Genomic DNA, 56,844 nt, shown 5'->3' on the forward strand with positions numbered 1-56,844 from the left:
AGACGGGTCTATACCCGGTATTCCCGCTGGTGGAGAAGGTATACCGAGTATCAGGGTGCGGCGTCAAGCGCCGCGCCGACGGTCGGCGCGGTGGCGTCGTCGCCCGCATCGGCGCTCCCCGCAGGTGACGCGGCCGGCCGGGGCACAACGCGACGGAGCAGCGGCTGCGCGACAGCGGCGAGCAGCAGGGCCGCCGCACCCGCGGCCACGGTGACCCCGAAGGCGGCGGTGTGGCCGGAGGCGTCGGCGAGCCGGCCGGCGCTCGCCGAGCCGAGCGCGTACCCCAGGCCCGTCGCGGCCGCGAGCAGCGTCATGGCCGCGCCGACCCGGGCGACCGGGGCGGCCCGCTCGCCCAGGGTGAAGTTGCTGATCATGTAGGGCGCCACCACGAAGCCGAGCACCAGCACGACGGTCACCAGCGAGCGCAGCGAGTCGGTCCACAGCAGCGGCACGGCGAGGACGAACAGGCCGGCGGCCGTGACCAGCACCCGGGTCGCGTAGCCGACGCGCTCGGGGAGGGCGGCGATCGCCAGCCCGGCGGCGACGCTGCCGATGCCGAGCACGGCGTGCACGAGCCCGGCCGTGCCGGCCTGGCCGGCGGCGGTGGCGAGCACCGTCGTGCCGGTCTGCACCGAGCCGAAGACGACGCCGATCAGCAGCTGGGCGAGCAGCAGCACGGCGAAGACCGGCGTCACCAGCCGGCCGGCGGCGTGGCCGTCATGGCCGGCTGCATGGGTCAGCCGAGCTGTCGGGTGCAGGGCGAACCACACTCCGAAGACGAGCAGGAGGGCGGCGGCGGTCAGCAGCCCGGCGCCGGGCGCGGCCACCGCGACCAGCGTCCCGAGCAGGGCGGGGCCGAGCACGAAGGACGCCTCGTCGGCCGCGCCCTCGTAGGAGAAGGCGGCCTCGACCAGGCGCGGCTGGTGCGGGCCGCTCCCGTGGGTGATCGGACGCCACCGGGCCCGCGCGAGCGGACCGATCTGCGGGGCGAAGGCGCCGGCCAGGCCGGCGGCGGCCACGAGCAGCGTCGTCTCGGCATCGGCGGCCGCGAGGCCGACCAGCGCGGCGAGCCCGAGGCCGCCGACCACGGACTGCACGAGCACGACGGGGCGCTGCCCGAGCCGGTCGGCGAGCGCACCCGCGACGGGGGAGCACACGGCGTTCGCGACGGCGAGCGTGCCCGCGGCGAGGCCGCCCGCGGCATACGAACCGGTCGCTGAGGACACGAGGAGCAGGGCGCCCATCTGGCTCATGGCCAGGGGCAGCCGGCCGAGGAAGGCGGTGACGACGTAGAGGGGACCGGCCAGGGCGAAGAGGCGCCGGTAGGAGGCGATCGGTGACACGCGGGTTCGATTCTGTGCAGGTGCCGGGGTACGACACAGCGGGCGTGCGCCGAACCCGCCTCCAAGGACGCACAGGAACCCTTTGCGGCACCAAGGATATCGGACCGACGGCCCGCTCCCGACCGCTGTGCGGTGCCTAGGTCACGTAGGCATCGGCCGCAGTCAGGGCCTCGCCCACGATGGCCAGGCCCGTGGCAGCGTCGGCGTCGCTGATGTTGAGCGGCGGTGCGACATGGACGCGGTTGCCCAGGACCAGCGGGACCAGGTCGCGGTCGAGGCAGGCCCTCACGAAGGCCGTCATCGGCGCATTCGCCTCGCCGGTGGCGCCCACCGGCACGAGCGGCTCCCGGCTCTGCCGGTCGCGGACGAGCTCCAGGGTCCACAGGCCCCCGATGCCACGGACATCACCCACACAGGGGTGCTGCTCCGCAAGCTTGCCCAGGCCAGGCCCGAGGACCTCCGAGCCGAGACGGGCGGCCGCCCCGACGGTGCCCTCGTCGTGCATGGCGCCGAGGGCGCCCACGGCGGCCGCGCAGGCGAGCGGGTGCCCGCTGTAGGTCAGGCCCGCCGGGTAGGGGCGTCGGGTGAACGTCTCGAAGACCGCCTCGCCGACCAGCACGCCCCCGAGCGGCACGTAGCCCGAGTCGACGCCCTTCGCGAACACCAGCAGGTCGGGGCTCACACCCTCGTGGTCGACGCCGAACCAGGCTCCGGTGCGACCGAAACCGACCAGCACCTCGTCGGCGATGTACACGATGCCGTGACGGGTGCACAGCTCGCGGACACCGCGCAGGTAGCCGGCGGGCGGCACGATCACCCCCGAGCTGCCGACCACTGACTCCAGGACGAGGGCGGAGATCGTCGTCGGCCCCTCGAGGAGGATCACCTGCTCGAGGTGGGCGAGCGCCCGCTCGCACTCCTCCGCGGACGTGCGCGACCCGAACATCGAGCGGTACAGGAACGGGCCGAAGAAGTGCACGGCTCCCGCCGCGCCGGTGTCGCTGGCCCAGCGCCGGGGGTCGCCGGTGAGGTGGATCGAGGTCGTCGTCGAGCCGTGGTAGGAGCGGTAGGCGGCGAGCACCTTCGGCCGGCCGTTGTGCAGGCGGGCCATCCGCACCGCGTGTTCGACGGCCTCGGTGCCCCCGGTCGTGAACAGCACGTGCCCCAGCCCGTCCGGGGCCACCTCGACGATCGCCCGGGCCGCCTCGCCACGGATGTCGGACGCGTGGGCCGGCGCAAGCGTGCACAGCCGGTCGGCCTGGTGCTTGATGGCCTCGACGATGCGCGGGTGCTGGTGGCCGAGGTTGGTGAAGACCAGCTGCGAGCTGAAGTCGAGGTATCGCCGGCCGTCCGCATCGACGAGGTGGCTGCCGGAGCCGCCGACGAAGGTCGGGACCTCTCGAGGCCCTTGCGCGACCCATGGATGGAAGACCAGCTCGTCGAGATCCATGACATGCCTCCACGTCCATTGTGGGGGCCGAGGCGGCCGGCGTCATCAGCAGGTCTCCTCGGTCATGGGTTCTCCGTCGTCGGTTCAGGGAGTCAGCAGGATCTTGCCGATGTGCCCGCTCTCCTCCATCTCGCGGTGGGCGGCCGGCGCCTTCGCGAGCGGGTGCCGGGAGTGCACGACGGGCCGGACCCGCCCGGCCTCCACCAGCGGCCAGACGTGCTCGCGCACGGCGGCGACGATGGTGGCCTTCTCCTCGACCGGCCGGGCCCGCAGCGAGGTCGCGATGACGGCGGCGCGCTTGCGCAGCAACGCGTTCAGGTCGATCTCTGCCCTCGTGCCGCCCTGCAGCCCGATGACGACGAGCCGGCCGTTCACGGCGAGGGCGTCGACGTTGCGGGAGAGGTACTTCGCCCCCATGTTGTCGAGGATGACGTCGGCCCCTGCGCCGCCCGTGGCCCGGTGCACCTCCTCGACGAAGTCCTGCTCGCGGTAGTTGACCAGCACCTCCGCGCCGAGCGACCGGCAGGCCTCGAGCTTCTCGGCCGACCCCGCTGTGACGGCTACGTGGGCGCCGACCTCGCGGGCCAGCTGGATGGCCATCGTGCCGATGCCCGACGACCCGCCGTGCACGAGGAGGAACTGCCCCGGCAGCAGGTTCGCGGTCATGAAGACGTTGGACCACACGGTGCACACGACCTCGGGCAGCGCGGCGGCTTCCTCGAGCGCGATGCCTTTGGGCACCGGCAGCACCTGGGCCTGCGGCACGCACACCCGCTCGGCGTAGCCGCCGCCCACGAGCAGCGCGCAGACCTCGTCGCCCACCGACCAGTCGGTGACTCCCTCGCCGACGGCGTCGACCGTGCCGCTGACCTCCAGGCCCGGGTAGGGGGAGGAGCCGGGCGGCGGGTTGTAGAAGCCGCGCCGCTGCATGACGTCGGCCCGGTTCACACCAGCGGCGGCCACCCGGATGCGCACCTCGCCGGCGGCCGGCTCGGGGTCCGGCACCTCGGCGAGCACGAGGGCGTCGGCGTCTCCGGGCGTGGGGATCGTGATGGCCTTCATGGCGCGAGCCTATGGCGGGCCGCGTCGAGGTCCTCGGGGGTGTCGATGTCGCGGCTGGCCCGTTCGGGCACCTCGACCCGGTGCACGCGCAGCCCGTCGAGCACCCTGCGCAGGGGCGTCCCGGCGGGTCGGTCGGGCAGCGCGGCGCGCAGCGCCACGGTCCGGTATGCCGCGAGGAGCGGCTGCACGCGCCCGTCACCGTCGACGCCCGCGACGACGTCCGCGTGGGGAACCCCGGCAAGGGCTGCGGCGAGCTCGACGGCCACGGGCCCGGCGCCCGGCATGTCGCCGCCGAGCAGCACGGTGACCGGCGCCTCCACTTCGCCCAGCGCCGCGGCGAGCCCGGCGACGGGGCCGCCGCCCGGTGGGTCCTCGCGGGTCCAGCGCACGCCCCCACGCACGGTGGGCCGCTCCGGCCCGACGCACAGCACGTCCCAGGCCTTCGGCAGCGACGACAGGAGGGCGTCGAGCACCGAGACGCCGCCGAGGTCGGCCCGCGTCTTGTCCGAGCCGAAGCGCCGGCTCTCTCCGCCACACAGCACCACCGCTGTGGTGGGAACCGTCGGGTCGCTGGTCACGACCGACAGGTTTTCACGTCCAAGACCTTCCGGGGAGGGGTGGTCCGCACTACCGTGGCGACTCGTTGCCCGGACGACCCCGGGCGAGCTCGCAGTCTCGAAGGGGAGATGCATGGCAGTCGAGAGACGTACGTTCCTCAAGGGCAGTGCCGCGGTCACCGGCGGCGTCCTGCTGGCCGGCCCGTTCCAGGGCCTCGTCGCCGGTCCGGCCGGCGCGCTGGGCGCCGCACCGTTCCGGGCGTTGCGGCCGACGGAGGACCTGCGCGACGGCAAGGTGCGGCTGCACCTGCCCGAGGGGTTCTCCTACCGGTCCTTCCACGACACCGAGCAGAAGGTGGTGCTCGACGACGGCACCACGCTGCCCGGCCGCCACGACGGCATGGGTGCGTTCGAGGGCGAGGACGGCCTGGTCACGCTGGTGCGCAACCACGAGGTCAACAACCCCGGCCCCGCGTTCGGCCCGGTCGGTGAGCACACCTACGACCCGCAGGCCAAGGGCGGCTGCACGGTCGTCAACGTCTCGCCCGAGGGGGAGGTCGCCAGCGCCTGGACCGGCCTCAACGGCACGATGATGAACTGCAGCGGCGGCCAGATGCCCTGGGGCGCGTGGATCACCTGCGAGGAGACCGTCAACGGCCCCGACGTGGGCCCCGACTTCACCGGCACGTCGAACATCCCGCTGACCAAGCCGCACGGCTACGTCTTCGAGGTGCCGACCACCGGCCGCGCCTCCGGCGAGCCGATCACCAGGGCCGGCCGCTTCGCCCACGAGGCGGTCGCGCTCGACCCGGTCGACGGCTACCTCTACCTCACCGAGGACAACTTCGCGTTCCCGTCGGGCTACTACCGCTACAAGCCGGGGCGGCACCCGATGGAGGTCGGCCACATCGACAACGAGGGCACCCTGCAGATGCTCAAGGTCAAGGGTGTCGACGCCGCGCACCTCGAGGCCGAGCAGGCCAAGGGCGCCCGGTATGCCGTGGAGTGGGTCGACATCGACGACCCGGACCCGACGTTCACGTACACGCCGGGCCAGCAGGCTCCCACCACGAACGACGAGGCGCTCACCTACGTCGGCGACCAGGGTCGCGCCCAGGGCGCCGCGCACTTCTCCCGCCTCGAGGGCCAGATCTACGACAACGGCGTCGTCTACTTCACCTCCACCCAGGGTGGCGGTGAGGCGATGACCGGGCCCGACAGCCGCAACGGCTACGGCAAGGGCTTCGGCCAGGTGTGGGGCTACGACACCCGGTCGGAGACGCTGTTCCTCGTCTACCAGTCGCCTGGCAAGGAGACGCTCGACTTCCCCGACAACATCACGGTGAGCGAGCGAGGCAGCCTCGTCCTGTGCGAGGACAGCTCGGGCGACAACTACGTCCGCGGCCTGTCCCGCGGCGGGCAGCTGTGGGACATCGCGCTCAACCGGATGACGAGCGCCAGCGGGGCCGACCGCCGCGGCGACGAGTTCGCCGGGTCGACGTTCAGCCCGGACGGCCGGACCCTGTTCGTCAACATCCAGGCCAGTGCCGGCCTGACCTTCGCCATCTGGGGGCCCTGGCACGAGATCGGCGTCTGACGGGCTCAGGCGCACCCCGGTCAGCTGCCCGCCGTCGGCTTTCGCGGCGGGCAGCTGGTCGTGGCGAGGTACTCGAAGTGCCACCACTCGTTGTCATAGGTGCGGCAGAGCCCGTAGGCCGCGCCGTGGGCCTCCAGCCACAGCGCGGCCGCGAGCGGCGAGACGTCCACCGCATAGCCCTTGACGTGCGCTGACTCCTGCGGCGGTAGAACCCATTTGGTCGCCTCGGAGCGCGAGCCGTACTTCACGAGCGCTCGGTCGAACAGGACCTGCTGCCACTCCGCGCTGCGCCAGGCCGACCTGATGCCCGGTCGCTCGCCGGCTCGGCGGGCGGCGGCGAAGGCCGACCTCACCGCGGCGGCCGCCGGTGCCTGCATGTTGGTCGTGCCGGGCACGGGGTCGGACAGGGCGATGCTCGTGGTCGGTGCGGGGATGCGGTCCGTGACGACGGGCGCCAGCGCCGCGCGTCCGCCGGCCGGCGCGTCCGCGGGCGGGCTCTCCTCGGGTGGTCGACCTGCCTCGGGCGTGGACCGGCCAACGGCGGCTCCTGCCTGCGCCCCGGAGCCGACCGCGGAAGGGTACGGGTCGTCACCGCCGCGGTGGACGGCATACCCCAGCGCGCCCGTGGCCACCACGAGCACCATGAGCGTGGTCATGACGAGCCGCAGGCGGCGTCGACGTCGGCGGCCCGCCGAGACGAATGTGGCGATGAACTCCTGCACCGGCCCCTCCTCCCCCCGGGTGAGTGTGGACGCATCAGGGCCCGCCGATCAACGCACCCCGCCGAGGCGGGCCGACAGCGTCGCCGCCACCCGGCTCACCGCTGCGACGATCCGAGCCCGCTCGGACTCCGCGACCTGGTCCGTCGGGAAGGTGACGGCCACACCTGCGACCGGGTGGCCCGTGTGGTCGAGCACGGCCCGGGCGACCGAGGACAGGCCCTCGCTGACCGAGCCCTCCTCCACGGCATACCCCCGGTTGCGCACCTCGGTGAGCTCCCGGCGCAGCTGGGACACCGAGGTGGGGCCGCGCCCGTCGCGCTGGACGAGGCTGTCGCGGTGGGGAAAGAGCGCCCGCACCTGCGCCGGGGGCAGGGCCGCGAGCATGGCGAGGCCGCTGGCGGTGAGTGGCGCGGGGAGCCGCACGCCGACGTCGGTGACGAGCAGCGGCCGGCCGGGGGCCCTTTCCTCGATGACGTACAGCACGTCGCGGCCGTGGAGCACCGCGAGGTGCGCGTTGTGCGTGGTCTCGTCCACGAGACGCCCCAGGAGGGGCCGGGCGAGACGCTGCAGGGGAGCCTGCCGCTGGTAGGCCGAGCCCAGCTCGTAGGCGGCGACGCCGAGGCCGTAGCGACGTTCCTCCGGCAGGTGCGTCACGAAGCCGTGGTCGCGGAGCACGGCGAGCAGGTGGTAGGTGCTCGACCGGGGGATGCCGAGCTCGCGCGCGATCGACCCGGCCGGCAGGGGCTCGGTGTGCCGGGCCAGCAGCGAGAGCACCTCGAGTGCCTGTGCCGCGGCCGGTGCGTTGCCCACGGCGAGAGTGTGGCAGACCGCTCAGGTGGCCCAGCGGTAGCGGCGTTCCGGTCGGCCGGTCGTGCCGTAGCGCAGCCGCACCTCGGCCTGCCCGGTGCTGCAGAAGTGCTCGAGGTAGCGGCGGGCGCTCACGCGCGACAGTCCCGCCTGCTCCGCGCACTCGGTGGCCGAGAGGGTCCCCTCCGTCTCCTTCAGCACGCGCTCGACCACCTGGGCGGTCTCGACGCTCATGCCCTTGGGCAGCGGCCCGGGCGGCCCCCCTGCGGTGCGGCCGCCGAGCAGCCGGTCGATGTCGCCCTGGCCCTCCACGACCGCAGCGTCGAGCGCCGCCCGCCGCGAGGCATACCGTTCCAACCTGTCGCGGAGGTCGTCGAAGCCGAAGGGCTTGAGCAGGTAGTCGACCACGCCCTGGCGAGAGGCCTGGCGGACGGCGTCGAGCTCCTTCGCGGCGCTGATGACCATCACGTCGCAGCTCTCACCCGACCCCCGGAGCTTGGCCAGCACGTCGAGCCCGAAGAGGTCGGGCAGGTAGAGGTCGAGCAGCACGAGGTCGGGCTGGAGCTCGACCACGGCGGCGAGGGCGTCGGTGCCGGTGTGCCGGGCGCCGACCACCTCGAAGCCGGGCACGCGCTGGACGAATCCGGTGTGGATCCGCGCGACCATGAAGTCGTCGTCGACGACGAGGACCCGGATCACGAGACTGCCTCCGGGACGGTGGTGACGGTGAGCTGGGCCCGGAACATGGCTCCGTCCTCGGTGTTGGAGAGCACGACCTCGCCGCCCCGGCGCTGGCACACCAGCTGGGTCAGCGCCAGGCCGATGCCCCGCTCGCCGGACCGTGCAGCCTTGGTGGTGAAGCCGTGGGTGAAGACCTCCTGGGCGAGCTCCGGAGCCACACCGGGGCCGGAGTCGCGCACAACCACCTCGACGCTCGTCGCGTCGTTGCGCAGCGAGACCTCCACCCAGGCCTCCGGCGAGCCGGAGGCGGCGTCGATGGCGTTGTCGACGAGGTTGCCGACGACCGTCGCCACATCGGCCGAGTCGGCGGGCTCGAGCCGGTCGAGGGAGGTGTCGCCGCTGACCCGCAGCTCCACGCGCCGCTCGGCGGCCAGCGACGACTTGGCCATGAGCAGGGCCGCGACCGCGCTGTCGTGCACGCGCCGGTTGACGGTGAGGTCGAGCGACTCGCGGTGCCGGCTCACGGCGTCGACGTAGCGGACGACCTCGTCGAACTCGCCGATCTGGATCAGGCCGGAGATGGTGTGCAGCTGGTTGGCGAACTCGTGCGCCTGGGCCCGAAGCAGCTGGGTGGAGCTGCGGAACGAGCCGATCTCGCGCTCGAGCTGGGCGAGCTCGGTGCGGTCGCGCAGCGTGGTGACGGTGCCCAGGTGCCGGCCGTCCTTGTCGACCGCCATGCGGTTCATCACGAGCACGCGCCCGCGCCGGATCACCACCTCGTCGCGGGCGTCGCCCTCGCCCGAGAGCACGTCGCGCAGCCTCCCCTCGATGCGCAGGTCCGCCAGGCTGACGCCGGCCGCGTGCTCGGGGAGGTCGAGCAGGCGTCGGGCGACGTCGTTGACGAGGGTGATGCGGTTCTGCGGGTCGAGGGCGATGACCCCCTCGGCGATGCCGTAGAGCAGGGCCTCACGGTGCTCGGCGAGGCCCGCGATCTCGCGGGGCTCCAGGCCCAGGGTCTGGCGCTTGATGCGCCGGGCCAGCAGCCACGACCCGAGCACACCCAGCACCAGGGCGGTGCCGAGGTAGGTGAGCAGGTAGGAGGAGGCGCCGCGCAGCCGCTCCCACACCGAGGGGAAGTCGACGGCGACCATGACCGTGCCCAGGGTCTCGCCCACGTGGCCGGTCTGGACGCTGAGGACGGGCACCTGGGAGACGAGCTGGCGGTCACCCTCGAGCTCCATGGTCCCCGACCAGCTGGTGCCGTTCGCGACGTCCGGGTCGCCGAGCGGGAGACCGGCGTCCTCGAGGTCGGGGTCGCTCGAGACGCGCACGTGCTCGTCCGCGTCGGCGATGGTCACCGCGGTCACCCGCGACTGGACGACGACCTGCTGCGCGAGCGTGGCCAGGCCGGTGCGCTGCTCGGGCACGGCGAGGTTTCCGCGCACCAGCGGGTTGGCCGCGACCTGCTCGGCGAGGGCCGACACCCGGCGGCCCTCGACCCTGGTGAAGGTGGCCTCGGACTGGGCGAGGGAGAGTGCTCCCACCGCGACCAGCACCACCGTGACCAGCGCCAGCTGGAACGCCAGCAGCTGGCCCGCGAGGGTCGACCGGCGCAGCGCACGCATGACCACTATGAACTCAACCTTCTCTGGTGACACAAGAGGGACGAACCATCCCATCAGGCAGCACGATCATCGCGCCCCCCAGAAGGAAAACGAAAGAGGTCTCAACGATGCGAGCTCGTCCCACCGCCCTGGTCGGCGCCGCAGCCGTCGCAGCGCTCGCGCTCAGCGCCTGCGGTGCCACCGCTGCCAAGGACTCGTCCGGCTCCGCCTCCGCCGACGGCGGCAAGCCGGCCACCAACCTGCAGCTGATGGTGCCCAACTCGCCCGGCGGCGGGTACGACACGACGGCCCGCGTCGCGGCGAAGGTCATGGAGGCCGAGAAGATCACCGGCCCCGTTCAGGTGTTCAACCTCCCCGGTGCCGGCGGCACGGTCGGCCTGCAGCGGACCGTGAACGAGAAGGAGAACGGCAAGCTCGCCATGCAGATGGGCCTCGGCGTCGTGGGCGCGGCCTACACGCAGAAGTCCAAGGCGACGCTCAACGACACGACGCCGATCGCCAAGCTCATCGAGGAGGCCGGCGCCATCGTCGTGCCCAAGGACTCGCCCTACAAGGACATCAACCAGCTCGTCGACGCCTGGAAGAAGGACCCGAAGAAGCTGGCCGTGGGCGGTGGCTCCTCGCCGGGCGGTCCCGACCACCTGCTGCCGATGCAGCTGGCGAAGGCCGTCGGCATCGAGCCCAAGGACGTCTCGTACGTGTCCTACGACGGCGGCGGCGAGCTGCTCCCCGCGCTGCTCGGCAACAAGATCGCCTTCGGCGCCAGCGGGTTCGGCGAGTTCCTCGACCAGGTCGAGGCCGGCGACGTCCGCGTGCTGGCGGTGACCAGCGAGGAGCCGATCGAGGCCCTGAAGGACGTGCCGACGCTCAAGAGCAGTGGCATCGACCTCGTCTTCACCAACTGGCGCGGCATCGTCGCCCCTCCCGGCATCTCGGAGGAGGACAAGCAGACGTGGATCAAGGCGCTGACCGCGATGCACGACTCCAAGGGCTGGAAGGACGAGATGGCCAAGCGCGGCTGGACCGACGCCTTCCAGACCGGTGACGAGTTCGGCACCTTCCTCAAGGAGCAGGACACCGAGGTCGCCGAGATCCTCAAGCAGCTGGGCCTGGCGTGAGCCAGCAGTCCCTCACGGGCAAGGGCGGGGACCGCGCGCAGTACGCCGTGTGCGCGGCCCTCGCCCTGCTCGGCGTGTTCGTGCTCTTCGACGCCAGCCGGATCGGTGCGGCGTCCAGCAGCAACGACCCGATCGGCCCCAAGCCCGTGCCGATCATCCTCGGCGTCCTGCTCATCGTGGTCGCGGTGTTCTACGCGATCGACGTCGCCCGCGGCGGCGTCGGCGAGGCGGAAGCAGGCGAGGACGTCGACCTCACGACCCGCATCGACACCCGGACCGTCGCCCTGCTCATCGGTGTCTTCATCGCCAACGCGGTGCTCATCGAGCCGCTCGGCTGGGTCATCAGCGGGTCGCTCCTGTTCTGGGGCGCGGCCTTCGCCCTCGGGAACCGTCACCACGTCAGGGGCCTGGTCATCGGCGTCGCCCTGGCACTGGTCACGTTCTACGCCTTCGCGATCGGCCTGGGTGTGAACCTCCCGGCCGGCATCCTGCAAGGGATCCTGTGATGGACAACCTGAACGCCCTCATCGAAGGGTTCGGCGCCGTCCTGACGCCGATGAGCCTGCTCATCGCGCTGCTCGGCGTCACGGTCGGCACTGCGGTCGGCGTGCTCCCCGGCATCGGCCCGGCCATGACCGTCGCGCTGCTGCTGCCGATCACCTACGGCATGGAGCCGACCCAGGCGCTGATCCTCTTCGCCGCGATCTTCTACGGCGGCATGTACGGCGGCTCGACGACCTCGATCCTGCTCAACACCCCGGGTGAGTCCGCGTCGGTGGTCACGGCCATCGAGGGCAACAAGATGGCCAAGGCCGGGCGAGCCGCGCAGGCGCTCGCCACCGCGGCCATCGGCTCGTTCATCGCGGGCACCATCGCCACGCTGGCGCTGGTCTTCGTGATGCCGCAGGTCGTCGAGTTCGCGATCAGCCTCGGCGCCCCGGAGTACCTCGCGATCATCCTCGTCGCCTTCGTCGGCGTCAGCGCGGTGCTGGGCTCGTCGCGGGTGCGCGGGCTGGCCTCGCTGCTCGTCGGCCTGACGATCGGCCTCATCGGCATCGACTTCGTCACCGGCCAGCAGCGGCTGACCCTGGGGGTGCCCCAGCTGGCCGACGGCATCGACGTCGTCGTGGTCGCCGTCGGCATCTTCGCCGTGGGGGAGGCTCTCTGGGTGGCCGCCCACCTGCGCCGCAAGGCCGCGGAGGTCATCCCGGTCGGACGGCCGTGGATGGGCCGGGAGGACTGGAAGCGGTCGTGGAAGCCGTGGCTGCGCGGCACGGCATACGGGTTCCCCTTCGGTGCCATCCCTGCCGGTGGCGCCGAGATGCCGACCTTCCTCTCCTACATGACGGAGAAGAAGCTGTCGAAGCACCCCGAGGAGTTCGGCAACGGAGCCATCGAGGGCGTCGCCGGCCCCGAGGCGGCCAACAACGCCTCTGCCGCAGGCACGCTCGTGCCCATGCTGGCGCTCGGCCTGCCCACCAACGCGACGGCGGCGATCATGCTGGCCGCGTTGCAGGGCTACGGCATGGAGCCGGGCCCGCTGCTGCTCGAGAAGCAGCCGGGCCTGGTGTGGGCGCTCGTCGCCAGCCTCTTCATCGGCAACACCATGCTGCTGGTGCTCAACCTGCCGCTGGCGCCGGCCTGGGCGAAGCTGCTGCAGATCCCCCGGCCCTACCTGTATGCCGGAATCCTCTTCTTCGCGTCGATGGGCGCCTACGCGGTCAACTCCCAGCCGTTCGACCTGTTCCTGCTGCTGGGCCTCGGGTTGCTCGGGTTCGCGATGCGGCGGTTCGGCCTGCCCGTGCTGCCGCTGATCGTCGGCGTCATCCTGGGGCCACTCGCCGAGAAGCAGGCGCGGCGCTCGCTGCAGCTGACCGGCGGCGACCCCTCCGGGCTCATCGGCGGGCCGGTGGCGTGGGTCTGCTACGCCATCATCGCGGTCGTACTGCTGTGGCCGCTTATCGCCAAGGTGCTCAAGACGCGTCGCGGAGACGACCACCACGACGCCGAGAACAAGTCGGAGGTGTCGGTGTGACGGTGCTCGTGGGCTACGTGCCCAACGCGATCGGGGAGTCGGCGCTCACTGCCGCTGTGGACGAGTCGCGCCGCCGCGGGGAGCGGCTGCTCGTCGTCAACATGTCGCGCGACGACGTGCTCGTGGACGCCAAGCGTGCGGGAGAGGACCAGCTCGCCCGGGTGGGGCGCGACCTCGCCGAGCTCGGCACGGTCTTCGAGGTGCGCCAGATCGAGGAGGGCAACGACGCGGCCGACGCGCTCCTGAAGGTCGCCGAGGAGGAGAAGGCGTCGGTGCTCGTCATCGGCATCCGGCACCGCTCACCCGTCGGCAAGCTGCTCCTCGGTTCGGTGGCTCAGCGGGTGCTGCTCGACGCCCCCTGCCCGGTGCTGGCGGTCAAGACGTCCTGATGACGTCGGCGGTGGCCGTGCGGCACGATGGATGTCGGCTGGGGTGTGGCCGCCGCCGGTTTGGAACCAAGTGGGCTGACCGTCGGTGCGAAGGGAGTCTGAGGTGCTGGTTCCGCTGAGGACCGCTGCAGCCGCGTATGCCGCCGTGAATCTGACGGGTTCACTGGTCGCGGTGCGCGACAACCTCCCCGGAGAGATGCTGGGCCACCGGACTCCAGGCTCGGTGGGACGCAATGTCGTACTCGGTCTCGGGAGCGGCTCCAGCGCACCGTGGCCCATGGCCGTGATGGCGCTTGCCGCATCTGCAGCCGCCCGCCGCCGGCCCGTCGATGCCTGGCCTGGCCGTGTGTGCATGGCCATCGGAGGGGGCACCGTCGCTGGTGTGCTGATCGAGCCCGTGTCCTGGGGCCAGCGACCCAGCCGCACCGGGACAGTCGTCAACTGGGCCGCCTGGGCGACCGGGCTGCTGCTCACGATTGCGGGTCACCAGACGGTCGAGAGGGCCCTTCGGGACCGGTGATGGCAGGACGACGTCTCGCATGCGAGACGGTATGCCGTGCGCGCGCCATCCGGATGTGGCGCCCCTCCGCTGCAATGGGAGGCATGACCAGCACTGCCTCCCCCCGCCTCGCGACCGCGCAGGTGACCGTGGGCCTCGGCCCGCTCTCGTTCGAGGACGTGGTCGCCGTCGCCCGCCACGACGCCACGGTGACCGTCGACGAGGACGCCCTCGCCGAGGTGCGGCGGACCCGCGGCGTCATCGAGTCCCTGGCTGACGACGCCCAGCCGCACTACGGCGTCTCCACCGGGTTCGGCGCCCTGGCGACCCGCCACATCCCCGTCGAGCTTCGTGCCCAGCTCCAGCGCTCGCTGGTGCGCTCGCACGCCGCCGGCTCCGGCGCCGAGGTCGAGCGTGAGGTCGTGCGCGCGCTGATGCTGCTGCGCATCTCGACCCTGGCGACGGGCCGCACCGGCGTCCGGGAGGAGACGCTGCAGACCTACGTCGACATGCTGAACGCCGGCATCACCCCGGTCGTGCACGAGTACGGCTCGCTGGGCTGCTCCGGCGACCTCGCCCCGCTGGCGCACTGCGCACTGGCGCTGATGGGCGAGGGCGTCGTCCGCGACGCGGAGGGGGAGCGGATGCCGACCGCCGAGGCCTTCGCCGCGGCGGGCATCACCCCCGTCGAGCTGCGCGAGAAGGAGGGCCTGGCGCTCATCAACGGCACCGACGGGATGCTCGGTCAGCTCGTGCTCGCGGTCACCGACCTGCGCCGCCTGCTCACCGTCGCCGACATCACCGCGGCCATGAGCGTGGAGGGGCAGCTCGGCACCGACGACGTCTTCGCGGCCGATCTGCACGAGCTGCGTCCGCAGCCGGGCCAGGCGCTGTCGGCCGACAACCTGCGAAAGCTGATGCAGGGCAGCGGGATCCGCGAGAGCCACCGCACCGAGGCCTGCACCCGCGTGCAGGACGCCTACTCGCTGCGCTGCTCGCCGCAGGTCGCCGGTGCCGTCCGCGACACCGTGGCGTATGCCGCGCAGGTCGCGGGCTTCGAGCTCGCCTCTGCCGTGGACAACCCCGTCGTGACGAAGGACGGCCGGGTGGAGTCGAACGGCAACTTCCACGGCGCCCCGGTCGCCTACGTGCTCGACTTCCTGGCCATCGTCGCCGCCGACCTGGCCTCGATCTCGGAGCGCCGCACGGACCGGTTCCTCGACACCGCGCGCAGCCACGGGCTGAACGCGTTCCTCGCCGACGACCCCGGCGTCGACTCGGGACACATGATCGCGCAGTACACACAGGCGGCGATCGTCTCGGAGATGAAGCGCCTGGCCGCCCCGGCGTCGGTCGACTCGATCCCCAGCTCGGCGATGCAGGAGGACCACGTCTCGATGGGCTGGTCCGCAGCCCGCAAGCTCCGCCGCTCCGTCGACGGCCTCACCCGCGTGCTGGCGGTCGAGCTGCTCACGGCGGCACGGGCGATCGAGCTGCGCGACCCCGAGCAGCCGAGCCCCGCCACCGGTGCCGTCGTGCGAGCGCTCCGCGCGGCCGGTGCGCCCGGTCCGGGTACCGACCGCTTCCTCGCCCCCGAGATCGAGACCGCCGTGCAGCTCGTCGCCAGCGGCGCTGCCGTCGCGGCCGCGGAGAGCGTCACCGGCCCGCTCAACTGAACCAACCGGCATACCCCCGTCTTGAAACACCAGCGCCCTAAGGAGAACGACATGGAAGGCGCCCGACCCGTCCGCGCCCCTCGCGGCAGCAAGCTCACCGCCTCCCACTGGGGGGCCGAGGCCCCGCTGCGGATGCTCATGAACAACCTCGACCCCGAGGTGGCCGAGCGGCCCGACGACCTCGTCGTCTACGGCGGCACCGGTCGCGCGGCCCGTGACTGGAAGTCCTTCGACGCGATGGTCCGCACGCTGACCACGCTCAAGCCGGACGAGACGATGCTCGTGCAGTCCGGCAGGCCGGTCGGCGTGATGCAGACGCATGAGTGGGCTCCCCGCGTGCTCATCGCCAACTCCAACCTTGTGGGGGACTGGGCAACCTGGCCCGAGTTCCGCCGGCTCGAGCACCTCGGCCTGACGATGTACGGCCAGATGACGGCCGGTTCGTGGATCTACATCGGCACCCAGGGCATCGTGCAGGGCACCTACGAGACGTTCGCCGCCGTGGCCGAGAAGCGGTTCAACGGAACGCTGTCCGGCACGCTGACCCTGACCGGTGGCTGTGGCGGGATGGGCGGCGCGCAGCCGCTGGCCGTCACGCTCAACGGCGGCGTGTGCCTCATCGTCGATGTCGACCCGGCCCGGCTGCACCGGCGCGTGGAGCACCGCTACCTCGACGAGGTCGCCTCCTCGCTCGACGAGGCGGTCGAGAAGGCGCTGAAGGCCAAGGACGAGAAGCGCGCGTGGTCGATCGGTGTCGTCGGCAACGCGGCCAGGGTCTTCCCCGAGCTGCTCCGCCGGGGTGTCGCCATCGACATCGTCACCGACCAGACCTCGGCCCACGACCCGCTCTCCTACCTGCCCGAGGGTGTCTCGGTCGAGGACTGGCACGACTACGCCGAGGCCAAGCCGGAGGAGTTCACCGACCGGGCCCGCGCCTCCATGGCCAAGCACGTGCAGGCCATGGTCGAGTTCCAGGACGCCGGCGCCGAGGTCTTCGACTACGGCAACTCCATCCGCGACGAGGCACGCCTGGGCGGCTACGACCGCGCCTTCGAGTTCCCCGGCTTCGTGCCGGCCTACATCCGCCCGCTGTTCTGCGAGGGCAAGGGCCCCTTCCGCTGGGCTGCGCTGTCGGGTGACCCCAAGGACATCGCGGCCACCGACCGCGCGGTGCTCGACCTGTTCCCGGACAACGACCGGCTGCACAAGTGGATCCGCGGCGCGCAGGAGCGGATCGCGTTCCAGGGCCTGCCCGCCCGCATCTGCTGGCTGGGTTACGGGGAGCGCGACAAGGCCGGGCTCGCGTTCAACGAGCTGGTCCGCTCCGGGGAGGTCAGCGCGCCGATCGTCATCGGCCGCGACCACCTCGACGCAGGTTCGGTCGCCAGCCCCTACCGCGAGACCGAGGCCATGCTCGACGGCTCCGACGCGATTGCCGACTGGCCGCTGCTCAACGCGCTGGTCAACACCTCGTCAGGTGCCTCGTGGGTCTCGATCCACCACGGTGGCGGGGTCGGCATCGGCCGCTCGCTGCACGCCGGCCAGGTGTCGCTGGCCGACGGCACCGACCTGGCCGCCCAGAAGCTCGAGCGGGTGCTCACCAACGACCCGGGCATGGGGGTCATCCGGCACGTCGACGCCGGCTACGACATCGCCGAGCGGGTCGCGGCCGAGCGTGGGGTGCGGGTGCCGATGCGCGAGTCCTGACCGTCTCGGTGCGCCGGTGACGTATGCCGTGGGGGAGGGGCCGCGGCATGCTCACCTCGCTCTTGGGGCAGGATCGGCGCGCATGAGGCTGTGGTCGCTGCACCCGAGGTACCTCGACCGGCAGGGGCTCACCGCCACCTGGCGGGAGGCGCTGCTGGCGCAGGCGGTGCTCGCCGGACGGACGAAGGGGTACACGAAACACCCTCAGCTGCGGCGTTTCTCGGCCACGGTGGAACCAGTCGCCACGGTGGGTGCCTACCTCGAGCAGGTGGCCGACGAGGGCTCTCGTCGGGGGTACCGCTACGACCGCTCTCGCATCATCGAGCGCCCGGCTGAGCGTGCCGGTTGGGTGGGTCGGCTCGAGGTCACCACCGGGCAGCTCGAGCACGAGTGGGGTCATCTGGTCGCCAAGCTCACCCTGCGCAGCGCGGACTGGCTGGCGACGTCGAGCTCCGCGGCGGCACCGGAGGGCCGCGGGACACCCGAGCCGCACCCCCTCTTCCGGGTGGTCGAGGGGCCGGTGGCCGACTGGGAGATCGTCTAGCGCGCCTGGGGCGCGACGGGGTCGGTCACGTCGGCGACCTGTGCCTGCAGCGCCCGGACCACGTCGTCGGCCTGCGCCGTGACCGCCACTCCGTGGGCGCCGGCGCCGATGGAGACGGTGCGACCGGAGACGGTGGCGTCGGCGATGACGGGCCAGGGCCTCAGTGAGCCGAACGGCGTGATGGTGCCGCGCTCGTAGCCGGTGACGTCCTTGGCCGTGCCGGCGTCCGGCATCGAGAGCCGGCTGACCCCGAGCAGCCCCCGCAGCTTGGGCCAGGAGATCTCGCGGTCGCCCGGCACCAGGACGAACAGGTAGTCCTCGTCGGTCCTGCGGACCACGAGGGTCTTGATGATGTCGCGCGGTGCGACGCCACGGGCAGCAGCCGCCTCCTCGAGGGAGCCGACCCGGCCGTGGCGGGTCACGGTGTGCTCGATGCCTGAGGCAGCCAGGGCCCGTGCCGCGCGTGCTTCGCCGTCCGTCGTCATGCGTCGACTCTAGGCCCTGTCGGCGGGGAGCTCGTGCAGATGGGGGCGCCACCGCGACCGGGCCTCGTGCTGCAGGCGTGGGGGGACTACGCCATTCGTCGGTGGTCGCGGTTGCGTCCGTTTACCTTGACTGGACACAGCGCCTGAAGCAGTCCGGGCCGCAGCTGCGCATGAGGTCGGCAGGGGACGCCGACCCTCGCGCCGGGAAGGTCGACGAACACGTCATCAGGGGAATGAGGGGCACCATGCACGCACGCTGGATCCTGACCATGGCGACGAGCGCCGCGGTCGTACTCTCGACGGCCGGGACGGCGTCCGCGGCAGTGATCAACAGGACGCCGGAGCCGTCGTCACATGCCGACGACGGGACGGTCTACAACTCCGTCAGGATCGGTGGCCGCCTCTTCATCGGCGGCAGCTTCACCCGGGTCGACGGCCAGGCGCGGGGCCGCCTCGCAGCCCTTGACGCCTCCACCGGGTCCCTGACGTCGTTCCGCGTGGATGTCGACGGCACGATCGAGGCCCTGGCCACGGACGGCCAGAACATGCTGTTCATCGGCGGCAAGTTCAACAACGTCGGCGGGGCCCGCCGCAACAACCTCGCGGCGATCAACGTGTCGACGGGGACGGTCACCTCCTTCAACCCGGCACCCAACGGCAAGATCCGGTCGCTGGACCACATCGACGGCAAGGTCGTCTTCGGTGGCGGCTTCACCACGGTGGGCGGGGTGGCGACGACCAACCTCGCCGCCGCCGACGCAGGCACCGGTGCGGTCGAGCGGGGCTTCCCGTCGGCCGACGGCGTGGTCCACACGGTGAGGACCAGTGGTTCGAAGGTCTACGTGGGGGGCGACTTCGCCAGGGTGGCGGGCACCGCTCGGCCGCGGGTGGCGGCCCTGTCGGCGTCGGGGCAGCTGCTCGGCTACCGCGCCGCGCTCACCGCGCCGGTGTACGACCTCGTCGAGGACGCTGCGGGGGTCTTCCTGGCCGTCGGCGGCGGCACCAGCAACGGCAACGCGCTCGTCAAGACCACGACGGACGGCGCCGAGGTCTGGCGTGTCACGACCGACGGCAACATGCAGTCCGTCGAGGTGGTCGGTGACACGGTCTACGCGGCAGGCCACTTCAACTACATGTGCGGCACCACCATCAACGGGTGCGGGAGCAGGACGGCGGCGAAGAAGGCGCTCACGGCGGACGCCGGTGGCACGGCGCCGAACGCCTCGGCCTGGGCCCGGTTCAACAGCGCCCTGGGGGTCTGGGACTTCACCGAGGCGTCGGGCAACCTCTACGCGCTGGGCGTCTTCACCACGGTCAACGGCGCCAACGTGCCGCGGATCGCTCGGTTCGCCATCTGAGCCGCCTCGTACCACCCGGGTTGTCGTCTCGCACCCGAGACGAAAACCCGGGTGCGCGCGGCCCCGGGGTGCCGGCCGTGGTGTGCACTGGCCACCAGAGAAGCGCACCGCGAGAAAGGACGGCAGGCGTGGCGCACAGGCCTGGCACGGTGGACTCCCCCCGAGGAGTGGCCAACGTCTTCGACCCGCTCTGGTCGGCCCTCGAGCCGGTCGGCCGTGACCCCCGCACGGGCGGGTACCGCCGGTTCGCGTGGACCCGCGAGGACCACACGCTGCGGGAGTGGTTCGCCGCGGAGGCCGCCGCCCGCGGCCTGGACCTCGTCGAGGACCGCGTCGGCAACCAGTGGGCCTGGTGGGGTGATCCCGACGCCGCCGCGGAGCGGGGCCTGGGCGGCGTCGTCACCGGGTCCCACCTCGACAGCGTCCCGGACGGCGGGGCCTTCGACGGCCCGCTCGGGGTCGTCAGCGCCCTGGTGGCCATCGACCTGCTCCGGGCGGCGGCGGCCCGCGAGGGCTGGCAGCCCGCCCGCCCCATCGGGGTGGTGAACTTCGCCGACGAGGAGGGCGCGCGCTTCGGCGTCGCCTGCGCCGGTTCACGGCTCATCACCGGCGCCCTCGCCGCCTCGAAGGCCCTCGCGCTCACCGATGCCGACGGCACCTCCCTCGCCGAGGCCCTGCGTCGTGCCGGTCGCGACCCGCACGCCCTGGGCCCGGACCCGCAGGCGCTGCGGCGGGTGGGCTGCTTCGTGGAGCTCCACGTCGAGCAGGGCCGTGCCCTCGCAGACCTCGACCACCCGGTCGCCGTGGGCACGGGCATCTGGCCCCACGGCCGCTGGCGCCTCGACTTCCCCGGTGAGGCCAACCACGCCGGCACCACGCGGCTCGCGGACCGCCACGACGCGATGCTCGGGTACGCGGCGGCCGTGCTGACCGCCCGCGCGGCCGCCGAGCGGCACGGGTGCCTCGCCACCATCGGCAAGGTCGCCGTGCAGCCCGGCGGCGTCAACGCCATCCCCAGCGGCGTCACCGGCTGGCTCGACGCCCGCGGGGCCGACGAGGCCGCCGTGCGCGCGACCGTCGACCAGGTGCGTGACGAGGCCCTGCGGGCGGGTGCCACGGTCACCGAGGAGTCGTGGACCCCGACGACGGCCTTCGACGCCGACCTCGCGCGACGGCTCCGGGGCACCCTCGGCGCGGCGGGCCCGAAGGGCCGGCCCGACGGCATACCCGTGCTCGGCACGGGCGCCGGGCACGATGCCGGCATCCTGGCCAACGCCGGCGTGTCCGCGGCGATGCTGTTCGTCCGCAATCCCACCGGTGTCTCCCACTCGCCTCGGGAGTGGGCTGAGCCCGATGATTGTCGAGCCGGGGTCCGTGCCCTGGCGGCGGTGCTCCGGGACCTGGCAGGGGAGGGTGCATGACGACCTACTGGGCTGAGAACGCCTGGCTGCCCGCCGGACCGGCGGCCGGCGTGAGGTTCTCCGTGGTGGACGGGCGCTTCGCGGGGGTGCAGGCCAGGACCAGGCCGGTGGACGGTGACGTGCGGCTGCCCGGTGTCACCCTCCCCGGCTTCGCCAACACCCACAGCCACGCGTTCCACCGCGCCCTGCGCGGACGCACCCACGCCAACGGCGGCAACTTCTGGACGTGGCGCGAGCAGATGTATGCCGTGACGCGCCGCCTCAACCCCGAGACCTACCTCGCGCTGGCGCGCGCGGTGTTCTGCGAGATGGCGCTGGCCGGCGTCACGGTCGTCGGGGAGTTCCACTACGTGCACCACGACGAGGCCGGCAACCCCTACTCCGACCCCAACGTGATGGGCCGCGCCCTGGTGCGCGCGGCCCGGGAGGCCGGGATCCGGATCACCCTGCTGGACACCTGCTACCTCTCTGGCGGCCTCAGCGGTGACGGGCACCTGCCGCTCGACGACGTGCAGCGCCGGTTCACCGACGGGGACGTGGCGGGGTGGGCCGCGCGCCTGGCCGGGCTGGAGGAGGACGACAACACCCGCATCGGCGCCGCGGTGCACTCCGTGCGGGCGGTGCCCCGCGAGCAGCTGGCACCGGTGGGGCAGGCTGCAGCCGGCAAGCCGTTGCACGTCCACCTCAGCGAGCAGCCTGCCGAGAACCACGCCGCCCAGATGTTCTACGGCCGCAGCCCGACCGAGCTGCTGGACGAGGCGGGCCTGCTCGGGCCGCACACCACGGCCGTGCACGCCACGCACATGGCCGACCGCGACATCAAGCTGCTCGGGGCCTCGCGCACGACGGCGTGCTTCTGCCCCACGACCGAGCGCGACCTCGCCGACGGGATCGGGCCCGCCAGGGCGCTCTTCGACGCGGGCAGCCCGATCGCGCTGGGATCCGACCAGCACGTCCTGATCGACCCCTTCGAGGAGCTCCGCGGCCTCGAGATGCACGAGCGGCTGGCCAGCGGCGAGCGGGGCCGGTTCACCCCGCACGAGCTCGTCGAGGCAGCCTCCCCCGCCGGCTACCGCAGCCTGGGGTGGCACGACGGGGGCCGGATCGCGGACGGCGCCCTGGCCGACTTCGTCGTCGTGCGCACCGACAGCGTCAACACGGCCGGCGCCCGGGCGGGCCAGGTCATCTACTGCGCCGACCGGTCAGACATCGAGCACGTCGTCGTCGGCGGCGAGGAGATCGTGCGCCAAGGCCACCATCGCATCGGCAACGTGGGGCGGCTGCTGGTGGAGGCGCTCGACCTCGTGCGCGGCCACGCATGAGCAGCGTCCTCGTCACCGGCATCGGCGAGCTGGTCACCTGTGACGGGACGACCCCTGACCGGCTCGGCATCCGCCGCGACGCCGCCCTGGTGGCCGAGGACGGCCGCATCGCCTGGGTCGGGTCGGCAGCCGCCGCCCCCGGGGCGGACCAGCAGGTCGACGTCGGCGGCCGCGCCGTGCTCCCCGGCTTCGTGGACTCGCACTCGCACCTCGTCTTCGCCGGCGACCGCGCCGAGGAGTTCGCCGCCCGCATGGCCGGCCAGCGCTACGACGGCGGCGGGATCGGTGTCTCCGTCGCGGCCACCCGGGCCGCCACGGACGACGAGCTGCGCAGCCTGGTGCAGGCACGGGTCGCCGAGATGCGCGCGCAGGGCACGACGACGGTGGAGGTCAAGAGCGGCTACGGGCTGACGGTCGAGGACGAGGCGCGCGCCCTGCGCATCGCGGGCGAGTTCACCGCCGAGACCACCTACCTCGGCGCCCACGTGGTCCCGCCGGAGCACGCCGGCGACCGGGCGGCATACCTCGACCTCGTCACCGGGCCGATGCTGGAGGCGGCGGCGCCGTACGCGCGCTGGGTCGACGTCTTCTGCGAGCCGCACTCACCGCACGCCTTCACCGGCGAGGAGGCGCGGGCCGTCCTGGTCGCGGGCCGGGAAGCGGGACTGGGCCTGAGGGTGCACGGCAACCAGCTCGGGCCCGGACCGGGCGTGCAGCTCGCAGTCGAGCTGGGGGCGGCCAGCGTCGACCACTGCACCTACCTGTCGGCGGCCGACGTCGAGGCCCTGGCCAGCGTGGCGGGCACCACGGTGGCGACCCTGCTGCCGGGGGTGGAGTTCTCCACCCGCTCGCCCTACCCGGACGCGCGGGCCCTGCTCGACGCGGGCTGCTCGGTCGCGCTCGCCACCGACTGCAACCCCGGCACCTGCTACTCCTCGTCGATGCCGTTCGTCATCGCGCTCGCGGTGCGCGAGATGGGGCTGACGCCGGGTGAGGCGGTGTATGCCGCGACTGCCGGGTCGGCGCTGTCGCTGCGCCGCAGCGACGTGGGGCGGCTCGAGGTGGGGGCGCGGGCCGACCTCGCGGTGCTCGACGCGCCCTCCCACCTCCACCTCGCCTACCGGCCGGGGGTGCCGATCGCCCGGGCGATGGCCCTGCCGGGCGACGGGTCGGCGCCGGCGACCGACCGGGCCTAGGCCTCGCCCTCCTGCATCGGCGGCGGCATGTGCCCGGTGGACTTCTCGTAGTACTGCGCGGCCTTGCGGGTCACCACGACCCGGGCGGCGCCGACCGCCAGGCCGGTGAGGGCGGCGAACAGGACGGCGTCCTTCCACGGGGTGCGGGGGTCGCGCGGGTCGAGGACCTCGTCGCGTCCCGCCTTCTTCCAGACCGCCTGGACGACCTTGTTGGCCGCGACGCCGGCGAGGAGTGCCGACCCGGTGCCGACGACACGCCACACAAGAGTTCCCACTGCTGCTCCTTCACATCGGCTTCCTGACTCTCCCCACCCTTGCACAGGCTCGGGTAATGTTCCTCGTGTAACGACAGGGGAGCGCGCAAGCGCTGAGAGTGCGGTTCGCCGCAGACCCTCGAACCTGCTCCGGTTAGCACCGGCGAAGGGAGTCGGGAATCTCGAGCACCCGTGTCGGCCCGCGGCGACGCCGTGTGCCGTCGCGGTGCTTCCCCCGAGGTATCCACCGGATCCCACGGGAAGAAGGACCAGCATGAGCACCACGAAGCTCCACACCGCCGCCGCGCGCGGCGCCTCCATCCGCGCCTCCCGCCCCCTGATGGGCTGGCGCACCGTCGACCTGCTGAGCGTGGCCTTCCTCGGCGCCGCGTTCGGGGTCGCCTACTGGGGCTGGGGGATCCTCTACAACGGGCCCCTCTCCGCCCTCCAGTTCGCCTTCGCCCCGCTCGGGGGCCTGTTCGCAGGCACCTGGTTCGTCGCCGGTGTCGTCGGTGGCCTGGTCGTCCGCCGACCGGGCGCCGCGCTGCTGTGCGAGGTGATCGCCGCCCTGGTCTCCATGCTCCCGGGCACCGAGTGGGGCGCGACGGTCCTCGTCTCGGGCATCGTCCAGGGCCTGGGCGCCGAGCTGGTCTTCGCCCTCTTCGGCTACCGCTTCTTCGGCCTCCTGGCAGCGGTGCTCGCCGGGGCGATGGCCGGGCCCTTTGCCGCTGCCTACGAGTCGACCACCTGGATCCAGGACTGGTCGCTCAGCTGGAAGCTGGCGTATGCCGGTGTGCTCGCCTTCTCCGGCGCCGTGGTCGCGGGACTGGGCGGCTGGGCGCTGACGCGGGCGCTCGCGGGCGCCGGGGCGCTGAACGCGTTCCCTCCCGGGCAGGAGGCGCGGGAGCACCGCGCCGTCTGAGGTGCCGGTGTCCGAGGCGTCCACCACCCTGCCCCGGCTCGGCGCCGGGTGGGTCGAGGTGTCCGGCCTGACGTGGCGCCCCTTCGGGCGGCGCGAGCCGGTCCTGCGCGACCTCGACCTCGCCATCCCGGCCGGACAGCGGGTGCTGCTCGTGGGCCCGAGCGGCTCGGGCAAGTCCACCCTGCTGCGGGCGCTGGCGGGAGTGCTCCAGGTCGCCGACTCCGGCGACCTCGAGGGGACGGTCGAGATCGACGGCGTCAGCCCCCACGCCCGGCCCGGCGCCGTCGGGCTCGTGCTGCAGGAGCCCGGGTCGGGCGTCGTCGCCGCCACCATCGGACGCGACGTCGCCTTCGGGCTCGAGAACACCGCCGTGGCGCGCGAGCAGATGCCGTCCCGCGTCGAGCGCGCCCTGGCGTCGGTGCGCCTGGACATGCCGCAGGACACCCCCACGCACGCGCTGTCCGGGGGTGAGCAGCAGCGCCTCGCGCTCGCCGGGGCGCTGGCCCTCGAGCCCGCGCTGCTCCTGCTCGACGAGCCGACCGCCATGCTCGACCCCGAGACCGCGGCCGTGGTGCGCGCCTGCGTGGACGAGGTGGTGGCCGCCGGTCGGCTGACCACCGTGGTCGTCGAGCACCGGCTGGGTCCGTGGGTCGACTTCGCAGACCGCCTGCTGGTCCTCGACCGTGCGGGCAGGCTCGTCGCGGACGGCGACCCGCGGGAGGTCCTGGCCGAGCGCGGCGACGCCCTCGCGGCCGAGGGGATCTGGGTGCCGGGCGTCCCCGCCCCGGAGCCGGCCGGCATACCGCACGGGCTCTTCGGGCAGGGGCCGCTCGGGGCCAACGAGGTGGCGCTCGATGCCGCCGACGTCACCGTCCGCCGCACGGTCCGCACCCTCGACGGGGCCACGCGGAGCACCCTCGCCGTGGACCGCCAGTGGGTGCAGGCGCGGGCCGGCCAGACCTTGGCCCTCGTGGGTCCGAGCGGGTCGGGGAAGTCGACGCTGATGCTGGCGCTGGCCGGACTGGTCGAGGTCGACGACGGCCTCGTGCGGGCCCACCCCTCGCTGGCGGCAGCGGGGGCGAGGAACCCGCGGGACTGGGACACCGTCGACCTCGCTCGGGCCGTGGCCTGGGTGCCCCAGTGGTCCTCCTCGGCGATCGTGGCCACCACGGTGCTCGACGAGGTGATGACCACTCCCCGGGCGGTCGGCATGGTCGAGTCCGAGGCCGAGGCGCGCACCCGTGCCCTGCTGGCCCTCCTCGGCATCGACCACCTCGTGCACGCCGACCCCCGTCACCTCAGCGGTGGCGAGCAGCGCCGGCTCGCGATGGCGGCCGCCGTCGTGCACCAGCCCGCGCTCCTGCTCGCCGACGAGGCCACCGTGGGGCACGACCGCCTCACCTGGGCCGCTGTCATGGGCGTGGTGGAGGGCGTCCGGGACGCGGGGTCGGCGGTCGTCCTCACCACCCACGACGAGGCCGTCGTGACCCGCGCCGACCGCACCGTCGTGCTCGCCCGTCCGGCGCAGCCTCCTGCCCCCCGGGCGCCGCGCCGCCCGCTGCTGGCGCGCTGTGGCCCGCTGTCCCTGCTGCTGGGCAGCGCCCTCTCGATCCCGGCCGGGGTGGTGGCGCAGCACTGGACGGTCGGGCTGGTCGTGCTCGCGCTCCAGGTGGTGCTCGCCGTCATCGGGCTCCTCGCGCCGGGTGAGGGGCCGGCGCCACTGGGCCGCGTGCGCGCCGTCCTCGTGCGCTGCCTCCCCGGTGCGGTCGGGGCCCTGTCGGTGGGCTGGTCGACCTGGCTGTTCGGGGGCAACGACCTCGAGGTCGCGGCGGGTGCCGCGGTGAGGGTCCTGGTCATCGTCTTCCCGTCAGCGGTGCTCATCCGCTTCATCGACACCGATGCCCTGGGCGACCACCTGGCCCAGCGGCTGCGGCTGCCGGCCAGGCCCGTCGTCGCCACGGCAGCGGCGCTGCAAAGGGTGCACACCTTCGGTGACATCTGGGCCGAGATCGCCCGGGCCCGTCGGGTGCGCGGCATCGGCGCCCGGCTGCGCTCGCCCGCAGCGGTGCTCCGGGAGCTGTCCGCCCTGACCATCGGCATGCTCGTCCGCTCGCTCCAGGCGGCGGCGACGCTGGCGGTCGCGATGGACTCGCGGGGGTTCTCCACGGCCCACCGGCGCACGTGGTGGGCGCCCGCGCCGTGGCGCCTCGCCGACACCGTGCTGGTGCTGCTCTCGCTGCTGCCGCTGGCGGTCGCGCTGCTCGCCGGTTCCGCGCCGTAGCCGCCCAGCGGCGGGTGGCCGCTCAGCGGCGGCGTGGCCGGACGAGCCAGGCCAGCAGGAACAGGAGCCCCCCGACGAAGACCGGGATGCCGACGAACTCCGACGACGACAGTCTTGACCCGGTGCGCTCGATGCTCAGCACCGTCAGGACCACAAGGCTCAGCATCGGCAGCAGGCCGTCGGCCAGCAGCAGGGCTCCTGCCTCCTTCGTCCTGCGCAGGCCGAGCGCGGTGAGGGGGACGGCCAGCACCGCCGTGCCGACCGGCACCCCCGAAAGGTCGGTGTCGCCGGTGTGGACCGACTCCACGACGACGTAGACGGCCAGCACCGCCACTCCCAGCGCCAGCCAGCGGGCCGTGGTGCGCGGCCGGACGACGGCCCGGTAGCTCACCATGGCCGCGCCGAGGAGGAGCGTCAACGCGGCGGCGGTGCCCCACCAGCGTCCCAGGTCCTCCACGAGCTGCGCCACGGTGAACAGCACGAGCAGCGCGGAGAACACGGCCGTCAGGACGAAAGCGCCTCGACGCAGCAGGTTCGACACCGTCACCTCCTCGGGCCCCTCATCCCAGAGTCCGGTCGCCCCGGGGGGCGGCACAGGGTCCAACGGCACGTGCCGTCCCGGGCGCGGGAGGATGCCTGCCGTGGCGCACACCGTCCTCTACATCCCCGTTCCCCAGCTCGAGCCCTACATCCGCTGGCGGCACCAGCACGAGGGCCCCGAGTGGCTGTCGCCCGAGGACGACCACGTCCACGCCCATGTCACCGTGCTGGGGCCGTTCGTCCCCGAGGCGGACCTGACGCCCGAGCACGACGCCGACCTCGCTGCGCTGATCGGTGGCGTGCCGGCGTTCGCCTTCACCCTGCGGGAGATCCGGGTCTTCCCCACCGGCCTGGTCCACCTGCGACCGGAGCCGGCGGAGCCGTTCGCGCGGCTGACCGCCGCCGTCGCGGGGCGCTACCCCGGGCACCCGCCGTATGCCGGTGAGTTCGACCCCGTGCCCCACCTGAGCCTGTGCGCGCTGGCGCCGGGGCGTGACGTCCCGCTGGTGCGGGAGGAGCTGGCCGACGTCCTCCCGGTGCGCGCGTCCGCGGAGGAGGTCCGGCTGGTCCGGTACGCCGAGCACGGCACGCGAACCCTGCGCCGCTACCCGCTCGTCGGCTCGGGGCGCTAGGCAGAACGTCCCTTGTCACGGGTGGTCGAGGAGGAGCAAGGTGTCCGGCATGAACCGCGCAGCCGATGCCCGCGAGGTGCGGGACCCCGTCTTCCCTGACCAGATCCGCAACGTCGTCCTCGTCGGGCCGACCGGTGCCGGCAAGACGGCGTTGTTCGACCGCATCGTCGCGGCCACCGTGCCGGGCCGGCGACCACGCGACACCCACGACCCCTCGCTCGCGCTGACGGTGGCGTCGGTCGAGCGCAACGGCGTCGCCGTCAACCTCCTGGACACCCCCGGCCACCCCGACTTCGTCGGCGAGGTACGGGCCGGGCTGCGGGCCGCTGACGCGGCCCTTTTCGTTGTCTCGGCCGTGGACGGGCTCGACGAGGCCACCCGGCTGCTGTGGCGCGAGTGCGAGGCGCTCGGTATGCCGCGGGCCGTCCTGGTGACGCGGCTGGAGGGCGCGAGGGGAGACTTCGAGAGCACGGTGGCGATGTGCCAGCGCACCTTCGGCGACGCCCAGCCGCTCCAGGTGCCGGTGGTGAGCGGCGGGTCCGTGCTGGGGACCTTGAACCTGCTGCGCCGCACGGTGCGCGACCACTCCGGCGACGACCCGGTGCTGCGCGACCCCGACGGTGCCGAGGCCGACCTCATCGAGGACCAGCGCGGCGCGCTCATCGAGTCGGTCATCGAGGAGTCCGAGGACGAGTCGCTGCTCGAGCGCTACCTCGGCGGCGAGGACATCGACCTCGAGGCGGTCGTGGCCGACCTGCGCACCGCGATCGCGACCGCGCGCTTCTTCCCGGTGCTTCCGACGCATGCGCCGACGGGGGTCGGCGTCGAGGACGTGCTCGACCTGGTCGAGCGGGGCTTCCCGTCGCCGGCGGCCTCGCGGATCCCCGCCGTCTACACCCCGGTGGGCGCCGACTTCGGCGAGGTGACGTGCGACCCCGACGGCCCGCTCGTCGCCGAGGTCGTGCGGACGACCACCGACCCGTACGTGGGACGCCTGTCGCTGGTGCGGGTGTTCTCGGGGACGCTGCGCCCGGACGACCCGGTGCACGTCTCTGGGCACCTGAGCCAGTTCGTCGGGCGCACGCTCGAGGGCCATGGTGACCACGACAGCGACGACGAGCGGGTGGGACCGCTGTCCGCGCCCGTCGGTGACGAGATGCGACCCAAGTCGTCGGCCGTCGCCGGCGACATCGCGCTGGTCGCCAAGATCAGCGGCGCAGAGACCTCCGACACCCTGTCGGGCAAGGACAAGCCGGCCCTCGTCGAGCCGTGGGTGCTGCCCGAGCCGCTGCTTCCGGTGGCCATCCACGCCAAGTCCAAGGGCGACGAGGACAAGCTCGGCACCGCCCTGCAGCGCATTGTCGCCGAGGACGTCACCATGCGCCTCGAGCACAACGCGGAGACCCACCAGGTGGTGTTGTGGGCCATGGGGCCCTCGCACGTCGACCAGCTGATCGCGAGCCTGCGCGACCGCTTCCACGTCGAGGTGGAGGTCGAGCCGCTGCGGACCTCGCTGCGCGAGACCTTCGTCCGTCCGGTGGAGGTCCAGGGCCGTCTGGTCAAGCAGTCGGGCGGGCACGGGCAGTATGCCGTGTGCAAGATCCAGGTCGAGCCCCTCGAGCGGGGTGCCGGGTTCGAGTTCGTCGACAAGGTGGTGGGCGGGGCGGTGCCGCGCCAGTTCATCCCCTCGGTGGAGAAGGGCGCGCGGGGCCAGCTCGAGAAGGGGGTGCTGGCCGGCTACCCCTGCGTCGACGTGCGGGTCACCCTCGTCGACGGCAAGGCCCACTCGGTCGACTCCTCGGACATGGCGTTCCAGACCGCCGCAGCCCAGGCCCTGCGGGAGGCGGCCAACGAGTCGACGGTGGCGCTGCTCGAGCCCATCGACGCGGTCGACATCACGGTCGCCGACGAGGCCCTCGGCTCGGTGCTCGCCGACCTGCGCGGGCGGCGCGGCCAGGTGCACGGGACCGAACCCGCCGAGCTCGCCGGCTACACCGTCGTCCACGCCGAGATCCCGGCGCACGAGCTGTCGCGCTACCCGATCGACCTGCGCTCGGTCTCGCACGGCACGGGCACCTTCACCCGGTCCTTCGTCCGCTACGACTACATGCCGGCCGCGCTGGCACGGGATCTGGTCTCGCAGGACTGAGGCCGCGGCCGTGCAGCCGGACCCGCCCCGAGGGGGGAGGCGGAGCGGGCCCGACCTTCAGGCCGGGAAACCGGCCCGGCTCAACGCGTCACGAGCACGCGTCACGAGTGGCGCGCCCTCATGCGCTGCATCTCCGCCTCGACCTCCCGCGGCCCGGGCTCGGGCGAGACGACGTCCCAGATGTGGAACGCGATGCCGATGCCCCAGCCGAAGATGGGGAAGATCGGCCAGAAGAACCCTCCACCCGCGGCGAACCAGATCGCCACGAGCAGCAGGTTCACGGTGACGTAGGCCAGGAGGTGGGCCTTGAGGTCGCGCTTGTCCTTGAGGTGCTTCAGAGCCCGTTCGCGCAGCTCCCGCTCCTGCTCGGGACTCGTCGTGGGTGGCACGTGGTAGTCGGTCATGGTGGTCACCTGCTTTCACCTCCAGCGAACGCAGGGTCGCAGACCGGTGGAAGGGACTTCCGGCCCTGACCGCCCCCCCGGTTACCGCGCCCCTGGGCCGGTGGGGTGGGTCCGCGGCATACCGGCTCTGCGGGGCGACTCCGAGGTGGGAACAATCAGGACGAACCCAAGGTTGAGCCGAACAGACTCAAGTTTTCGGCCTCGGATTTGCGCAGGCAACCGGCGGGCTCCTAACTTGAGTGCAGGCAACTCAAGAACCACCACCTGACCCAACCAGCAGGAGAGTCACCATGGCACGTGCGGTCGGCATCGACCTCGGCACCACCAACTCGGCTGTCGCCGTCCTCGAGGGCGGCGAGCCCACGATCATCGCCAACGCGGAGGGCGGTCGCACCACCCCGTCAGTCGTCGCGTTCTCCAAGGGCGGTGAGGTCCTGGTCGGCGAGATCGCCAAGCGCCAGGCCGTCACCAACGTCGAGCGGACCATCCGCTCCGTCAAGCGCCACATGGGCACCGACTGGAAGTCGCCCGAGATCGACGGCAAGGTCTACACCGCCCAGGAGATCAGCGCCCGCATCCTCCAGAAGCTCAAGCGCGACGCGGAGGCCTACCTCGGCGAGGACGTCACCGATGCGGTCATCACCGTGCCGGCGTACTTCGACGACCATGAGCGCCAAGCGACCAAGGAGGCCGGCGAGATCGCGGGCCTAAACGTCCTGCGCATCATCAACGAGCCCACCGCCGCGGCCCTCGCCTACGGCCTCGACAAGGGCAAGGAGGACGAGCTCATCCTCGTCTTCGACCTCGGTGGCGGCACCTTCGACGTCTCCCTCCTCGAGGTCGGCAAGGACCCCGAGGACGGCTTCTCCACCATCCAGGTCCGCGCGACCAGCGGTGACAACCAGCTCGGTGGCGACGACTGGGACGAGCGGGTCGTGGGCCACCTGCTCACGGTGGTGAAGAACACCAGCGGCGTCGACCTGTCCAAGGACAAGATCGCCATGCAGCGCCTGCGCGACGCGGCAGAGCAGGCCAAGAAGGAGCTGTCCACCGCGACCAGCACCAACGTGTCGCTGCAGTACCTCTCGATGTCCGAGAACGGCCCGATCCACCTCGACGAGACGATTACTCGGGCGCAGTTCGAGCAGATGACCAAGGACCTGCTCGAGCGCACCAAGCAGCCGTTCCACAACGTCATCAAGGACGCCGGCATCTCGCTGTCCGACATCGACCACGTCGTGCTCGTCGGTGGCTCGACCCGCATGCCGGCCGTGAGCAACGTCGTCAAGGAGCTCACCGGAGGCAAGGAGCCCAACAAGGGCGTCAACCCCGACGAGGTCGTCGCCGTGGGCGCGTCCCTGCAGGCCGGTGTCCTCAAGGGTGAGCGCAAGGACGTGCTGCTCATCGACGTCACCCCGCTCTCGCTCGGCATCGAGACCAAGGGCGGCCTCTTCACCAAGCTCATCGAGCGCAACACGGCCATCCCGACCAAGCGCTCCGAGGTGTTCTCCACCGCCGAGGACAACCAGCCGAGCGTGCTGATCCAGGTCTTCCAGGGCGAGCGCGAGATCGCGCAGCACAACAAGCCGCTGGGCACCTTCGAGCTCTCCGGCATCGCCCCGGCCCCGCGTGGCGTGCCGCAGATCGAGGTCACCTTCGACATCGACGCCAACGGCATCGTCAACGTCTCCGCGAAGGACCGCGGCACCGGCAAGGAGCAGAAGATCACCATCTCCGGTGGCTCCGCGCTGGCCAAGGAGGACATCGAGCGGATGGTCAAGGAGGCCGAGGCGCACGCCGAGGAGGACCGCAAGCGGCGGGAGGAGACCGAGGCCCGCAACACGGCCGAGCAGCTGGTCTACTCCACCGAGAAGTTCCTCACCGACAACGCCGACAAGCTGCCAGCCGACGGCCGCGGCCCGGTCGACGCCGCGCTCGAGGACCTCAAGGCCGCCCTCAAGCCGGAGTCGGGCGCGACCGCCGAGGACATCTCGGCCAAGACGTCCAAGCTCTCCGAGGAGTCGCAGAAGCTGGGCACCGCGATGTATGCCGCGGCGTCCGAGTCGGAGGCCGGCGCTGGCGCCGGTGCCGGCGCACAGGGCGGCGCGCAGGGCGGCGGCGGCGCTGACGAGGACGTCGTCGACGCCGAGGTCGTGGACGACGACGAGGACAAGAAGTGACCGAGCACGTCGACCCCCGCGACACGCAGGCCGAGGAGGTGGTGGGCGCGGAGGCTGCAGAGCCTTCGGCGCCCACCGCCGCCCCGGCGGCCGAGAGCCTCGAGGAGTTCGAGGCCGAGCTCGAGGACGAGCAGGACGCCGTCGCCCACCAGGCCCACCACGGCGGGCAGGCCGCGCCGGGCGCCGGCGGAGCCGCCGAGGGCGAGCAGCCCCACCCGGACACCGCGCTCGCGGCCGAGCGGCTGCTCGACCTCCAGCGGTTGCAGGCGGAGTACGTCAACTACAAGCGCCGCGTCGACCGCGACCGCGCGATGGTGCAGGAGCGCGCCGTGCAGGACGTGCTCGAGACGCTGCTGCCGGTGCTCGACGACATCCACGCCGCGCGTGAGCACGGCGACCTGCGGAGCGGCCCGTTCGCCTCGATCGCCGAGAAGCTCGAGCAGACCCTGACGAGGTTCGGGCTGACCCGGTTCGGCGAGGCGGGCGAGACGTTCGACCCCATGCGGCACGAGGCCCTGATGCACACCCAGGCCGAGTTGCCGGAGGGAGCCACCGAGACGACGGTCGTCACGGTGCTCCAGCCCGGCTACCGTGCCGGCGACCAGGTGATCCGCCCGGCACGCGTCGCCGTGGCCGACCCGCAGTAACCACCGCAGAGCGTTCGAGAGGAGGACGCCATGGCCAGCCAGGACTGGTTCGACAAGGACTTCTACGCGATCCTCGGCGTCCCCCAGGACGCCGACGCCGCGGCCGTCAAGAAGGCCTACCGCAAGCTCGCCCGCAAGGAGCACCCTGACCAGAACCCCGGGGACGCCCAGGCCGAGCAGCGCTTCAAGGACATCGGTGAGGCGTATGCCGTGCTCTCCGACCCCGAGCAGCGCCAGCAGTACGACGCCATCCGGTCCATGACGCACGGGGGCGCCCGCTTCCGTGCCGGTGCGGGCGGTCCGGGCGGCGGCGCCGGGTTCGAGGACGTGTTCTCCTCGATGTTCGGCGGCGGAGGTGCTGGCCCGGGGGTGCGCTTCAGCACCGGGGGAGGCGGCGCGCAGCCGAACCTCGAGGACATCCTCGGTGGCATGTTCGGTGGCGGCGGTCCGGCCTACGGGGGCTTCGGCGCCCCGGCCGGCCCGCGCCGCGGGGCCAACCTCACCGCGCGCACGACGCTGCCGTTCCGCGACGCGGTGGAGGGTGCGACCGTCACCCTCAGCACCGGGAACGGGCGCATCACCACGCGGATCCCCGCAGGCGTGCGCGACGGGCAGAAGATCCGTCTGGCCGGCAAGGGGGAGCCCGGCGACCACGGCGCTCCCAGCGGTGACCTCATCCTGACCGTGGACGTGCAGAAGCACCCCGTCTTCGGCCGTGACGGCGACAACCTCACCGTGGACCTGCCCGTGACCTTCGCCGAGGCCGCCCTCGGCGCCACCGTGTCGGTGCCCACCCTCTCCGGGGAGCCGGTCAAGGTCCGCATCGCGCCGGGCACCCCGAGCGGCCGTGTGCTGCGGGTCAAGGGTCGCGGCGTGCCGCGCAAGGGCAGCCCCGGCGACCTGCTCGCGCGCGTCAACGTCGTGGTGCCCCAGCGCCTCACCGACGAGGCCCGCCAGGCGGTCGAGGCGCTGCAGGCGCAGGAGCAGGGGGAGGACCCGCGCGCCGAGCTGTTCGCCCGGGCGCGGCAGGAGTGACCGGCGATGACCACGCTGCGCGGCTTCCCACCTGACGACGACACCCCCGTCTTCGTCATCTCGGTCGCGGCCGAGCTCGCCGGCATGCACGCCCAGACGCTGCGGCAGTATGACCGGCTCGGCCTGGTCTCCCCGTCGCGCACCCGCGGCGGCGGCCGGCGCTACTCCGCGCGTGACATCGCCACCCTGCGCGAGGTGCAGCGCCTCTCGCAGGAGGAGGGCGTCAGCCTCGCCGGCATCCAGCGCATCCTCGAGCTCGAGAACCAGGTCGACGCCCTGCGGGCCCGGGTGAGCGAGCTGAGCGAGGAGCTCGAGCGCGCCAGGAGTGCTGCGGCGCAGCCGGGTTCGCGCGTCTTCGCCGTCGGCCCCGCCGGCGAGATCATCGCCATGCGGGCCGGGCAGCGGCCGCGGCCGAACCGGTCCCAGGCCCTCGTCGTCTGGCGACCGCACTTCTGAGCAGCCGGGACCAATGGCCCCTTTGGGTCCCGTCCCGGGGCAAACTCCTCGTCGTGCAGGCGGGGGAGGGCCACACTGGCTGCGTGCCAACGTCGTCACTGCCCTCTGACCTCGCGATCGCGCGCGCCGCCCACCTCGAGCCCATCGCCACCGTGGCGCGCGCCGCCGGCATACCGGAGGAGCGCCTCGAGCCCTATGGCCGCCACGTCGCGAAGATCGACCTGGCGGCCGTCGATGACCTGGCCGACCGCCCTGCCGCGAAGTACGTCGTCATCACGGCCATCACGCCCACCCCGCTCGGCGAAGGCAAGACGACGACGGCCGTGGGCCTGGCCCAGGGGCTCTCGGTGCTCGGGCACCGGGCCACGCTGGCGCTGCGACAGCCGTCGATGGGGCCGACCTTCGGCATCAAGGGCGGTGCGGCCGGGGCCGGCTACAGCCAGGTGCTGCCGATGGAGCAGCTCAACCTCCACCTGACCGGCGACTTCCACGCGGTGACGGCCGCCCACAACCTGCTCGCCGCCATGGTCGACAACCACCTGCACCACGGCAACGAGCTCGGGCTCGACCCGCGCAGCGTGGCCTGGCGTCGCGTGCTCGACGTCAACGACCGCGCCCTGCGCAACATCGTCGAGGGCCTCGGCGCCCGCATCGACGGCGTACCGCGGCAGAGCGGGTTCGACATCACCGCGGCCAGCGAGGTCATGGTGATCCTCGGCCTGTCGACGTCGCTGCGGGACCTGCGCGCGCGCCTCGGGCGCATCGTCGTGGGCTTCACGTATGCCGGCCGGCCGGTCACCGCCGACGACCTCAAGGCGGCGGGTGCGATGGCGGTGGTGCTCAAGGACGCGCTCAAGCCCAACCTGCTCCAGACCACCGAGAACACACCGGTGCTCGTGCACACCGGCCCGTTCGGCAACATCGCCACCGGCAACTCCTCGGTGGTGGCCGACCGGATCGGCATCCACGCCGGCGACTACCTCCTGACGGAGGCGGGCTTCGGCTCCGACATGGGCGCCGAGCGGTTCTTCAACCTCAAGTGCCGGGTCTCGGGCCTGAGCCCCGACGCCGCGGTGCTGGTCGCGACCGTGCGCTCGCTGAAGGCCCACTCGGGCAACTACACCGTCGTCGCGGGCAAGCCGCTGCCGCCCGAGATGCTCCACGAGAGCCCGCGGGCGGTGCGGGCCGGGGCCGACAACCTGCGCCGGCACATCGAGATCGTGCGCTCCTTCGGGGTCTCGCCCGTGGTGGCGGTCAACGCGTTCCCCTCCGACTTCGAGTCCGAGCACGCAGTCATCCGCGAGGTGGCCGAGGCCGAGGGCGCCCACGTGGCCGTCTCCACGCACGTGTCCGACGGCGGCAAGGGGGCCCGTGACCTCGCCGAGGCCGTGGTGGCCGCCTGTGGCGAGCCGCACGAGTTCCGGCACACCTACGAGCTCGACGACACCCTGCGCGAGAAGATCGAGGCCGTCGCGACCACCGTCTACGGCGCCGACGGGGTGGACTTCTCACCCACGGCGGCCAAGGACCTCGAGCGCTTCGAGGTGCTCGGCTACGGCGGCTTCCCGGTGGTGATCGCCAAGACCCACCTGTCGATCTCCTCCGACCCCACCCTCCGGGGTGCGCCGACGGGCTGGCGGCTGCCGGTGCGTGAGGTGCGGGCCGCTGCCGGCGCCGGCTACGTCTACGCCATCAGCGGCGAGATGCGCACCATGCCCGGCCTGCCGCGGAACCCGGCGGCGGCGAGCATCGACCTCGACGACGACGGCGAGGTCGTCGGCCTCTTCTAGGCGTCAGCCGGCGGGTGCTCGTCGGCCTGCGCCCACAGGGCCTTCATCTCGTCCATCGCCTGCTCCATGATCCGCAGCATGGCGGCGCGGGCGCGGTCGCCGTCGTGGCGCTGGATGGCCGAGGCGACGTCGGCATGCAGCTGCAGCGCCTCCTCGTGGGGGTGGTGCGGCATGAGGCCGTAGTGGTGGCGGCCGGTCAGCACCTCGGCGACCAGCTCGTGCAGCTTGAGGAACATCTCGTTGCCGGAGCTGGCGAGCACCAGGCGGTGGAACTCGATGTCGAGGGCGAGGAACTCCTCCTCGTCCTCACCCTGGCCGGCGGCCCACATGCGGGCGGCCAGCCCCACCAGGGTGCTGGCGTCGCCGGGGGTGGCCCGCTCGGCCGCGAGGCGGGCCGCCTCGGGCTCCACGGCGCCGCGCAGCTCGGTGATCGAGCGCAGCTGGCCCAGCCGTCCCTCCGAGGCCAGGCGCCAGCGGATGACCTGGGGGTCGTAGACGTTCCAGGCGGAGGACGGCTGGATGATCGTCCCGATGCGGCGCCGCGAGGCGACCATCCCCATCGAGGACAGCACTCGCAGCACCTCGCGCACGACGGAGCGCGAGACGGCGTGCTTCTCGACCAGGTCGTCGATGTACAGCACCGCCCCGGGGCGCAGCTCGCCGCCGCAGATGGAGAGGCCGATCTGGTCGAGCACCTGGGCGTGCAGGCCGGTCAGGCCCGAGGAGCCGTTGCCGTCGGCCGGGTCGGTGGCGGCGGGGACGGCTGAGGCGGGGGTGCCCCCAGGCAGCGCCGGTGCTGGCTCGGTCATGGGTTAAAGCATACGCATGTCGTCGAACCTCTTGCATAAATCTGATTTAGACATCTAGCATCCGGTGATTAGGCGGATGTAGCGCATCCGAGCAGGCGGCGGCCCAATGGCGGGACGCCACGACAGGAACGGAGACCGACGTGTTGCGTCAGTCAGTTATCGGTACTTCTCTGGCCGTGGCGGCAGCCGTCGGCCTCTCGGCATGCGGTGGCGGCGACGCGGAGGGCTCGGGCAGCAAGACCGTCCGGGTCACCCTCGCGAACCACGTGTGGACCGAGAACATCAAGAAGGCCCTGCCGGAGTTCGAGAAGGAGTCCGGCCTGAAGGTCGAGATCACCCAGCTCGGTGAGGACCAGCTGTCCGACCAGTACAACGTCAAGCTCAACGCCGGTTCGAGCGACCTCGACGTGATGATGTACCGCCCCCTGCAGGAGGGGAAGCTCTTCGCGAAGAACAAGTACCTCGCCGACCTGACGGAGAAGGTCCAGGCCAACAAGGAGTGGGACTGGAGCGACTTCAAGCAGGGCCCGGTGCAGGCCACCACCTACGAGGACAAGGTCGTCGGCGTCCCGCTCATCACCGAGCAGGAGGTCCTCTACTACCGCAAGGACCTGCTCGAGAAGTCCGGCTTCACCAACCCGCCGAAGACCCTCGACGAGCTCAAGTCGATGGCCGCCAAGATCAAGGCGGACAACCCCGGCGTGGCCGGCTTCGTCGCCCGCACCGGCAAGTCCCCGGCCGTCACGCAGTTCTCCAGCTTCCTCTACTCCTTCGGCGGTGACTTCGTCGACGAGAGCGGCAAGGCTGCGGTCAACAGCCCCGAGGCCAAGCAGGCCTACGCCTTCTACGGCGGCCTGATCAAGGACCTCGGCCCGGCCAACGTCAGCACCGACATGGGCTGGCCCGAGGCGATGGCGATCTTCACCCAGGGCAAGGCCGCCTTCTACACCGAGGCGAACTCGCTCTACAAGAACGCCACCGACCCGGCCAAGTCCAAGGTCAGCGACACCGTCGGCTTCGCCGCCTTCCCCGAGGGCCCGGCCGGCTCCAAGCCCTACGACATCCCCTCGTGGGCGCTCGGCGTGAACGAGTCCTCGGAGAACCAGGAGAACGCCTGGAAGTTCATCGAGTGGGCCACCAGCAAGGCCCAGACCCTCGAGAACGAGAAGGCCGGAGTCCCCGGCGGCCGCACCTCTGTCTCGTCCGACCCGGCCGCGACCGCGACCTACCCGAAGGACCTCGTCGAGGCGAACGCCGCGATGTCCAAGAACGGTGTCGGCCACGACCGCCCGCTCGTGGTCAAGGTCGCCGAGGCCCGCGAGATCGTCGGTCAGCCGATCGTCGACGCCATCACCGGCAAGGACGCGGCCGCCTCGGCCGACGCGGCCAACGAGGCCTTCCAGAAGTTCCTGGACGACGAGAACAAGTAACCCCGGACGGCCGGGTGCCCGACCCCTCTCGGGCACCCGGCCACCCGGCCCCTCTCGGGCACCCGGCCACCCGGCCCCTGGGGCCGGTACCCACCGGCCCCAGCACCTCACGACCCGCGACACCACCCGCGACCTGGAGCACACGCATGGCTGCCACGACCACCACTCCCAGCACGGCGAGGGAGACCAGCCTCACCACCTCGGCGAGCACGCCGGCCTGGGCGCGCTGGGCCAACCACCACCGCAAGTGGCTGTTCGCCGCACCGGCAATGGTGTTCGTCGCCGTCCTCATCGTCTTCCCGGTGGCGTGGACGGTCTACCTCAGCCTCACCGACGCCGAGGGCTCGGTGCGCGCGGAGTCGGAGTTCATCGGCTTCGCCAACTACCTCGAGGTGCTCGGCGACACCGAACGCTTCTGGCCGGCGGTCCTGCGCACCGTCGTCTTCACCGGTGGGGTGCTGCTCGTCGAGGTGGTGCTCGGCATGGCCATCGCCCTGCTGCTGTGGCGGCCCTTCAAGGGCGAGAAATGGGTGCGTGTCGCCATCCTGCTGCCGCTGGTCGCCACCCCCGTGGCCGTCGGCATGATGTGGCGCCTGATCTTCGACCCCAACATCGGCCTGGCCAACCGCTTCCTCGCGTGGTTCGGCCTCGGGCCCTGGCCCTGGCTCGCAGGTGAGAAGACCGCGCTGCCGACGACGATGTTCATCGACATCTGGCAGTGGACGCCGATGATCGTGCTCATCCTCCTGGCCGGCCTGACGTCGCTGTCCGACGAGCCGCAGGAGGCGGCACTGATCGACGGGGCGAACGCCTGGCAGCGCTTCCGCCACGTCACCCTGCCGCTCCTCATGCCGACCGTCGTCGTGGCCGTGCTGCTGCGCGGAATCGACGCGCTGAAGACCTTCGACATCCTCTACGCCACCAAGGGCAAGGGGGGCGGCTCGTTCCACGAGGTCGAGACGCTCAACGTCTACGCCTACGGCCTGAGCTTCGACTACAACGAGTACGGCGTCTCCTCGGCGGTGCTCATCATCTTCTTCCTCATCATCATCGGCTCGATGTGGGCCGTCACCACTCGCCGGAAGGACGCCGCCTGATGCGCGCCCGCACCCCGTACAAGGTCTTCCGCGTCGCCGCGCTGGTCGTCGTCGTGCTGGCGCTGCTGGCCCCGCTGGCCTGGATGGTCGCCGCCTCCCTCAAGACCAACGTCGACATCTACAACCCCGACAAGGCGATCGTCTTCACACCCACCTGGGACAACTACGACAAGGTCCTCCAGCAGGCGAACTACGTCCAGTTCATCGTCAACAGCCTCTGGGTCGCCTTCGCCGCGACCGCGCTGTCGATCCTGCTCGGGGTGCCGGCTGCCTACTCGATGAGCCGGTTCTCGATGCGGCGCTCGGCGCTGGTCGTGCTGATGGCCCGCGTCATCCCGGCGGTTTCGCTGCTGGTGCCCTGGTACTACGTCTTCTCGAACCTCAAGATGGTCGGCGGCTTCACCGTGCTGATCCTGAGCCACATGTTCGTGTCCCTGCCGCTGATCGTCTACATCATGATGGGCTACTTCGACGGCCTGCCGATCGAGCTCGAGGAGTCGGCGATGGTCGACGGCCTCACGCCGATCGGGGCGTTCCGCAGGATCACCCTGCCCCTGTCGACGCCCGGCATCGCGACCGCCGGGATCCTGTCGTTCATCTTCTCCTGGAACAACTTCATGTTCGCCCTGGTGCTCTCGAGCGCCGACACCAAGACGCTGCCCGTCGCGATCTTCGACTTCGTCGGCTATGCCAGCATCGACTGGGGCGGCCTGATGGCGGCCTCCACCGTAGTGACCCTGCCGATCATGCTCATCGCGCTCTTCGCCCAGAAGTACGTCGTCTCGGGCCTCACCGCCGGCGCGACGAAGGGCTGAGCCGGATGTCCGCCACGACCACGACCATCCGCAGCGTCGAGACCTTCCTCGTCGCCCCGCGCTGGCTCTTCGTCCGCATCGAGACCGACGGCGGCGTCGTCGGCTGGGGCGAGGCCACCTGCGAGGGACGCTCCGAGACGGTGCGCACCGCCGTCGACCAGCTCGCCGAGCTGGTGCTCGGCAGGGATGCCCTGCGCATCGAGGACCACTGGCAGGTGATGACCAAGGGGTCCTTCTACCGGGGTGGGCCCATCCTGGCCAGCGCCGTCTCCGGCATCGACCAGGCGCTGTGGGACATCGCCGGCAAGCACTTCGGTGCCCCGGTGCACCAGCTGCTCGGCGGCCCGGTCCGCGACCGGATCCGCGTCTACGGCTGGGTCGGCGGCGACGAGCCGGCCGAGGTGGCCGACCACATCGCCGAGCAGGTCGAGGCCGGCCTCACCGCGGTCAAGATGAACGCTTCCGGCCGGATGAGCCCGGTCGCCACCGTCGCCGAGATCGACGGCGTCGTCGAGCGCGTGGCGGCGGCCCGTGAGGTGCTCGGCCACCACGGCGACGTCGCGGTCGACTTCCACGGCAGGTTCACCCTCGCCAACGCCCGCCGCGTCGCCCCGCTGCTCGAGCCCTTCCGGCCGTTCTTCCTCGAGGAGCCGGTCGTCCCCGAGAACTCCCACCTCATCGGCGAGTTCGTCCGCTCGACCACCACGCCCGTCTCAACGGGGGAGCGGCTCTACAGCCGACAGGAGTTCCTCCCGGTGCTGCAGGCCGGCATCGCCGTGGCGCAGCCGGACCTCTCGCACGCCGGCGGCATCACCGAGGTGCGCAAGATCGCCGCGCTGGCGGAGGTCTACGACGTGCAGCTGGCTCCGCACTGCCCGCTCGGGCCGCTGGCGCTGGCCGCCTGCCTGCAGGTCGGCTTCGCGACGCCGAACTACCTCATCCAGGAGCAGAGCATCGGCATCCACTACAACGAGGGTGCCGATGTCCTCGACTACGTCGTCGACCCCGAGCCGCTGAAGTTCGTCGACGGCCACATCGAGCGGCTGACCGGACCCGGACTCGGCGTCGAGGTCGACGAGCAGGCGGTGCGCGCCGCCGACAAGCGGGGGCACGCCTGGCGGGGACCGGTGTGGCGGCACGCCGACGGCTCCTTCGCGGAGTGGTGAACGCCGTGGTGACCGGTATGCCGCCGGGCGAGTTCGTCGCGGCCCTGTCCCGTGCCCGGGTGATGGCGATCATCCGAGGGACCGACACGCAGGCGGCCGTGGCGACGGCACTGGCGCTGTTCGACGAAGGGGTGCGGTTCGTCGAGATCTCGCTGACGACCCCTGCCGCCTGCGACGCCATCGAGCAGGTCCGCGCCCAGCTGCCGGAGGGGGCCCAGATCGGTGCGGGCACCGTGCTGACGACCGGAGACGTCGCCGACGTGGAGTCTGCCGGGGCCCAGTTCGTCGTCACTCCTGCGGTGACGCCGTCCATCGCGGTGGCGGCCGAGCGTGGCCTGCCGGTCGCTGCCGGCGCCCTCACCCCCACCGAGGCCTTCACCGCGGTGCAGCAGGGCGCGAGCGCCGTGAAGCTGTTCCCCGCCTCGATCGGTGGCCCCGCCTACCTCAAGGCCGTCCGCGACCCGTTCCCGCACATCCCCTTCCTCGCCGTGGGTGGCGTGGGCCTCGACGAGCTGAGGAGCTACCTCGCGGTCGGGGCGGTCGCTGTCGGCGTCGGCAGCCCGCTCGTCGGCGATGCCGCCTCGGGTGGTGACCTCGAGGCGCTGCGCACCCGCGCCCGCGCCTACACCGCTGCGGCAGAACGGCATACGCAATGACGCCCGCAGCCGTCGAGGTGCTCACCTTCGGTGAGTCGATGGTCTCCTTCCGGGCCGACGGCCCGCTGGTCCAGGGTGGTCTGCAGACCACCCGCCTCGCGGGAGCCGAGTCCAACGTGGCGATCGGCCTCTCGCGGCTCGGGCACACGGTCGCGTGGGCCGGTCGGGTGGGCGACGACTCGTTCGGCCGGCTGGTGCTGCGTCAGCTGCGGGCGGAGGGTGTGGACACGAGGTATGCCGTCGTGGACGGTGAGCGGCCCACCGGCCTGATGTTCGTGGAGCAGCGCACCGCGGACCTGACCAGCGTCGAGTACCGCCGAGGGGGATCGGCCGGGTCGGCCGTGGGGAAGGGCGACGTGGCCGACGCGCTGGAGGTGCCACCGCGGGTCCTGCACGTCACCGGCATCACCCCGGCGCTGTCCGCCGGTGCAGCGGAGGCCGTGTCCTGGGCGGTCGAGTCGGCATGCGCCGCAGGCGTCCTGGTCTCCTTCGACGTGAACTTCCGCGGCCGCCTGTGGAGCCGTGAGCGAGCCCGCGAGGTGCTCGCGCCGCTGGCCCGACGGGCCACGCTGGTCATCGCCTCCGACGACGAGCTCGACCTCGTGGCGGAGGGCCGCGAGGACGAAGCCGTCGCCGACCTGCTCGGCCATGGCGTGCGGCAGGTCGCGGTGAAGCGGGGTCCGCGCGGCGCCACGCTGCACTCCCGCGAGGGCCGTGTGGACGCGCCGGCCCTCGCGGTGACGGCGGTCGACCCGATCGGCGCCGGCGACGCCTTCACCGCCGGCTTCCTGTCCGGGGTCCTCGACGGCCTCGACCCTGCCGACTGCCTCGCCCGCGGGGCGACCACCGGCGCCTTCGCCGTCTCCACCCGCGGCGACTGGGAGGGCGCTCCCACCCGCGCAGACCTCACCCTCCTGCAACGACACACGCCCGGCGCCACCGTGCGCTGAGGACAGCCAGCACCCCGCCCAGAGCCCAGAACCGAGAGGTCCACCCGTGAAGATCGTCGCCGCCGACGTGATCGTCTCCAGCCCCGACCGCAACTTCGTGACGTTGAAGGTCACGACCGAGGACGGCCTGACCGGCTTGGGCGACGGAACCCTCAACGGCCGCGAGCTCGCGGTGGCGTCCTACCTGAAGGACCACGTGGTGCCGCTGCTGCTCGGTCGGGACGCACACAACATCGAGGACGCCTGGCAGTTCCTCTACCGGTCGGCGTACTGGCGTCGTGGCCCGGTGACCATGGCCGCCATCGCGGCGGTGGACGTGGCGTTGTGGGACATCAAGGCCAAGGCTGCCGGGATGCCGCTCTACCAGCTCCTCGGCGGCGCCTCGCGCACGGGGATCATGGCCTACGGGCACGCCTCCGGCCGCGACACGCAGGAGCTGTTCGACTCGATCCGCACGCACCTGGAGCTGGGCTACCGCTCGATCCGGGTGCAGACCTCGGTGCCGGGGGTCAACGCGGTGTACGGGGTGGCCGCGCAGCCGAGCAGCGAGGGCAGGCGCTACGACTACGAGCCTGCCCAGCGGGCGCCGCTGCCGGCGGAGGAGGACTGGGACACCCGGGCCTACCTGCGGCACATCCCGACCGTCTTCGAGGCGGTGCGGGGCGAGTTCGGCCCGGAGCTGCCGCTGCTGCACGACGGGCACCACCGGATGACCCCCATCCAGGCCGCCAAGCTGGGCAAGGCGCTCGAGCCCTACGACCTGTTCTGGCTCGAGGACTGCACCCCGGCGGAGAACCAGGAGGCGCTGCGGCTGGTGCGCCAGCACACGACGACTCCGCTGGCGATCGGGGAGATCTTCAACACGGTCTGGGACTACCAGACCCTGATCCGCGAGCAGCTCATCGACTACGTGCGCTCGGCGGTGACCCACACCGGCGGCATCACCGCCATGCGCAAGCTGCTCGACTTCGCGGCGCAGTACCAGATCAAGTCCGGCATCCACGGCCCGACCGACATCTCCCCGGTGGGGATGGCCGCGGCGCTGCACCTCGACCTGGCGATCCACAACTTCGGGATCCAGGAGTACATGCAGCACGGGCCGTTGACGAACGAGGTGTTCCGGCAGTCCTTCACCTTCGAGGACGGCTACCTGCACCCCGGCAACGAGCCGGGCCTGGGCGTCGAGCTCGACGAGGAAGCTGCCGCGAAGCACCCGTACCAGCCGGCCTACCTGCCGTTCAACCGCCTCAAGGACGGCACCGTCCATGACTGGTGACCGGCAGGCCGTGACCGGCGACACCGCTCCGGAGGTCCATGCTGGTGGCACGCCGCTCGACCTGAGGTCGGGCACCCGGCACGTCGTCGTGATGGGCGTGTCCGGCTCGGGCAAGACCACGGTCGCGCACGGCATCGCCGCTGCGACCGGGCTGCTCTTCGCCGAGGCCGACGACTTCCACTCGCGCGCCAGCGTGGAGAAGATGCGCGCCGGCATCCCCCTCGAGGACGAGGACCGCTGGCCGTGGTTGGGCGACCTGGCGGCCTGGATGGCCGAGCGGGCCGCGGAGGGCCGCTCGACCGTCATCGCGTGCTCGGCGCTGCGTCGTGTCTACCGCGACGTCCTGGCAGCCGGACCGCCCACGCTCGACTTCGTGCACCTCGACGGGCACGTGGAGGTGATCCGCGACCGGATGTCCTCCCGCGCGGGGCACTACATGCCCGCCAGCCTGCTCGACTCGCAGGTGGCCACGCTCGAGCCGCTGCAGCCCGACGAGTCCGGCATCGAGCTCGACGTCTCCCTGCCGCCCGAGGAGCTGGTCGCCCAGGCCGTTAGGGGCCTGGGCCTGCCGCAGGCCCAGCCGGCCACCTAGCCGGGTCAGGTGGTGGTGTCGTCCACCGGCCCGCGCACCCGCGCCCTCTGCCGGGCCGTCGCCACCACCACGACCACGGCGGCCGCCACGGCGGCCCACGCGGTGATCGTCGACTGCGGCTCGTCGCCGACCCGGCCGACCGCGATCCAGAGCAGCCCCCACGCGATGGCGAGGGCCACGGCATACCGGCCCTCGAGGCGGCGGGCGAGCAGCACGCCGACGCCGGCCACGAGGGCGAGCACCGCCACCGCCCACACCTCGCTCGCAGGCGGGCCCGGGTCGACCCCGCTGGCGACGAAGGCGGCCGTGACGTTGGCGCAGGTGGCCACGCAGACCCAGCCGAGGTAGGCGCCGAACGTGCCGTCGACGACGACCGCCTCGACGAACCCGAACGAGGGTCGCTCGGTCAGCCGCTGCACCAGCACCCCCAGCACCACGACGAGGGCCGCGATCACCACCACGCTCAGCCAGATCCACCCCTGCCGGGTCACCAGCAGCCAGGTGGCGTTGAGGAGCATGGAGGCCGCCGCCAGCCAGCCGGTGCGCCGGTGCCGCTCGTCGGTCGCCTGGTCGGGGAGCCACTGCCACACGGTGTAGGCGGCCAGGCCGGCGTAGACCACCGACCAGATCGAGAACGCGGGGCTTGCCGGGGCGAGCAGCGTGGCGTCCGCGGCAAGGGCGCCGCCGGAGGACTCGGGCACCTCCGTGCCACCGATGACGCCAACGCCGACGAGGGTGCCCAGCACGCAGAGCACCTCGCTGACGGTCACGCCCAGCTGGCGTCCGCGGTCGGCCCGGGTCGGTGCTGAGAAGGCCATGTCCGGCAGGCTAACCGGGCACGGCCGTGTGCGCGCTGCCATCGGCGGCCGACAGTGACACGAAGTCGGCGACCTTGAGCAGCCTCAGGATCGGGCGCCCCGGCAGGCGGATCCGTGCGGCGGAGGGGTCGTGGAAGACCACGGGTGAGGTGCAGCGGACCCGCCGCCCGCGCACCTCCAGCTCGCAGCCGCCCGAGACGAGCGCGTTCCTGAGCCAGTCGACGTCGGGCCCGTAGGTGAGGGCGATGACGTAGCCGCCCTCGGCGGGGAAGAGGTTGACCGGCGTCCGGTAGTGGCGGCCGGAGCGTCGGCCCACGTGGTGCACGACCGCGAAGCCCGGGAGCCGGCGCAGCAGCGGGGTGGCTATGCGGTTGGTGACGCGGCGGTTGAACCGCGCCACCCGCATCGGGATCGGCACGACCACACCGTATGCCGCGCGGCGACGCGTGCGCTGCCGCGCGGCATACGTTCAGCGGTGCGGACGAGCCGTCAGGCGACGTCCTCGTGCAGGTGGTCCTCCACCGGGTGCGGGTTGCCGGACCTGCCGGCGCTGCGCGCCCCGTTGATGGACTCGGTGCTCTGCGCCAGCGTGATGGTCGCGTGCGCGATCGCGTCGCTCATGATGTCGAGCGCGGTGCTGTTGACGTTGGTGATGTCGTCAGCGGGGCTGTGGTAGTTCGGGTCGTAGGTGATGCCGGCCGTGCCGCCGAACATCTCCACCTCCTTGGCCGTCTTCACGCCGTCGCCGCCGGTGAACAGGCCCGAGGCGGGGACGCCGTGCTCGATGAAGGCCTGGTAGTCCGAGCGACCGGAGAACTCGGTGTCGACCCAGGGCTGGGCGATGCCGTCGAAGTAGCTCGTGAGGACGTCCTCGGTCTCGATCGATCCCTTGGGCACCGTGACCGGTGCCTTGTAGGTCGACTGGTCGGCGTCGTAGACCCCGATCTTGAAGTTGGGCGAGGCGATCATGTCGAAGTTGAGGTAGGTGGCGATCCGGTCGAGCTCGTCCTCGTTGTTCTCCGCGAGGTCGCCGACGTAGTGCTCCGAGCCGAGCAGGCCGAGCTCCTCCGCACCCCACCAGGCGAACCGCACCTTGTTGTTGAGCTTGTTGACCTTGGCCAGCTGCACCGCGGTCTCGAGGATGCCGGCCGAGCCGCTGCCGTTGTCGTTGATGCCGGCGCCGTCGTGCACGGAGTCGAGGTGCGCGCCGAGCATGACGACGTTGTCGTCGCGGCCCGTCGTCGTCTCGGCGATGAGGTTGAACGTCCGACGGTCCTCGACGATCTTCTGCAGGTCGAACTTCACGGTGACCCCACCGGCCGCGATCTTGCCCAGCAGCGTCGCGCCCTCGGCCTTGGTGACGCCGGTGATCGGCGCGTAGTTGTCGGCGGGCCCGCCCAGGGTGCCGTTGAGGGCGCCGTCGCCGTTGTTGTAGACGATCGCTGCCGGGGCGCCGGCCGCCTTGGCCATCTGCGACTTCACGGCGAACGCGCAGACTCCGCGGCTGACCAGGGCGATGCTGCCCGCGGGGAAACCGGCCCAGTCAGAGGTCTCGCAGCCGGTCGCCGCGCCGGTCGGTGCGGCGAGGGCAGCGGTGACGCCGCCGCCCGGGGTCGAGGGGCTGTAGCTCATCGGGTTGTGCTCGATGGACCGCTGGTCGGGGGAGACCTCGTCGAGCGAGGTGGAGACGACCTCGTCGTAGACGAAGTCGAAGTACTGGCGCTCGGTCTCGTACCCCGCCGACCGCAGCACCTTCTCGACGTACTCGCCAGAGGCGTCGTAGCCGGCGGTACCCGCCCCACGGTTGCCGTCGTTCTCGTCGGCGATCTCCTGGAACGCCTCGAGGTGCCGCATCACGCCGTCGACGGTGACGGCGGCGCGCATCTCCTGGGAGTTGTTCGGGTTGTCGGCGAAAGCCGGTCCGGCGGCGACGGTGGTCACGGCCAGCCCGGCAGCGGCAAGGGCAGCCGCGGCTGTCGCAGTACGTCGTTGTACTCGCACTGATTCCTCCTGGTGTTGGTGAGCGCCGCCGCCGTGCCTGTCGGCCCCTCGATGGCGACGGCACCCGTGACCCTAGGTCGGCCTCGTCATCGCGAGCCGGTGACGACCGTAAAGAGTTGGCAAGGAAATCCGGGGCTCTCGCGCGGCGTGGGAGGGTCGCCGTCAGCGGCCGGCGCGGGCAGACTGCGGCCCATGGGCCGGGTTGCCCGAGTGGGGGATCGGATCACGCCGCACACCTGGCTGGCAGGTGTCGCGGTCGCCTTCGGCGCCGTCCAGGTGCTTCTCGTGGCCGACTTCCCCCTCGGCTGGGACGAGGCCATCTACGCCAGCCAGAACGACCCCCGCAGGCCGGCTCTGTCGTTCACGGCGCCGCGTGCCCGCGGGATGCCGTGGCTGGCTGCACCCCTGCAGGCGCTGACCGGCTCCTCGGTCGCCCTGCGGGTCTACCTCGCCGCGCTGTCGAGCCTCGCGCTCTACGCCGCGTATGCCGTGTGGCTGAGGGTGCGCCCCGACGGCTCGGTCGCGCTGGCGGCCCTGGTCTTCGGGTCGCTCTGGACGAGCGTGTTCTACGGGCCGAGCCTGATGCCCAACGTCCTCATCGCGCTCGCGGGCGTCCTCGCCACCGGCACCCTCCTGTGCGCCGCGCTCGGGCGGGCCCCGGCCTGGCTGCCCTGGGCAGGTGGGGCCGCCGTGGCGGCGACGACGCTGATCCGGCCGGGCGACGCGGTGCCGCTGCTCGGGGCGCTCGGCCTCGCGGTGCTCGCCCACCCGCAGTGGCGACGCAGGGTGGTGGGCCTCCTCGCCCCCCTCGTGGCGGGGGCGGCCGTCGGTGCGGTGCCGTGGCTGGTGGAGGCCCAGCAGCGCTATGACGGCATCTGGCCCAGGGTGCGGCGCGCGCTGAGCACCCAGGGCACCGGCGAGCGCTTCGTGCCGGACTACTAGCTGCGGGCCTTCGACGGGCCGCTGCTCTGCCGGCCCTGCGTCCGCGAGCAGCAGCCGATCCCGCTGTCCGGTGTGGTGCTGTGGGCGGTCGGTCTCGCGCTGGTGGTGCTGGCCGTGTGGGTCGCGCTGCGCCGGACGCCTGCCGGGGAGAGCCGGGAGGTGACCCTGCTCCCCGCGTGGACCGGGGCGGTGCTGGCGCTGCCCTACCTGCTGCTCGTCGGGTATGCCGCGCCACGGTTCCTGCTGCCGGCCTACGCGCTGCTTGCCCTACCGGTGGCGCACGCGCTGCGCCACCTCGTGAACGCCGTGGCCGGGCCCTGGCGGGCGGTCGTGGCCGCCGGCGTGGCGGTCGGCCTGCTCGCGCACGGCACGGTGCAGCTGAGCATCCTCGGCAGCATCACGGAGGGCAGCCAGAACGGCCGGGACCGCTGGCTGCGCGTCGCCGAGGTGCTCGAGCGCCACGAGGTCCGTCCTCCCTGCGTCCTGCTCGGCCGGGAGTCGGCGCCGGTGGCCTACCTCGCCCGGTGCGACGCAGTGGTCATCAAGCGCTACCCGGGAGACGAGCCGTTCACCCTCGCCGACCTGCGGGGCGCGCTCGCCCGGCAGTCCGTGGCCGTCGTGCTCCGCTCCGGCGAGGAGCGTCCGGCCTACACCCGCGGATGGCGGGCGGTGCCGAGCGCGGAGCTGCCGAAGGGCTGGCGGGTCCTCGTGGCGCCCGCCGCCGCGTCGCCGACACCACCCTGAGGCGCCACCGTCCGTGAGGCCCGGCTGCAGCACGAAGTTGAGCGGAATACACTCAACTTTGAGCGGGTTGAACCGCGTGAGCCCACGCATCTCACCGACGTACCTCACAGGAGACACCACCCATGGAGTTGAAGCCGACCGCGAAGGTCGCTGAGGCCCTGGCCATCGCCCAGCGCTCCGCCCAGTCCAGCGGCCACCCCGAGATCACCCCTGACCACCTCACCAGTGCCCTGATCCAGCTCGACACCGCGCAGGCGGACGCCTTGCTGCAGGCCGCCGGCACCGGTGCGGCGCACGTGCTGGGGCAGGCCGACGCGCGGCTCCGCGCGCTGCCCACGACCTCGGGTGCCGCCCAGCCACCGGGCCTGGGGCGGGAGGCCGCGGCGGTCCTCCAGCAGGCGGACACCCTCATGCGGGCCAAGGGCGACACCTACCTCGCGCTCGACCTGCTCCTGCTCGCGCTCGCGGAGACCGGCCACCTCGCCGCCGTGCAGAAGCGTGGCGCCAAGGACATGGAGGCCAAGGTCGACGCCCTGCGAGGCGGCCGGAAGGTCACCAGTGAGACGCCCGCCGAGGCCGGGGAGGCCCTCGAGAAGTACGGCACCGACCTGACCCAGATGGCGCGCGACGGCAGGCTCGACCCGGTCATCGGCCGCGACGCCGAGATCCGCCGTGTCGTGCAGGTCCTCTCGCGGCGCACCAAGAACAACCCGGTGCTCATCGGTGAGCCCGGCGTCGGCAAGACCGCCGTCGTCGAGGGCCTCGCCCAGCGCGTCGTCGACGGCGACGTGCCGGAGTCGCTGCGCGACAAGCGGCTCATCAGCCTCGACCTCGGCGCGATGGTGGCGGGCGCGAAGTACCGCGGCGAGTTCGAGGAGCGGCTCAAGGCCGTGCTCGAGGAGATCAAGGACAGCAACGGCCAGATCATCACCTTCATCGACGAGCTGCACACGGTCGTCGGCGCCGGCGCCACCGGTGAGGGCGCGATGGATGCGGGCAACATGCTCAAGCCGCTGCTGGCCCGCGGCGAGCTGCGCCTGGTCGGCGCGACCACGCTCGACGAGTACCGCGAGCACATCGAGAAGGACGCCGCCCTCGAACGCCGGTTCCAGCAGGTCTTCGTGGGCGAGCCCAGCGTCGAGGACACCATCGCGATCCTCCGCGGCCTCAAGGAGCGCTACGAGGCCCACCACAAGGTCGAGATCGAGGACAGCGCGCTCGTCGCCGCTGCGAGTCTGTCGGACCGCTACATCACCGGGCGCCAGCTGCCCGACAAGGCCATCGACCTCGTCGACGAGGCGGCGTCGCGGCTGCGCATGGAGATCGACTCCAGCCCGGTCGAGATCGACGAGCTCCGCCGCGCCGTCGACCGGCTGAAGATGGAGGAGCTGCACCTGCAGAGCGAGACCGACGAGGCCTCCCGGGAGCGGCTCGAGGCGTTGCGCAAGACCCTCGCCGACAAGAGCGAGCAGCTCGCCGCGCTCAACGCCCGCTGGGAGCAGGAGAAGTCCGGCCTCAACCGGGTCGGCGAGCTCAAGGCACGCCTCGACGAGGCCCGCAGCCAGGCCGAGCGCCTGCAGCGCGAGGGCCAGCTGGGCGAGGCGTCCGCGATCCTCTACGGCCAGATCCCGGCCCTGCAGCGCGACCTCGACGCCGCGCTCGAGGCCGAGGGCACCGTGCGCGTGGACACCATGGTCAAGGAGCGGGTCGGTGCCGACGACATCGCCGAGGTCATCAGCGCCTGGACCGGCATCCCGGCCGGCCGGCTGCTGCAGGGCGAGACCGAGAAGCTGCTCAGCATGGAGTCGATCATCGGTGCCCGGCTCATCGGCCAGGAGGCGGCGGTGCGCGCCGTCAGCGACGCCGTCCGGCGCAGCCGCGCGGGCCTCGCCGATCCCGACCGCCCGACTGGCAGCTTCCTCTTCCTCGGACCGACCGGCGTCGGCAAGACCGAGCTCGCCAAGAGCCTTGCCGACTTCCTGTTCGACGACGAGCGGGCGATGGTCCGCATCGACATGAGCGAGTACGGCGAGCGGCACGCCGTGGCCCGCCTCATCGGCGCCCCGCCCGGCTACGTCGGCTACGAGGAGGGCGGCCAGCTCACCGAGGCGGTCCGCCGCCGGCCCTACTCCGTCGTGCTCCTCGACGAGGTGGAGAAGGCCCACCCGGAGACCTTCGACATCCTGCTGCAGGTGCTCGACGACGGTCGCCTCACCGACGGCCAGGGCCGCACGGTCGACTTCCGCAACGTCATCCTCGTGATGACCTCCAACCTCGGCTCGCAGTTCCTCATCGACCCGGTGATGTCGACCGAGGACAAGAAGGAGGCCGTCATGTCGGCGGTGCGGGCCTCGTTCAAGCCTGAGTTCCTCAACCGCCTCGACGAGGTCGTCGTCTTCGACCCGCTCAGCACCGAGGAGCTCGGCCACATCGTCGAGCTGCAGGTGCGCCAGCTGGCCACCCGCCTGGCCGAGCGCAGGATCACCCTCGAGGTCACCGACGCGGCCCGCGAGTGGCTGGCCCTCACCGGCTACGACCCCGCCTACGGCGCCCGGCCGCTGCGACGCCTGGTGCAGAAGGAGATCGGCGACCGACTGGCCAAGGCGCTGCTCGCGGGCGAGGTGCGTGACGGCGACACCGTGCTGGTCGACCGTGACGACGCCCTCGACGGGCTCGTCGTGCGCGGAGTGGACCACGCCGTGGCCTGACCCGGGCACGGCGAGAGGAGCCGAGGGGGTATGCCGTGAGCACACGGCATACCCCCTCGGCGCGTTCGCGGGCCGGCGGCTTCCCATGCGGACTCGGCGGGCCGGCACCACACTGGAGCGCATGACCGACGAGCCCCTGCACAAGCGCCCAGCGGGCGCCAGCGACGCCACGGTCGAGGCCGTGGGCAAGGTGAGCGAGGCCTTCGAGGCCATCGAGGAGGTCCGCGGTCGGCTCTACGGCCTGCACCGCCTCGTCGGCACCGCCGACCTCGCCCTTAGCGAGGCCGTCGACCTGCTGCGCAAGGCAGGCCACCACGAGCTCGCCGACACCGTCGACCGCGACATGGTCGGCCGCAACGTGCTCCCCGGCATGTGGACGTTCCAGATCGTCGAGGCCTTCGACTCCGGCTACTACGCCGAGTTCCAGCGCATCGAGAAGCTCGTGCGCGACGAGCTGATGGGCGGCCAGCGGCACGTCTACGAGGCCGAGATGAAGAAGCGCGAGCGCACCCAGGGCCGGCCCGGTCACGAGGCCTCGCAGGACGACCTGCCGGTGGAGGAGCTGTCATGACCCGCTACGGCTTCCACGCCTCGCACGAGCAGATCAACCCACGGCAGCTGCTCGCCGACGTCCAGCAGGCCGAGCAGGCCGGCTTCGACATGGCCATGTGCTCCGACCACTTCTCGCCGTGGAGCGAGAAGCAGGGCCACTCGGGCTACACCTGGGCCTGGCTCGGGGCGGCGCTCGCCACCACCTCGCTGCGCCTCGGCTGCGTCAGCGCACCCGGGCAGCGCTACCACCCCGCGGTCCACGCGCAGAAGATCGCGACGCTCGGGCAGATGTTCCCGGGGCGGTTCTGGGTGGCGCTCGGCAGCGGCGAGGCCAGCAACGAGCACATCACCGGTGACGGCTGGCCGCGCAAGGAGATCCGCACCCAGCGGCTCGAGGAGTGCGTCGACGTCATCCGCCGGATGCTCGCCGGCGAGGAGGTCAGCCACGACGGGCTGGTGACCGTCGACCGGGCGCGGGTGTGGGACCTGCCCGACCCCGTGCCGCCGCTCATCGGCCCTGCCGTCTCGGTCGAGAGCGCCGCCCGGGTGGCGGCCTGGGCCGACGGGCTGGTCACGGTCAACCAGCCGGTCGAGACGCTGCGGGAGGTCGTCGACGCCTACCGCGGCGCCGGGGGCACCGGGCCCATGGCGCTGCAGGTGCACCTGTCGTTCGCGCCGACCGACGAGGAGGCCCTGGCGATCGCGCACGAGCAGTGGGGCGGCAACGTCTTCGGCCCGCCGATCTCGTGGGACATCGAGACCGCCGAGGCGTTCGACGTGCTGTGGCAGAAGGTCCAGCCGGAGGAGGTCCGCGGCCCGGTCAACGTCTCCAACGACCTCGGCCGGCACCGCGACTGGCTGGCGGAGTACGCCGAGCTCGGTTTCGACGAGATCTACCTGCACCACGTGGGTCAGGAGCAGCAGGCCTTCATCGACGCCTTCGGCTCGACGGTGCTGCCGGAACTGCGGAAGGGCTGAGCCGTGACCACGCGACTGTCCAACACCAGCGACCTGTGGTGGAAGAACGCCGTCATCTACTGCGTCGACGTCGAGACCTACTTCGACTCCGACGGCGACGGTGTCGGCGACATCGTCGGCATGACCCAGCGGATCGACTACCTCGCCGAGCTCGGCGTCACCTGCCTGTGGCTCATGCCGTTCTACCCCACGCCCGACCGCGACGACGGCTACGACGTCACCGACCTGTTCGGCGTCGACAGCCGGCTGGGCACCCACGGAGACCTCGTCGAGCTGATCCGCACCGCGGGCGACCGCGGCATCCGGGTGATCGCCGACCTCGTCGTCAACCACACGTCCGACAAGCACCCGTGGTTCAAGGCAGCCCGGCGGAGCAAGGACAACCCCTACCGCGACTACTACGTCTGGCGCTCCGACCCGCCGCCCGACACCAAGGCCAAGGTCGTCTTCCCCGACAAGGAAGACAGCATCTGGGAGCTCGACGAGAAGACGGGCGAGTGGTACCTCCACCACTTCTACAAGCACCAGCCCGACCTCAACTTCGCCAACCCCGCGGTCCGTGACGAGATCGCCAAGTCGATCGGGTTCTGGCTCCAGGTGGGCATCGCCGGCTTCCGCGTCGACGCCGTGCCCTTCCTCATCGCCGACGTCGACACCGCCGGCGACGACGTGCCGGGCGACCCGCACGAGTACCTCAAGGCGCTGCGGGCCTTCCTCGGCCGCCGGCGCGGCGACGGCATCCTGCTCGGCGAGGTCAACCTGCCGCACAAGGAGCAGAAGCAGTACTTCGGCGGCAACGCCGGTGACGAGCTGAACATGATGTTCGACTTCATCACCATGCAGGCGATGTACCTCTCGCTGGCCCGCGAGGACGCCCGCCCGCTGACGAAGGCGCTCAAGTCTCGGCCGCCGATCCACGAGGACTGCCAGTGGGCGACCTTCGTGCGCAACCACGACGAGCTCACCCTCGACAAGCTGAGCGAGAAGGAGCGGCAGGAGGTCTTCGCCGCCTTCGGCCCCGAGCCGGAGATGCAGCTCTACTCGCGCGGGCTGAAGCGGCGGCTGCCCCCCATGATGGGCGGCGACCCGCGCCGGGTGCGCATGGTCTACAGCCTGCTGTTCTCCCTGCCGGGCACGCCGACGCTCTACTACGGCGAGGAGATCGGCATGGGCGAGGACCTCGCGGCCGAGGGCCGGATGGCGGTCCGCACGCCCATGCAGTGGGAGCCGGTGCACAACGGCGGGTTCTCCACCGCACCGCCGCGCAAGCTGGTGCAGCGACCCGTGCCCGACGGCTTCGGCCCCCAGCACGTCAACGTGGCCGACCAGAAGCGCGACCCCGACTCGCTCTGGAACTTCATGCGCAACGTGATCCAGACCTACCGCGAGTGCCCGGAGCTCGGCTGGGGCGACTTCACCGTGCTCCAGCAGCCGCTGCGCCAGGTCTTCGCGCACCGCTGCCACTGGTCGGGGTCCTCGGTCGTGGCCGTGCACAACCTCTCGCCCGACCCGGTCACCGCCTCCTTCCCGCTCGACCCGCGCGACACCGAGGGCGAGGGCCCGATCTGGCTCGAGGACCTGCTGGAGCGCGGCTCCACCGAGCCCGGCCCGGGAGGCACCGTCAAGCTGCCGCTCGACGGCTACGGCCACCGCTGGTTCCGCGTCCGCAGGGACGACCTGCCCCGACCCTGAATGACGGAGCCCGGTCCTGCGCAGGCCCGGTGCGCCGGGTGGGCGCGGCGGTGGGGGACCGGGCCGGCAGGACGACTACCGTGGCGCCATGAGGCTGACGGGCGCCCGGTTGTGCCGGCGTGCGAGGGGTGCCGCCATGACGGCAGCGGTGTTGTCGGTGGTGCTGGCGGCCGGTGCGTGCACCGACGACGAGAAGGCCGGCGAGGCCAGGGGGCAGACACCGGCCGAGCTGCTGGCCTCGGCGCGCGCGAACCTCGAGCAGAGCCCGAGCGTCAGCTTCACCCTGGAGTCGCAGGGCCTGCCGGGTGAGGCGGTCGGCATCTCGGGGGCCAAGGGCACGGGCCGGTTCACCCCGCCCTCCTTCACCGGCACCCTGAACGCGTCGGTCAACGGGGTGACGGGCACCGTGGACGTCATCGCGGTGGAGCAGGACGTCTACATGAAGTTCTTCACGCCCGACTACAACCGCATCGACCCGGCCGACTACGGCGCGCCCAACCCGGCCGGGCTGTTCGACACCACCACGGGCGTCACGAGCCTCGTCGACACGACGCAGGGCCTGCGGAAGGACGCCACCGTGCGCGACGGCGCCGACGTCCTGGCCACCCTGAAGGGCACGCTGCCCGGTGCGGCCGTCGCCGACCTGCTCGTGGTCGGTGACCGCGCCGGCACGTTCGAGGTCACCTACGGCGTCACCGACCGCAGCCACGAGCTGCGCACGGTCGTGCTGACCG

The 56,844-nt window shown here is 72.2% G+C and carries 53 protein-coding genes and 1 riboswitch (1 of these 54 only partly in view); of the genes, 37 read left to right on the forward strand and 16 right to left on the reverse strand.

What is annotated here, in order from left to right; all coding sequences use genetic code 11:
- Window positions 1-50: 50 nt before the first annotated feature.
- From P2F65_RS09600 to P2F65_RS09615, 4 genes are all read right to left on the reverse strand, one after another.
- Window positions 51-1,343 (reverse strand): MFS transporter, encoded by a 1,293-nt coding sequence (locus tag P2F65_RS09600; RefSeq protein ID WP_275806251.1) that lies wholly within the window; start codon window positions 1,341-1,343, stop codon window positions 51-53.
- Window positions 1,344-1,479: 136 nt separating this feature from the next.
- On the reverse strand, window positions 1,480-2,793 hold the full coding sequence (locus P2F65_RS09605; protein ID WP_275806254.1) for an aspartate aminotransferase family protein: 1,314 nt from the start codon (window positions 2,791-2,793) through the stop codon (window positions 1,480-1,482).
- Window positions 2,794-2,877: 84 nt separating this feature from the next.
- Entirely contained in the window at window positions 2,878-3,855 is a 978-nt protein-coding gene (locus tag P2F65_RS09610) for an NAD(P)H-quinone oxidoreductase (RefSeq protein WP_275806256.1), read from the reverse strand.
- Window positions 3,852-4,433: an NTP transferase domain-containing protein gene (locus tag P2F65_RS09615; RefSeq protein ID WP_275806258.1), complete on the reverse strand. Its 582-nt coding sequence runs from the start codon at window positions 4,431-4,433 to the stop codon at window positions 3,852-3,854. Before P2F65_RS09615 ends, P2F65_RS09610 begins: the two co-directional genes overlap by 4 nt.
- A 112-nt stretch (window positions 4,434-4,545) precedes the next feature.
- Here P2F65_RS09615 and P2F65_RS09620 point away from each other — a divergent pair, with 112 nt between their 5' ends.
- On the forward strand, window positions 4,546-6,009 hold the full coding sequence (locus P2F65_RS09620) for an alkaline phosphatase PhoX (protein WP_275806260.1): 1,464 nt from the start codon (window positions 4,546-4,548) through the stop codon (window positions 6,007-6,009).
- 20 nt (window positions 6,010-6,029) lie between these two features.
- Here P2F65_RS09620 and P2F65_RS09625 read toward each other — a convergent pair whose 3' ends face one another.
- Genes P2F65_RS09625 through P2F65_RS09640 form a run of 4 tightly spaced genes read right to left on the reverse strand, consistent with a single transcriptional unit; the run spans window position 6,030 to window position 9,844 of the window.
- Window positions 6,030-6,731, reverse strand: coding sequence for a D-alanyl-D-alanine carboxypeptidase family protein (locus P2F65_RS09625; protein ID WP_275806262.1), 702 nt, complete (start codon window positions 6,729-6,731; stop codon window positions 6,030-6,032).
- 48 nt (window positions 6,732-6,779) lie between these two features.
- Window positions 6,780-7,541 carry an IclR family transcriptional regulator gene (locus P2F65_RS09630; protein ID WP_275806264.1) on the reverse strand — a complete coding sequence of 254 codons (762 nt, stop codon included), beginning with the start codon at window positions 7,539-7,541 and terminating at the stop codon, window positions 6,780-6,782.
- 21 nt (window positions 7,542-7,562) lie between these two features.
- Complete coding sequence (locus tag P2F65_RS09635) at window positions 7,563-8,237, reverse strand: response regulator (protein WP_275806266.1); 675 nt, start codon at window positions 8,235-8,237, stop codon at window positions 7,563-7,565.
- Window positions 8,234-9,844, reverse strand: coding sequence for an ATP-binding protein (locus P2F65_RS09640; protein ID WP_275806268.1), 1,611 nt, complete (start codon window positions 9,842-9,844; stop codon window positions 8,234-8,236). The genes P2F65_RS09635 and P2F65_RS09640 overlap by 4 nt, the downstream gene beginning before the upstream one ends.
- A gap of 107 nt (window positions 9,845-9,951) precedes the next feature.
- Between P2F65_RS09640 and P2F65_RS09645 the strand changes: the two genes are divergently transcribed.
- From P2F65_RS09645 to P2F65_RS09680, 8 genes are all read left to right on the forward strand, one after another.
- Window positions 9,952-10,962, forward strand: coding sequence for a tripartite tricarboxylate transporter substrate binding protein (locus tag P2F65_RS09645; protein WP_275806270.1), 1,011 nt, complete (start codon window positions 9,952-9,954; stop codon window positions 10,960-10,962).
- Window positions 10,959-11,468: a tripartite tricarboxylate transporter TctB family protein gene (locus tag P2F65_RS09650; protein ID WP_275806272.1), complete on the forward strand. Its 510-nt coding sequence runs from the start codon at window positions 10,959-10,961 to the stop codon at window positions 11,466-11,468. Before P2F65_RS09645 ends, P2F65_RS09650 begins: the two co-directional genes overlap by 4 nt.
- Window positions 11,468-12,997: a tripartite tricarboxylate transporter permease gene (locus P2F65_RS09655; protein WP_275806274.1), complete on the forward strand. Its 1,530-nt coding sequence runs from the start codon at window positions 11,468-11,470 to the stop codon at window positions 12,995-12,997. Before P2F65_RS09650 ends, P2F65_RS09655 begins: the two co-directional genes overlap by 1 nt.
- Window positions 12,994-13,386 (forward strand): universal stress protein, encoded by a 393-nt coding sequence (locus tag P2F65_RS09660; RefSeq protein ID WP_275806276.1) that lies wholly within the window; start codon window positions 12,994-12,996, stop codon window positions 13,384-13,386. The genes P2F65_RS09655 and P2F65_RS09660 overlap by 4 nt, the downstream gene beginning before the upstream one ends.
- A gap of 382 nt (window positions 13,387-13,768) precedes the next feature.
- Window positions 13,769-13,906, forward strand: coding sequence for a hypothetical protein (locus P2F65_RS09665; RefSeq protein ID WP_275806278.1), 138 nt, complete (start codon window positions 13,769-13,771; stop codon window positions 13,904-13,906).
- 83 nt (window positions 13,907-13,989) lie between these two features.
- Window positions 13,990-15,561 carry a histidine ammonia-lyase gene (gene hutH, locus P2F65_RS09670; protein WP_275806279.1) on the forward strand — a complete coding sequence of 524 codons (1,572 nt, stop codon included), beginning with the start codon at window positions 13,990-13,992 and terminating at the stop codon, window positions 15,559-15,561.
- A gap of 51 nt (window positions 15,562-15,612) precedes the next feature.
- Window positions 15,613-17,268 (forward strand): urocanate hydratase, encoded by a 1,656-nt coding sequence (hutU, locus tag P2F65_RS09675; RefSeq protein WP_275806280.1) that lies wholly within the window; start codon window positions 15,613-15,615, stop codon window positions 17,266-17,268.
- Between the two features lie 82 nt (window positions 17,269-17,350).
- Window positions 17,351-17,812, forward strand: coding sequence for a pyrimidine dimer DNA glycosylase/endonuclease V (locus tag P2F65_RS09680; RefSeq protein ID WP_275806281.1), 462 nt, complete (start codon window positions 17,351-17,353; stop codon window positions 17,810-17,812).
- Here the strand turns inward: P2F65_RS09680 and P2F65_RS09685 are convergent.
- The gene (locus P2F65_RS09685) at window positions 17,809-18,297 is read right to left on the reverse strand and encodes a YbaK/EbsC family protein (protein WP_275806283.1); all 489 of its coding nucleotides are present in this window, start codon (window positions 18,295-18,297) and stop codon (window positions 17,809-17,811) included. The two genes, P2F65_RS09680 and P2F65_RS09685, sit on opposite strands and share 4 nt — an antisense overlap.
- Window positions 18,298-18,542: 245 nt before the next feature.
- Between P2F65_RS09685 and P2F65_RS09690 the strand changes: the two genes are divergently transcribed.
- The 4 genes from P2F65_RS09690 (at window position 18,543) to hutI (ending at window position 23,594) form a co-directional block, all read left to right on the forward strand.
- Window positions 18,543-19,655: a hypothetical protein gene (locus tag P2F65_RS09690; RefSeq protein WP_275806285.1), complete on the forward strand. Its 1,113-nt coding sequence runs from the start codon at window positions 18,543-18,545 to the stop codon at window positions 19,653-19,655.
- A 167-nt stretch (window positions 19,656-19,822) separates the two neighbouring features.
- Window positions 19,823-21,076 (forward strand): allantoate amidohydrolase, encoded by a 1,254-nt coding sequence (locus P2F65_RS09695; RefSeq protein ID WP_275807366.1) that lies wholly within the window; start codon window positions 19,823-19,825, stop codon window positions 21,074-21,076.
- A complete protein-coding gene (locus tag P2F65_RS09700) occupies window positions 21,073-22,398 on the forward strand; it encodes a formimidoylglutamate deiminase (RefSeq protein WP_275806287.1) in 1,326 nt (441 codons plus the stop codon). The genes P2F65_RS09695 and P2F65_RS09700 overlap by 4 nt, the downstream gene beginning before the upstream one ends.
- A complete protein-coding gene (gene hutI / locus P2F65_RS09705) occupies window positions 22,395-23,594 on the forward strand; it encodes an imidazolonepropionase (protein WP_275806289.1) in 1,200 nt (399 codons plus the stop codon). The genes P2F65_RS09700 and hutI overlap by 4 nt, the downstream gene beginning before the upstream one ends.
- Here the strand turns inward: hutI and P2F65_RS09710 are convergent.
- Window positions 23,591-23,869 carry a DUF4235 domain-containing protein gene (locus P2F65_RS09710; RefSeq protein ID WP_275806291.1) on the reverse strand — a complete coding sequence of 93 codons (279 nt, stop codon included), beginning with the start codon at window positions 23,867-23,869 and terminating at the stop codon, window positions 23,591-23,593. The genes hutI and P2F65_RS09710 overlap by 4 nt on opposite strands.
- Window positions 23,870-23,934: 65 nt before the next feature.
- Window positions 23,935-24,037: riboswitch (TPP riboswitch) on the forward strand.
- Between the two features lie 85 nt (window positions 24,038-24,122).
- Between P2F65_RS09710 and P2F65_RS09715 the strand changes: the two genes are divergently transcribed.
- Together P2F65_RS09715 and P2F65_RS09720 are read left to right on the forward strand one after the other, a co-directional pair.
- Window positions 24,123-24,770 (forward strand): ECF transporter S component, encoded by a 648-nt coding sequence (locus P2F65_RS09715; protein WP_275806292.1) that lies wholly within the window; start codon window positions 24,123-24,125, stop codon window positions 24,768-24,770.
- A gap of 7 nt (window positions 24,771-24,777) precedes the next feature.
- Window positions 24,778-27,051 (forward strand): ATP-binding cassette domain-containing protein, encoded by a 2,274-nt coding sequence (locus P2F65_RS09720; protein ID WP_275806293.1) that lies wholly within the window; start codon window positions 24,778-24,780, stop codon window positions 27,049-27,051.
- A gap of 22 nt (window positions 27,052-27,073) precedes the next feature.
- On the opposite strand, the gene P2F65_RS09725 is transcribed toward P2F65_RS09720, so the two are convergent.
- Window positions 27,074-27,592 (reverse strand): hypothetical protein, encoded by a 519-nt coding sequence (locus P2F65_RS09725; protein ID WP_275806295.1) that lies wholly within the window; start codon window positions 27,590-27,592, stop codon window positions 27,074-27,076.
- A 100-nt stretch (window positions 27,593-27,692) separates the two neighbouring features.
- Between P2F65_RS09725 and P2F65_RS09730 the strand changes: the two genes are divergently transcribed.
- Together P2F65_RS09730 and P2F65_RS09735 are read left to right on the forward strand one after the other, a co-directional pair.
- Window positions 27,693-28,223: a 2'-5' RNA ligase family protein gene (locus P2F65_RS09730; RefSeq protein ID WP_275806297.1), complete on the forward strand. Its 531-nt coding sequence runs from the start codon at window positions 27,693-27,695 to the stop codon at window positions 28,221-28,223.
- Between the two features lie 49 nt (window positions 28,224-28,272).
- Window positions 28,273-30,372 carry an elongation factor G-like protein EF-G2 gene (locus P2F65_RS09735; protein ID WP_275806299.1) on the forward strand — a complete coding sequence of 700 codons (2,100 nt, stop codon included), beginning with the start codon at window positions 28,273-28,275 and terminating at the stop codon, window positions 30,370-30,372.
- A 101-nt stretch (window positions 30,373-30,473) separates the two neighbouring features.
- Here P2F65_RS09735 and P2F65_RS09740 read toward each other — a convergent pair whose 3' ends face one another.
- Window positions 30,474-30,776: a 2TM domain-containing protein gene (locus tag P2F65_RS09740; RefSeq protein WP_275807369.1), complete on the reverse strand. Its 303-nt coding sequence runs from the start codon at window positions 30,774-30,776 to the stop codon at window positions 30,474-30,476.
- Window positions 30,777-31,066: 290 nt separating this feature from the next.
- On the opposite strand from P2F65_RS09740, the gene dnaK reads away from it, so the two are divergent.
- The 5 genes from dnaK (at window position 31,067) to P2F65_RS09765 (ending at window position 36,884) form a co-directional block, all read left to right on the forward strand.
- Window positions 31,067-32,956 (forward strand): molecular chaperone DnaK, encoded by a 1,890-nt coding sequence (dnaK, locus tag P2F65_RS09745; RefSeq protein ID WP_275806301.1) that lies wholly within the window; start codon window positions 31,067-31,069, stop codon window positions 32,954-32,956.
- Window positions 32,953-33,603, forward strand: a complete 651-nt coding sequence (gene grpE, locus P2F65_RS09750; protein WP_275806302.1) for a nucleotide exchange factor GrpE — start codon at window positions 32,953-32,955, stop codon at window positions 33,601-33,603. Before dnaK ends, grpE begins: the two co-directional genes overlap by 4 nt.
- Window positions 33,604-33,633: 30 nt before the next feature.
- On the forward strand, window positions 33,634-34,638 hold the full coding sequence (locus P2F65_RS09755) for a DnaJ C-terminal domain-containing protein (protein WP_275806303.1): 1,005 nt from the start codon (window positions 33,634-33,636) through the stop codon (window positions 34,636-34,638).
- A 6-nt stretch (window positions 34,639-34,644) separates the two neighbouring features.
- On the forward strand, window positions 34,645-35,094 hold the full coding sequence (locus P2F65_RS09760; RefSeq protein WP_275806304.1) for a helix-turn-helix transcriptional regulator: 450 nt from the start codon (window positions 34,645-34,647) through the stop codon (window positions 35,092-35,094).
- Between the two features lie 83 nt (window positions 35,095-35,177).
- Window positions 35,178-36,884: a formate--tetrahydrofolate ligase gene (locus P2F65_RS09765; protein WP_275806305.1), complete on the forward strand. Its 1,707-nt coding sequence runs from the start codon at window positions 35,178-35,180 to the stop codon at window positions 36,882-36,884.
- Here P2F65_RS09765 and P2F65_RS09770 read toward each other — a convergent pair.
- Window positions 36,881-37,693: an FCD domain-containing protein gene (locus tag P2F65_RS09770; protein WP_275806306.1), complete on the reverse strand. Its 813-nt coding sequence runs from the start codon at window positions 37,691-37,693 to the stop codon at window positions 36,881-36,883. The two genes, P2F65_RS09765 and P2F65_RS09770, sit on opposite strands and share 4 nt — an antisense overlap.
- A 176-nt stretch (window positions 37,694-37,869) precedes the next feature.
- Between P2F65_RS09770 and P2F65_RS09775 the strand changes: the two genes are divergently transcribed.
- The 8 genes from P2F65_RS09775 to P2F65_RS09810 all read left to right on the forward strand — a co-directional run bounded on the left by P2F65_RS09775 (window position 37,870) and on the right by P2F65_RS09810 (window position 45,675).
- Entirely contained in the window at window positions 37,870-39,123 is a 1,254-nt protein-coding gene (locus P2F65_RS09775; RefSeq protein ID WP_275806307.1) for a sugar ABC transporter substrate-binding protein, read from the forward strand.
- Between the two features lie 146 nt (window positions 39,124-39,269).
- On the forward strand, window positions 39,270-40,220 hold the full coding sequence (locus P2F65_RS09780) for a sugar ABC transporter permease (RefSeq protein ID WP_275806309.1): 951 nt from the start codon (window positions 39,270-39,272) through the stop codon (window positions 40,218-40,220).
- Window positions 40,220-41,035, forward strand: coding sequence for a carbohydrate ABC transporter permease (locus P2F65_RS09785; protein WP_275806311.1), 816 nt, complete (start codon window positions 40,220-40,222; stop codon window positions 41,033-41,035). The genes P2F65_RS09780 and P2F65_RS09785 overlap by 1 nt, the downstream gene beginning before the upstream one ends.
- 5 nt (window positions 41,036-41,040) lie before the next feature.
- Window positions 41,041-42,201, forward strand: coding sequence for a galactonate dehydratase (gene dgoD, locus P2F65_RS09790; protein ID WP_275806313.1), 1,161 nt, complete (start codon window positions 41,041-41,043; stop codon window positions 42,199-42,201).
- Window positions 42,195-42,857, forward strand: coding sequence for a bifunctional 4-hydroxy-2-oxoglutarate aldolase/2-dehydro-3-deoxy-phosphogluconate aldolase (locus tag P2F65_RS09795; protein WP_275806315.1), 663 nt, complete (start codon window positions 42,195-42,197; stop codon window positions 42,855-42,857). The genes dgoD and P2F65_RS09795 overlap by 7 nt, the downstream gene beginning before the upstream one ends.
- Window positions 42,854-43,807 (forward strand): sugar kinase, encoded by a 954-nt coding sequence (locus tag P2F65_RS09800; RefSeq protein WP_275806317.1) that lies wholly within the window; start codon window positions 42,854-42,856, stop codon window positions 43,805-43,807. Before P2F65_RS09795 ends, P2F65_RS09800 begins: the two co-directional genes overlap by 4 nt.
- 46 nt (window positions 43,808-43,853) lie before the next feature.
- Window positions 43,854-45,083 carry a D-mannonate dehydratase ManD gene (manD, locus tag P2F65_RS09805; RefSeq protein WP_275806319.1) on the forward strand — a complete coding sequence of 410 codons (1,230 nt, stop codon included), beginning with the start codon at window positions 43,854-43,856 and terminating at the stop codon, window positions 45,081-45,083.
- Window positions 45,073-45,675 (forward strand): gluconokinase, encoded by a 603-nt coding sequence (locus P2F65_RS09810; RefSeq protein WP_345803683.1) that lies wholly within the window; start codon window positions 45,073-45,075, stop codon window positions 45,673-45,675. The genes manD and P2F65_RS09810 overlap by 11 nt, the downstream gene beginning before the upstream one ends.
- A gap of 5 nt (window positions 45,676-45,680) precedes the next feature.
- Here P2F65_RS09810 and P2F65_RS09815 read toward each other — a convergent pair whose 3' ends face one another.
- The 3 genes from P2F65_RS09815 to P2F65_RS09825 all read right to left on the reverse strand — a co-directional run bounded on the left by P2F65_RS09815 (window position 45,681) and on the right by P2F65_RS09825 (window position 48,494).
- On the reverse strand, window positions 45,681-46,493 hold the full coding sequence (locus P2F65_RS09815; RefSeq protein WP_275806321.1) for a tryptophan-rich sensory protein: 813 nt from the start codon (window positions 46,491-46,493) through the stop codon (window positions 45,681-45,683).
- A 10-nt stretch (window positions 46,494-46,503) separates the two neighbouring features.
- Entirely contained in the window at window positions 46,504-46,911 is a 408-nt protein-coding gene (locus P2F65_RS09820) for a nitroreductase family deazaflavin-dependent oxidoreductase (RefSeq protein WP_275806323.1), read from the reverse strand.
- A 71-nt stretch (window positions 46,912-46,982) separates the two neighbouring features.
- Window positions 46,983-48,494 carry a M20/M25/M40 family metallo-hydrolase gene (locus P2F65_RS09825; protein ID WP_275806325.1) on the reverse strand — a complete coding sequence of 504 codons (1,512 nt, stop codon included), beginning with the start codon at window positions 48,492-48,494 and terminating at the stop codon, window positions 46,983-46,985.
- Window positions 48,495-48,686: 192 nt separating this feature from the next.
- Here P2F65_RS09825 and P2F65_RS09830 point away from each other — a divergent pair, with 192 nt between their 5' ends.
- The 7 genes from P2F65_RS09830 to P2F65_RS09860 form a co-directional block, all read left to right on the forward strand.
- A complete protein-coding gene (locus tag P2F65_RS09830; protein WP_275806327.1) occupies window positions 48,687-49,436 on the forward strand; it encodes a hypothetical protein in 750 nt (249 codons plus the stop codon).
- A 72-nt stretch (window positions 49,437-49,508) separates the two neighbouring features.
- Window positions 49,509-50,180: a hypothetical protein gene (locus P2F65_RS09835; RefSeq protein WP_275806329.1), complete on the forward strand. Its 672-nt coding sequence runs from the start codon at window positions 49,509-49,511 to the stop codon at window positions 50,178-50,180.
- Window positions 50,181-50,302: 122 nt separating this feature from the next.
- Entirely contained in the window at window positions 50,303-52,888 is a 2,586-nt protein-coding gene (clpB, locus tag P2F65_RS09840) for an ATP-dependent chaperone ClpB (protein ID WP_275806331.1), read from the forward strand.
- 121 nt (window positions 52,889-53,009) lie between these two features.
- Entirely contained in the window at window positions 53,010-53,459 is a 450-nt protein-coding gene (locus P2F65_RS09845; protein WP_275806333.1) for a hypothetical protein, read from the forward strand.
- Window positions 53,456-54,418 carry a TIGR03885 family FMN-dependent LLM class oxidoreductase gene (locus tag P2F65_RS09850; protein ID WP_275806335.1) on the forward strand — a complete coding sequence of 321 codons (963 nt, stop codon included), beginning with the start codon at window positions 53,456-53,458 and terminating at the stop codon, window positions 54,416-54,418. Before P2F65_RS09845 ends, P2F65_RS09850 begins: the two co-directional genes overlap by 4 nt.
- 3 nt (window positions 54,419-54,421) lie before the next feature.
- Window positions 54,422-56,110, forward strand: coding sequence for an alpha-amylase family protein (locus P2F65_RS09855; RefSeq protein WP_275806337.1), 1,689 nt, complete (start codon window positions 54,422-54,424; stop codon window positions 56,108-56,110).
- Between the two features lie 88 nt (window positions 56,111-56,198).
- Window positions 56,199-56,844, forward strand: the 5' portion of a protein-coding gene (locus P2F65_RS09860) for an LppX_LprAFG lipoprotein (RefSeq protein ID WP_275806338.1). The gene runs 83 nt beyond the window's last position; only the first 646 of its 729 coding nucleotides appear in the window; the start codon lies at window positions 56,199-56,201; its stop codon lies off the right edge, out of view.

This window comes from Knoellia sp. p5-6-4 (assembly GCF_029222705.1).
GTDB lineage: Bacteria > Actinomycetota > Actinomycetes > Actinomycetales > Dermatophilaceae > Pedococcus_A.

Bases quoted from the DNA above. Each gene is read 5' to 3' on its own strand.
- P2F65_RS09605 (WP_275806254.1), bottom strand. From the start codon at position 2,793: ATGGATCTCGACGAGCTGGTCTTCCATCCATGGGTCGCGCAAGGGCCT.
- P2F65_RS09610 (WP_275806256.1), bottom strand. From the start codon at position 3,855: ATGAAGGCCATCACGATCCCCACGCCCGGAGACGCCGACGCCCTCGTG.
- P2F65_RS09620 (WP_275806260.1), top strand. From the start codon at position 4,546: ATGGCAGTCGAGAGACGTACGTTCCTCAAGGGCAGTGCCGCGGTCACC.
- P2F65_RS09640 (WP_275806268.1), bottom strand. From the start codon at position 9,844: ATGCGTGCGCTGCGCCGGTCGACCCTCGCGGGCCAGCTGCTGGCGTTC.
- P2F65_RS09645 (WP_275806270.1), top strand. From the start codon at position 9,952: ATGCGAGCTCGTCCCACCGCCCTGGTCGGCGCCGCAGCCGTCGCAGCG.
- P2F65_RS09655 (WP_275806274.1), top strand. From the start codon at position 11,468: ATGGACAACCTGAACGCCCTCATCGAAGGGTTCGGCGCCGTCCTGACG.
- hutH (WP_275806279.1), top strand. From the start codon at position 13,990: ATGACCAGCACTGCCTCCCCCCGCCTCGCGACCGCGCAGGTGACCGTG.
- hutU (WP_275806280.1), top strand. From the start codon at position 15,613: ATGGAAGGCGCCCGACCCGTCCGCGCCCCTCGCGGCAGCAAGCTCACC.
- P2F65_RS09680 (WP_275806281.1), top strand. From the start codon at position 17,351: ATGAGGCTGTGGTCGCTGCACCCGAGGTACCTCGACCGGCAGGGGCTC.
- P2F65_RS09685 (WP_275806283.1), bottom strand. From the start codon at position 18,297: ATGACGACGGACGGCGAAGCACGCGCGGCACGGGCCCTGGCTGCCTCA.
- P2F65_RS09690 (WP_275806285.1), top strand. From the start codon at position 18,543: ATGCACGCACGCTGGATCCTGACCATGGCGACGAGCGCCGCGGTCGTA.
- P2F65_RS09700 (WP_275806287.1), top strand. From the start codon at position 21,073: ATGACGACCTACTGGGCTGAGAACGCCTGGCTGCCCGCCGGACCGGCG.
- hutI (WP_275806289.1), top strand. From the start codon at position 22,395: ATGAGCAGCGTCCTCGTCACCGGCATCGGCGAGCTGGTCACCTGTGAC.
- P2F65_RS09715 (WP_275806292.1), top strand. From the start codon at position 24,123: ATGAGCACCACGAAGCTCCACACCGCCGCCGCGCGCGGCGCCTCCATC.
- P2F65_RS09735 (WP_275806299.1), top strand. From the start codon at position 28,273: ATGAACCGCGCAGCCGATGCCCGCGAGGTGCGGGACCCCGTCTTCCCT.
- P2F65_RS09740 (WP_275807369.1), bottom strand. From the start codon at position 30,776: ATGACCGACTACCACGTGCCACCCACGACGAGTCCCGAGCAGGAGCGG.
- dnaK (WP_275806301.1), top strand. From the start codon at position 31,067: ATGGCACGTGCGGTCGGCATCGACCTCGGCACCACCAACTCGGCTGTC.
- P2F65_RS09755 (WP_275806303.1), top strand. From the start codon at position 33,634: ATGGCCAGCCAGGACTGGTTCGACAAGGACTTCTACGCGATCCTCGGC.
- P2F65_RS09760 (WP_275806304.1), top strand. From the start codon at position 34,645: ATGACCACGCTGCGCGGCTTCCCACCTGACGACGACACCCCCGTCTTC.
- P2F65_RS09770 (WP_275806306.1), bottom strand. From the start codon at position 37,693: ATGACCGAGCCAGCACCGGCGCTGCCTGGGGGCACCCCCGCCTCAGCC.
- P2F65_RS09780 (WP_275806309.1), top strand. From the start codon at position 39,270: ATGGCTGCCACGACCACCACTCCCAGCACGGCGAGGGAGACCAGCCTC.
- P2F65_RS09785 (WP_275806311.1), top strand. From the start codon at position 40,220: ATGCGCGCCCGCACCCCGTACAAGGTCTTCCGCGTCGCCGCGCTGGTC.
- dgoD (WP_275806313.1), top strand. From the start codon at position 41,041: ATGTCCGCCACGACCACGACCATCCGCAGCGTCGAGACCTTCCTCGTC.
- P2F65_RS09800 (WP_275806317.1), top strand. From the start codon at position 42,854: ATGACGCCCGCAGCCGTCGAGGTGCTCACCTTCGGTGAGTCGATGGTC.
- P2F65_RS09810 (WP_345803683.1), top strand. From the start codon at position 45,073: ATGACTGGTGACCGGCAGGCCGTGACCGGCGACACCGCTCCGGAGGTC.
- P2F65_RS09815 (WP_275806321.1), bottom strand. From the start codon at position 46,493: ATGGCCTTCTCAGCACCGACCCGGGCCGACCGCGGACGCCAGCTGGGC.
- P2F65_RS09830 (WP_275806327.1), top strand. From the start codon at position 48,687: ATGGGCCGGGTTGCCCGAGTGGGGGATCGGATCACGCCGCACACCTGG.
- clpB (WP_275806331.1), top strand. From the start codon at position 50,303: ATGGAGTTGAAGCCGACCGCGAAGGTCGCTGAGGCCCTGGCCATCGCC.
- P2F65_RS09845 (WP_275806333.1), top strand. From the start codon at position 53,010: ATGACCGACGAGCCCCTGCACAAGCGCCCAGCGGGCGCCAGCGACGCC.
- P2F65_RS09850 (WP_275806335.1), top strand. From the start codon at position 53,456: ATGACCCGCTACGGCTTCCACGCCTCGCACGAGCAGATCAACCCACGG.